The sequence below is a fragment of the Vibrio sp. QJM3NY_21 genome (assembly GCF_057785975.1).
On the sequence record NZ_CM173513.1, the window covers coordinates 1,441,784 to 1,498,772 of the forward strand.

A 56,989-nucleotide genomic window follows, 5' to 3' on the forward strand; every position below is an offset into this window, starting at 1 on the left:
TATTTTCTTCCAAGTACCTCCTAATCATACTTTCTATAAGGAAGTCGATGTTATTTAACTGAGCATAGGTCTTGTTATCGTTGTATTCGTAAAATGCTACTTTTTTGCCATCTTCTTCAAAATCGGAGTCGTCGTCCAACTGTTTCGAAACATGAAAATATCTTTTCGTTTCGGTTGTCAACGAATCGTGTGTTACTTCAGATATTTGCTTTAACGCTTTTGTATAAGACCCTCTAGTAGTTGCTTGTTTTGCTTTAACTTGGTGTATGGATAGCGCTCCTCCTTTAGAGTCAAAAACAGCAAAATCATCTAAGTGCTCAAACTTCATACTAAGATCTTTGTTACCATTATTTGATACTAAAAGTCTTATTGCATGATACAAACCGACTTTACCCTGATAGATAAAGCCACTCCAAGACGAAATAGCACTAGTTTTGCTCACGTTATCAAGGTTGTTCTCATCCGACAATGTAAGCTCCTCCCGCAATTAGTTGCATTAAAGATATCAGGATATTAGCACGATAATTTATTGAAAATGTGATTGAAATCAGCACTTTGTCATTTTGTTACTCAATTGTCGTTATTATTTATTTAGACTTTCTTTGTCCCTTGACCTGTCAAAAACTTCACACTTTATAGTGGCTATATTGATTGAGAGGGGCGCTTTCTGTGTTCCCTCCAAAGTAAGTAGAGAGACACTATGAAACGTTTAATTCTAAACATCACACTCTTGGTATTCATGGCGCTTAGTAGCATGAATGCCATGGCTCATGATTCAACGGTTAAGTACGGTATTGCGATATCTCACGATGGTGAGCAAATTGCGTATGGCAAAAATGGGAGTGGGGAGACAGCGCTGATCTTCATTCACGGTTGGAGCTTAGACAGCAGGCTGTGGCAAAACCAAGTGAGTGAGTTTTCAAAGCAGTACCAAGTGATCACCATGGACTTAGCAGGGCACGGTAACTCATCGTTCAACCGCGAAGAGTACACCATGGTTGCATTCGCTGAAGACATCAAAGCGGTAATTAAGAAAGAACAACTCGAATCCGTCATCTTAGTCGGCCATTCCATGGCAGGTGGTGTAATTGCAGAAGCGGCTAAACTGATGCCGAAAAGAGTGAAGGGTATTATTGGTGTCGACACATCGCAAAACGTCGCACTAACGGTTTCACAAAGCGACCTAGATGCAATGACCAAACCGTTTGAAGCAGACTTCCAAGCGGGTATTACTATGTTCGTGAAAGACTCGTTACCAAAAGACGTAGACGCGGATTTACTTTACTGGGTAACGCAAGACATGGCTTCAGCACCACCAGTTATCGCGATAAACCAGTTCCGCCATTATCTAGGCCAATACGTGACAGGCGAAGCCCACCGCGTGTATGAGAACGTGAACGTGCCAGTAATATTGGTCAACGCTCGCCTATGGCCAACCGATTCAGAAGCGAACAAGAAACACATCAAGGATTACAGCATTTACTACATTGAAGATTCAGGCCACTTCCCAATGCTAGAGCAACCACAGCAGTTCAACGCAACGTTGATGAAAGCGGTGCAGTCAGTGAAGTAGGGAGCTTTAGTTGCTAAATGATGGCTGCAACTGTTGATATAAAAACCAAGGCCTCGCGTTTACGAGGCCTTAGTTTTTTAAGTTAAATCGATGGAGCCTGTCAATCTGATAGAGTCCATTACTTTTTGTCTTGAGATTCTTTATATTTTTTTGTAATCCACTCATGCAAATGAAGCCCCGTTTGACGCTTTAGGAATACACTGATACCAGCCAAAATTAACAGTCCAATTATTGTGCCCATAATCATCTCCACGCTTTGTCATTTTTTAAATTCAGTTTAATCAATATGTTAGTGTTTTGATTAATCCATTGATTTCATCATTTTATCTATATTAAGCCCACCAAGATCCTCGAGGTTATTCTTAATCTCTTCATCGATTGATAGCTGGCGTTCCACTTTCTTTATTTCCTTCTCAAGAAACTTTTCAACTTCTTGAGATACGTTGAACATTAAGCCCTGTTCACGCGCTGCTTTTCTCGCTCGTTTAAGACGAACATCTAAGTCTGATGAGATTTTGATGTTCAGTGATACTTTGGATTGTTTTTTCTGTAATGACATATCGATTCTCAACTTCATCTAAAAAATACTATAAACTTTTCTACCTTTTTAGCAAGAAATCTTGAGGTTGACGGATTTAGGAGCGAACAAGAAATAGATCAAGGATTACAGCATTTATTACATTGAAGACTCAGGCCACTTCCCAATGCTAGAGCAACCTGAGCAGTTCAACACAACATTGATGAAAGCGGTTAAGTCAGTGAGGTAGGGCAGTTGTAACCGTTAGTAGAACTAAGGCCTCGCGTTTGCGGGGCCTTTTTATTTTGGGAAACCTATTGTTAGGTGATCCAATTGGTACAGACCTGATTTGTACATCATCGTCAGCGACAAATAATAATCTCCAATGAATTTATCAAAGAAGTAAAAGTTCTCTGAATACTTATCAATCCCAAAAAATAACATTCTAAAAATGATCGTGTAACAATTTGTTAACGAGCTGTATTGTCTCTGTGTTCTTTGTCTTAGTTGCATATCGTTACCAAGCTCAGAACATACCATTATTTTTGAGGATCTGAATATGAACGGAAAACTAAGAACGGCTTTATCGTTAAAACTTAAGAAGCAAGATATCTCTAACCAACCTCCAAGACTGGTGCGATCGAATGCTGCCTTTGAACCGAATCCAGCCCCGTCAGAACACCACAAAAAAGAGTCTCGATAATTAGCTTGCTCCCTCTTAATAAGGCACTCGAGAGAGTGCTTTATTGAAGATGTCTGCTGAGGAAAGGAATGGTTTATGATTAATATACAAAACAGTCTCTATGATTTATTTGATACCCAAGGTGTGAGTCTTTCAAAAGAATACAAGGATTGCATTGAGAAATATTTAGTATCTGATTTGTCTTTCACTTCTGAGATGATGAATGGTTTGGCTCGAACTATTTTTCAAAATAAAAAGATGATGGCTTACTACCTTTTACACAATGCAATCGATGAGGCTAAAGGTGCGGCAAGGTTACGAATGATCGCAGAGCGGTATGCAGATGATGAATTAAGGCCGCTGATGTTGCGTCATTATAACGATGAGATGAATCATTCTACGTTGTTTGCCAGTCTTATTCCTTTAACTGGGTACGAGACAGAAACGCATGAACATGAAGTTCAATATGAGTTAGATAAAGTCATGAACTTTGACGATGAGCTCAAGACATTCCTGTTTAGGGTTCACTCTATTGAAATACGTTCATGGCGTTTACTGTTACTGCATTTGGCGATCATCGATGAGTCTGACGATGATTACATGAAACAAATGCGTCCAACGATTCAAAAAATCTTAGAAGATGAAATGCAGCATGTGTGTTACACCGGGAAATATGTCAGTCGTTGGCTACATGCTGAGCCACACTTAAGCAAAGTTTTTGTTGAGTGCATTACCCACACGAATAAAGAAACATGGGAAGACCTCTCTTCGATGGCTTTATTCATGCGCGATCATATTCAAGATTTTCTTTTAGAATCGGCGGCTTAAATGACTCTCTGGCTTAGGGTTTTAACATCGCGAAGCTCATTCGCGATGTTGGTTTTCATCGCCATCGCGTCAGTGATAGCGAATACGGGGTGGCGAGTCGTGATGAATAACTTCGCTGTCGACACTGTTGGTATGACTGGGGCTGATGTGGGTGTATTGCAGAGTGTTAGGGAAATCCCAGGCTTGCTTTCATTTACTGTTTTGTTTCTGTTGTTCATCGCTTCAGAACAAAGAGTCGCGGTATTGTCGGTTGCAACATTAGGGCTAGGCGTTGCCATGACAGGGTATTTGCCTTCGATTTATGGCTTCTATTTCAGCACGACGATCATGTCTATTGGTTTCCATTATTTAGAAGCGGTGAACAAATCACTCTCAACACAGTTGTTAGCGACTGAGAACTTCAGTGAATCAATGGGTAAAATTCGGTCTGCTGCCTCATTCTTCTCGATGGTGACTTTTCTATGCATTATGGTCGCGAGCTATCTTTTTGACGTTTCAGATAAGGCCATTTTCTTTGCTTGTGGAGCAATATGTTTCTGGCTAGCGGTTTACTTGGTCACGTTTAAAAATACTCAAACAGAGGTTAAACAACACACTAAACTCATTGTCCGACGTGAATACACGACCTATTACATTCTTACCTTTTTGAGTGGAGCAAGAAGACAGATCTTTGTAGCATTTGCTGGCTTACTGATGGTGACCAAGTTCCATTATACGATTGCGATGATGGCCGCTTTATTTATGCTATCCAGCTTAGCAGCGACTCTTGCTCTACCTTATGTTGGGAGATTTATCGACCGAGTAGGAGAGAGGCTAGCTTTGATCATTGAGTATGCCGCGTTAGTGTTGGTATTCCTATCTTACGCATTTGTGGATGATCAATATGCGGCTGCGGGGTTGTATGTTATCGACAGTATCATTTTTAGTTTTGCCATAGCTTTAAACACCTACTTTAAAAAGACAATTAGGGAAGATGAAGTGGCTTCAACGGCGAGTTTGTCATTCACCATCAACCATATTGCAGCGGTGTTCCTACCATTTCTGTTGGGAATCATCTGGATATCTGGTTATCAATGGGTGTTTGTTTCTGGAGCCGTGATTGCTTTGATTAGTCTGTTGGTATCATTGACTATGGGCACGCAGCTTCATCAGCGGATTAATGGATTCGATAAGCTACAGAAACAATAGCGACATTCACAAAAAATACAGTATTTACTACGTTGAAGACTCAGGTAACTTCCCAATGCTAGAGCAACCAGAACAGTTCAACACAACGTTGATGAAAGCGGTTAAGTCAGTGAAGTAGGGTGGTTGCACGTGAGAATAGGCTGATAATCCCCTCCTAAACTCCCCTTGATTGACATTAATGAGAAAGGGGAAGAATTGAACAAAGTGAGTTAGTTAGTCGTTGGCGCAATCTCTCTTGTTTCACCAATTTTCATTGTCCATAGATTTTTGTCAGAAAATCCACTATCTCTTCCCGCCCTCTTAAAACGTATCGGAGGTTCAAATGCTGGCTCATCCGATAAACCGCTAATGGTTCCCCAGTGAGAAGCAATCAATGTTTTTGCGCGAACATCTATGCCGATAGAGACAGCCTCTTCAGGTGTGGCATGCGACATCCACAATAATTCCCTAGGCTCATATGCTCCAATAGGCAAAATAGCAAAATCAAAGGAGCCATATTTCTCACCGACATTATTGAATATTGTTTCTGAGTAACCTGTATCGCCAACAAAAAGAAGACGATTTTGTAAACTTTCAATAACCCAAGAGGCCCATAACGTTTCATTATGATCAGATGTACTTCTTGCTGAATCATGAACAGAAGGCTCCGCTGTTATCTCTATCCCTGAAACTGACACTGACTTTCCCCAATCTAACTCAGTAACCTTGTTATAACCTCGTTCGGTAAAAAAAGACTTAAGTCCTAAAGGAACAACGACATGAATATTGTTTTTGTTTTCTAACTTCCTAACTGTTTGATCATCCAAGTGGTCATAATGATTATGTGAAACGATCACTATATCAATAGGAGGCAATTTATTTATAGGTATGGGTAAATCAACAAACCTTTTTGGTCCGGCCCATGAGACGGGGCTGGCGAATTTTGACAAAAAAGGGTCAGTCAGGATCGTCACTCCAGAGGTCGTAATCAAAAAACTTGCATGCCCTAACCAAGTAACACTATCGCTTTCAATAGAGTTTAAAAGTTGAAGAGACTCCTTCTCTGTTAGCTGATGTCCATCGGGGATATCAGGGACAAACACCGAGTCCCATGCTCTTTGCATATAAAACAAGCCCCCTTTAGGTGCGGCAGTTTCTACAAATGGGTGGTTCTGATAACCGTTGCTTGTATGATGGTTTGGCTCATCCACCAATGAAGGTTTTTGGGAGGATTCAGGTGAGTGTGAAGAACATGCAGATAAAGTAACTAAGACTAAAATGGCACTAATGAAAATTTTCGTATCGTTCATCATTGACTCTCTAAAACTCTTTATATGGTGATTCGATAATGTGCCAGTTTAAAATAAACTTAGCTATAACCACACTAAGTTAACCAACTGTTTGTTAACAGCGAGCGTATTGTTAGCGGCTAGCGCACTGTTAACAACGAGCGTATAGCTCAAAACCGATTCTATCAACTTCAAGCCCGCAAAAACCCAAAGTGAATGCCTTTACGTAAGGTCTCTACAGCCTTTTATTAAGTATCAATATTTCAATGAATTACCATACCTCGATGGTTTTGCACGTTATCTCATTTGTCATAGCCAAATTCATAGTGCTCGTGAGTGGTCCGCACCAATAGTTGTGGACACTGACTTAACGGAGTTGAGCTGCCCAGAATCCAGTCTGGCTGGAGAAAATGATATTAGAAAAGATTGGTTAATCTGAGTCGACGTGTTTATTGACAAGGCTAGCAATTAGACTACGCTTTAATAACTGATGGAACATCGTCAGTGGAAAACGAACAAGCTTCAACGTAAACCGTAACACTGTAAAAGAAAGAAAAGATATGTACATTGTAGAAAAATAGAAAAGCCACTTTTTACATTAAGTGGCTTTTTTTTGTCAAAAAAGATTATCAACGATAGCTTCAATTTTTAGTGCAGATAACGAATCCAGTTTGAAAGTTAACAACAGAAAGAAGCAACCACTCAATCATTCTAATCTAGAGGTTAACGAAAACTTGGGATAATCGCCGGTATGCCCGGTAGAAGACCAACCAACGCCATCACACCACTTAACACAATGAACATAGTGCCAGGCAACACCCAACGGCTCATTTTACTAAGCTCACTGCTACGTTCTTTACAACCGACTAAGCCTAAGTTATCCAACAGCATGGTGAGAGCCCAGCCAAATGCAGGGTTAACCAGTGCTGAAGAAAATACAACAATCGCTGCCGATTGTGTGGTTTTCCCTTCACGAGTCATTTCCATTCCAGCTTCTAGCAATGGTACAAATACCCCAACAATCAGCGCAACACACAGTACAGGCTGCCATATAGCTAAATCCATCGGGTAGCCCCAAACAGCGGCGATGATACAGAACAGAGCTGTTAGCAAAGCGCCTGCAGGAATAGGGCGTTTAGCAATCGCCGCCGGTACGATATAAGTACCCCATGAAGACGTAAAGTTAGTACCGCCGAGCAGAGAACCGAACGTTTGACGAATTGATGCCGTGGTCATGGTGTCGTCAATGTTCATGTGTACTTTCTCGGTACGTTCTGGGTAGCTGATCTTTTGGAATACTTGATGCCCTAAGAAATCTGGCGACCACATTGCCACGGCTAAAATAGCAAACGGCAATACCACCATGAAATGCTCAATGGTAGGTAGGCCTAGCATCCAACCTGTATCTTCTCCCCACCAATACATAGGGTTCATGTTAGGCAAGCCTGGCTCAGTGTGGAAAGCAAATGGGGCACCCATGGCAAATGCAATCGTACCACCCAGTAAGCAACTAAGAGGCACAGCTAACCAACGTTTGCGGAAGTGTTCCAATAGCGCGTACAAAATGATGGTGCAAAAGATCACCACAAAAGCGATGTGGCTCATGCCGATTCCCTCAGCCCAAGCGAACAGCTTTTTCACTTGAGAAGCGGTGCCAACAAAGCCGAGGTAGAGCAATAAGCCGCCACACACGCCTTTACTGGTAAGGTTGGCCAACATGCTGCCACCTTTACTGATGGCTAAGATGAGGCCAAAAGCGCCAATCAGCAACCCAAACGCCATAGGGTGTCCGCCAGCTGCAACGACAATCGGAATTAAAGGGATGAGTGGACCGTGTGTACCTGCGAGGTTCGCGGTCGGCAATAAAAAGCCAGAGAAAATAATAATGAAAACAGAGGCGATGAGCAATTCATAACGAACGTTTTCTAGAATGAAGTCTTCATTTAATCCGAGAGCCCCGGCAAAGGTGGCTGCAATGGCGCCCACCATAACAATCTTACCAATGGTCGCCGCCATCGCTGGGATGGTATCTTCTATTTCGAATCGATAATCTTTAAACGGCAAATTGGGACGCCAGCGTTTAGGCGCCATGATTTGTAACTCATGTTCTAAATATTGTTCGCGGGAATCAAATTCCGAGCTTGGTTTGTGTTGTTGTTCATAAGTGAGTTCATCCTCATTAGCTTGAGGCTTATCTGCTTGTATATGTACGGACTCTAAAGTGCTGCTCATTTTGATTCCTTTCGTTCACACTCTAAGGTGTGTTATTCCAACAAACGTTATTGACTCACGCAAAGGCGTAAACAATGTGTCAACTTATAATTAAAAATTCATTAACATTTAGTTGCTAGTACCTTATACCAAACCCAAAAAAACAAATAGTCTCAGGTAGTTAGACATTAGTCGTAGAGTTGGGCGACTAGTATTAGACACTGTAGATAGTATGTGTCTGTTTATTTGTAGGCCCTTAATTTCAGGAACAACAAAGTCACTTTCAACAAGAAATAGTTCGACTCTAAAGACCCAGAAAAAAGTCCAACAACTTACGTTTGGTTGCGTTCTTGGTGTGATTGGATGGTGATCATCTTTTCCAGTTTTATGCTGGATATATTGGGTAATAAGCAGGGGTAGGGATTGCCTCTAGTAACTCAATTTCTCCTACGTTTGGCCCCTGATAGTGTTAGAATCTCCGCATCAGAACTATCGAGAAACTAGGTATTTATAAACAATGTTTATCCATCACGTAAACGGCATCGACTGGCTGGTGATTACAGCTTTTGAAGAACTGAAACCGATGTTTATCGAAGATGCTGGTCCTATCCCAGCTTACTTCTCTACCGCCAGTGAGTTGAGCCTGATTGATCAAGCCAAGCGTAGCTATGGATTTTTGCCTAAACTCCGCGGTGTGATCACCGATACCGGCACGTATCAAAGTGAAAATCTTGAAGAAGATTTGAACCCACAGCTTGCGTGTATAGTGGAAGGGCGTGGCCGGGTGTTTATCTATCACGGCGACTATGTGGCTTTTGTGGATGACGAGCAAACCTTCATTACCCGAATGAACTGAGAGTGATTCAGTGAGTTGAGATCTGCGAATTGGTAAATCGGCGAGTTAGCTCCCCTAGAATTAAAACTAAAGGATTAATACGATGGCAAAAACGGTCTCATTGGTACTTGGCAGTGGTGGTGCAAGAGGCTTGGTTCACGTTGGAATCATCCGTTGGCTAATCGAGCATGGCTATCAGATAAAATCCATCTCTGGCTGTTCAATTGGCGCACTTATCGGTGGTGTCTATGCGGCGGGCAAGTTGGATGAATTTGAAGAGTGGGTTACCAGTATCGACCAATCGGATATGGCTATGATGTTGGACTTTTCATGGCAATCGAGCGGTATCTTCAAAGGGGACAAGATCATCGACACACTGCGTGGACTGATCGGCGAAATTTCAATTGAAGATCTGCCTATCCCTTATACCGCAGTTGCTGCTAACGTCGCCGATGAAAAAGAGGTTTGGCTGCAATCAGGTTCTCTGTTTGATGCTATTCGCGCCTCCATCTCTTTGCCACTGTTCTTCACACCTCATGTCATCAATGGTGAAGTGCTGATTGATGGCGGAGTACTCAATCCCGTACCGATTGCGCCTACCTTTAGTGATAAGACAGACTTTACTCTGGCTGTGAACTTAGGTGGTGAACCTGAGATGCTTCAACAGGAAGTGATACCGGTTTCCCTACCTACAAAAGAGAGCAATCTGCATGAGAGGGTGGTTCACTTTATCGATAATCTAGGTAGCAGTGTAAAAAGCAAAATGAGCTTCAATTTTGCTGCCTACGACATTGCCAACCAAGCGTTTGATGCGATGCAATCGACCATTGCTCGCCAGAAACTGGCCGCTTATCCCGCCGATATTACGCTTGAGCTCCCACGCAATGCCTGTGGCACTTTAGAATTTGATCGCTCACAAGAGATGATAGACAGAGGCTACCATTTGGCACAGGCTAAACTGGGTAACCGCCTTTAACGGGTAGGTCGCTAACTTTAATGTGTCGGTCGCTGATTTTAATATGTAGGCCGCTGACTTTTATGTGTAGAGTATAGGCTTAACGAAGAGGGGATATATGCAAACGGAACTCAAAGAACTCGAACTCCACGAGCTTATGGCAAACAAAGATGTCATCGTACTCACCAGTTTAGAAGAGCCTGCTGTATCTTGGCTGATAGATTGCTATCAAGAGAATACTGATATCCAGATTATCGAGAACGCGCGCCAATTAGATAGCGAAGCGGTTTTAGCTCAATGCCGAGATTGCCTGAGTGAAAGTAAAAAGGTGATACTTGCCGCGCAGTTTCGTAGCCAATTACCTATCATCAATATCGCTTCACTGTGTAATGAGAAGCGCAAATCGTTGATCAATATTGAGTTATCCGGCTGGGACGAAGAAAAACGCCTTCCTCACTCTTTTAGCAGTTTCTAGGTCATAGTAGCTTCTGGCTTCTGGCTTCTGGCTTCTGGCTTCTGGCTTATAGCGGTTTATTGGTAACAGCAGTCGCTAGTCTTTAGCGTTTCTATGTTGACGTAAGCCCACAAGATATGGACTTCACTTCAAATGCCTACCGCCATCAAGGTGTAAGGTTCTTCCTGTCATGTAGTGACTGGCCAAAACATACTTGATGCCATCTATTATTTCCTCAAAGCCCGCTTCTGTAGGGATCAGAGCTTTCTGCAGCGCTTTGGTTTTGTATGCCTCATCGTCATGTTCATTGAACTTAATCATGGCTGGAGAGAGGGTATTTACTTTGACCTTGGGAGCCAGCATTGCTGAAAAAGACAATGTCAGGTTGTTGAGCGCAGCTTTACTGGCCGCGTAAGCGATGTGTTTTTTACTGCCTTTTTCTGCGACGTAATCACTTATGTGGATGATGTCTGACGTTTTATCACCAGACATCAGTTGGTCTTTGAGTGTTAAATTGAACAGATAAGGCACGGTAACGTGAATCGTCATCATCTGATGCATGATTTGTGAGGCATTTTCACTGGGGTTCTTCTTGTTCTCCGGCTTCCAGTCTGAAGCGTTATGTATGATGGCTCGAAGTGTCTTATATTCTTGACCCACGTAATGAAGAAAGCTCTCTAAGCTGCTTTGTTGATAAAAGTCTACCTGCTGCAAGTCGGCTCCACTATCGCGCAAAAGTTGCAATTGAGGATAGTCGCTGCGGTATGTGCCAACCACTTTGTACCCATCCGCTAAAAGTTGCTGTGCCAGTGCGAAGCCTAGTCGCTTTCCCACGCCGGTTATTAGTATCGTTTCACTCATCGTAAAAACTCGGCTCTAGTTTGAGGGTTAGTTTTGAAAATACCACCGAGCGCGGTTGTTGAGGTTTCAGAGTTTGCATCCATGACGCCTCTGGATTTAACGCAATAGTGAGTCGCTTTGATCGTCACGGCCACGTTTTCTGTTTCGACGAGAGTCTGTATCGCGACCAAGATTTGCTGAGTAAGGCGTTCTTGTACCTGAGGGCGCTGAGCAAAGAATCGAACAATACGGTTTATTTTAGACAGCCCAAGAATCTTGTTTTCAGGGATGTAGGCCACTTCTGCTAAACCATCAATGGTGATGAAGTGATGTTCACACGTCGACGTTAAATCTATGTTCGATACCTTAACCATTTCATCAACGGACATTTTATTTTCTATAACACTGATTTTTGGGAAGTTATCGTAATCGAGCCCTGAAAAAATCTCATGGACATACATTTTCGCAATGCGATGAGGGGTTTCAGCGAGGCTGTCGTCGGTTAAATCCAGTCCAAGCGTACTGACTACTTCTGTTAAAAGCCCTTTGATGCGGTTGTACTTCTGACTAGGGTTCATTTCGCTCGGAGTCATTGGGGTTTCAAGTCCTTTTGCGAGCAAAGCTTCTCTTACTTTTTCGGCTTCTGTATTCAGCATGACTCTCTCCTTATGAATTATTGTCGTTGTCTGCTTCATAACTCAGGGTGAGCGAAACAGAGTCGGCAAAACGTAGCGCATGAGGCTTGTCGATTCTCACTTGAGCGTATTTAACCCATGGATGATCGATACAAATGCCGAGTACGTCGCTGGTCAATTTTTCTAAAAGCAGAAACCTTCCGGATTCGACGTGTTGAATGACCTTCTTGCATATGTTTTTGTAGTTGAGCGCGTTCTCCACATCATCAGAGAGGCAAAGGTTATTGGCGGGGTAGTGGATTTCTGCATTGATAACGATGTCTTGTTGCTTAGACTTTTCTTCTTCGTTGAAGCCGATGAAGGTTCTTAGTCTCAGGTTTGTAATGGTGATAATGGCGTTGTGATTCATAACAGTGTCCAATCCATAGAAAGTGAAGTCAGTTACGTACTTGTTTTAAGAAAAGATCAGTAAAGCTGAGGCGATTAAGAGTCCAGTTGTTCTTGTTGCAGATGTTCCTTTCGCAGTTGTTCCTGTTGCAGTCGTTCTTTTTTCAGTCATGCAAACGTTAAGTGAAACCGAGCTCGAAAGGGATGGGTTCGGTTTTCTGGCTCAGCTGATCGAAGCTTTCCCAGAGCTGTTGATATGAGATGTCTAGAGTGGGGTGCCGTTCTTGCGCAGCAATATCGACTAACGGCCTGAGCACGAAAGCGTACTCGGTGATTTCGCCTCTAGGCAGTTCTACACCATCGATAAAGCCCACTTGATTACCATAAAGAAGGATGTCGATATCCATCGTCCGTGAAGCATACACTTTGGTCTGACGCTTGCGATCGTTCTCTAATTCGATTTGATGCAGAATCTTAACCAGTTCTGCGACAGGAAGATCACACTCGAATCCAACGACGAGGTTAAGGAAGTTATCCCCCTCGAAACCGACAGGTTCGCAATCGTAGAAGTTAGAAATGTGTAGGGGCGCAAAGCGGTCATGCAATGCTTTGAGAGATTCTGTGACGTGATGTTCGCGGTTAATGTTGCTTCCGATGCTGACATAGACGTTGGCCATAGTATTACCTTCCTTTTAAGGAGCTATACGTCCGACTTGCTATGAAGATCAGCTATGCGTCCTTTAATGGCAGGACGGCGAAAGAAAAATACGGCTCTGTTACAAGTTTTGCCCGTTTTGAGCCCGACAAAAGGGTACCTGTGAGCTAGAAAGTGCCATGAGTAAAAACTCAGCCGATGAAGGTATTGGATAAAATGTGTTTGGGAAAAATTGAATATGATCGGTCATGAATAACTAAAGGTATGGAAAGTCGCTTAACGTAGCGTCTAGTATTGATGGTGCAGATCACTGACAAGTATACGGACCTTCATGGCAATATGCTTTTTCAAATATTTAAAATCATGCTCTCTAATGCCTGTCAAAAAAAGCCCAAACAAAGGTTTGGGCTCAATTCAATAATCATGAAACCATTGTCATGGTGGTTATATTCCGATTAATTTCCCCAGATTTGGCTTACAAACTCTGGATGGTCAATAAACGGATTACGATTCCCTTGGAAATCATGTACCGCCTTATTTCGGTCGATTTCTTTTTGGCTTACTGGATCTTCAGAATGCCAACGCTTTAGCATGGTAAGTAGCCAAGGTTCAAAAACGGTTGTATTGGTTCCATCCAGAACGGCGTCAGAGCTTGTAGAGTTCCCTTCCCAATTAGCGATTTCATTTTCATAGCGTGTTGCCATGTAGAAATATGCTCTTGCGAAATCACCTTTAAACTCATCAATTGGCTCAAACACCGTACCTGCATAACCAAGAGAATTTGCTGCACTGCCTAATTTAGAACCATTGCTTGATGTGTATGTTGCACTACTTACCTCACCAAATGGCCAATTACTACGTTTCGAGTTAACGTAGCCGTCAGTGGCAAATAAATGGTGACCGTCAGAGTTCATTGGCTCGGCTTTCCCACCAAACCAGCTTTTCGGGAATGAGTGCTCGCGGTTGTAGCAATCACCTTCTTTACTGTATTGACCACATTGATCGGCCACCTTCGTAAATTGGATTGAATCTGGGCCTGAAGGTTTCTCCGAATACATATCGAGAATCGACCCATCAGTGTCATAGTATGCGTCTAGATCAGCCTCAGACACTAATGTCCAAATAGCGGTGTAACCCTGACTACTATGATTATCAATAATTTGATATAAGGCCGTTTTTAACGCAAAGCCCACTTTGCCTTCAGCGTCTTTGTAATACTCACCTAAAACGGGTGGTTCAGTTGGCGGTGTAGTCGTTGAGCCACCAATCGTAAATTCTGTACTCTGACTTGCTTGGAAATCACCACCAGATGCCACAACGGTTCCGTTTACCGACAAACTGTATGAACCATTCCCCACACTGCAGCACATTCCATCTCCATAAGAGTCTGAGACTTCTAGGGTGTAGCTACCATCCGCTAAACACATTTCCACTTCATTGTTGGTGTTACTTTGATAGTCTGAACCAGAATAAAGAGTTTGAGAAACTGAGTTTTTGAGAGACCAACTGGTTTCAGAACCATAGTTATCCGTCACTAGCGTGAGTGCGGCACTTGTGTCATTGCATCTTTGTGTTGGTGGAGCCTCCGTAGGCTGAAAGTTATCTAAATACACCACTTCCGAACCATCAAAACCTGCATCATCATAAAATCGTATGCCCACAACGATATCTTTAGTGCTGGTAGCGCTGTACGAGTGAGTCAATGCTTGCCACTGATTCGTTAAACCATTATTCGAGTAGCCTAAATAGCCATCAACAAAAAGGCGAGCTTTCACGTTACCTTCAGTGTGATAAACATCGACAGAGAAATCATAAGTTTTCCCTTGTTCAACACTTATCGTTTGAAGAAGATCGGTATTACTTTGAGTACTTGTATTCACTGTTACTTGTGCAGAGAAACTGCCGTTATTTACAGGATCGGTAGAGAGCGAAAGTGCAATGCCGGAGTCAATCACACTCCATCCAGATGGTACGTTTCCTTCCCAGTTTTCGAAACTTCCATTTTGCATTTGCGCATGCGCACTCGCTGAACAAAGTAATGCAACGCCACTTAGTGTTATTATTCTATTTATCATATAACCTTCTGTTTAATCGGATAAAAACCAACTAAGCTTAGAAAGTAATCAAAAAATGAATGGAGATACACATCACATTTATAAATGTAAGCATTGTCACTTTTATTAATATATGTGATGTAAAGCGATGTGGTATCGATCTGTCAAATGCTTTCACGCGCTAGATTATTGAAAAAAAGGTTCATCTCGGCTTTCAGGGGAAAGCCGCGATGAACCAAAAAGAAGCACTTATCCACAAGCCCTGCCTACAGTAAATGTAACCTTTATTAAAGTTCGATCCCGCCCTTACCTAACCAATTGAAAATTATGCGCACAATTCAGGGATGATGAAGAGCAGCCTCTAGCGCCCCATAAACCCGAACAACAGCGTCACAGATTTATCTCACGGGAAGCTTAGTCTTTGTTTTTACCTGACCGAATGCGAAGCTGGATTCAATAGAGGCAATATTGGGCAGGCGAGTTAATTGCTCTGTAGATAGAATTAAGGCCTCGCATGTGCGAGGCCTTTTTTGTTTGTATCGAGCGGGAGTAGCAAAAGCCTCTTGAGGTTTTACCTTTCTAAATTGTGCTTAATTATCTGTTCTACCACACCATCCATCGTCTTTGAGCTAATCTCCGGTTTCAAATATAAGGAATGATACTCAACCCCTGTGCGGTCTATATAGGCGGCTTGTAAGCCAGCAGATAACGCACCATGAGTGTCCCAATCGTGAGTAGCGACAAGACGAAGGTTTTCGACAGGCTCTTGTAAAGTGTCTGCTGCAAATTTATACACGTCTGAATTTGGTTTGAAACTGCCTGTTTCTTCAACAGAAATGACGGTGTCGAAATAATCTTCTAAGTCCGAGTTCTTTATTTGAGAAGTGATAAGGTCGAGGGATGAGTTAGAAAACGCGACTGTTTTAAAACCACTTTTACGCAACTTATGTAAAGACTCTTTGATATCAGTGTGCGGTGGTAGATTGGCAAAGGAAGTTAATAAGGCACCTTTGCTTTCGGTCGTTAAATCACACTTGTACCGCTGTGCAGTAGCGTCGAGCGCTGCATTCGCTAATTCAGAAAAAGTAGATTTTACGTTTGTTGCGATGCAAACCGTTGAGGAGTGTAAAAGCTTTGAAAACCAGAGCGATAGTGCATCCTCACTGCCAAACACCGCTTTAAATTTAGGCTGTAATGACCCCAAATTTAAAACTGTTTCGTTTATATCAAACAGTATCACTTCTTTTTTCATGCGAAGAACCCAGAATTAATTGAGTTTCATACTTACATAATCTGCTCTCATCACACCGTTTTCAACCTTGCTTTAAGTAACTTAAGCTTTGCTTCTAATTTGAAAAGGGGCAGGAATGAGTCAGCGATGAACACGTCAACTCAATCTGGCGTTGCTTAATGAGTAACAGGCAACGCCAAATCTAAGGTGAACTCTTTTAGCTTAATTTGCGGCTTCTATGGTGCCTTTGAAAGTGCTGTCTAAAAAGTCATTGATCTCTTGAGAGTGGTAAATTGAGATGATCTTTTTATACGTTTCATTATTTTTGTCTTCTTCTCGCGCCGCCACAACCATCACGGCTAAAGGTGCGTCTTTTTGTTCTAAGTAAATGCCTTGTTTCTTAGGATCGAGTCCAGCCGACATTACATAGTTCATGGTAATCACAGCAGCATCTACATCGTCAAGAGAGCGGGGGAGCTGAGCGGCATCCACTTCAACAAATCGAATGTTCTTCGGGTTGTTAACAATATCGTTTAAAGATGCGTTGAAACCAGCGTTGTCTTTTAAAGAAATCAGTCCAGCATCTTCAAGTAGTAATAGCCCACGCCCACCATTCGTTGGGTCGTTTGGAATCGCGATTCGTGCGTTATCTGGGATAGAGTCAAGCGAAGTGTACTTGTTCGAGTAAACGCCCATACGCATCAAAATTGAACGTCCGATAGAAACTAACTGGCTATCGTGATTGGCATTAAAGTTGTCGAGAAATGGCTGATGTTGGTAACTATTGAGTTGAATACTTCCATCGTCCAATGCTGCGTTAGGGGTGATGTAGTCTGAGAATTCGACGAGTTCAATGTTAATCCCTTGCTTTGCTGCTTCTTTGGCGACTGCCTGTACAACTTGTGCATGTGGGCCAACTGTCGCCCCAATCTTGATGACAGCCTCGTCTTTTTTTCCACATCCTGTTACGCCGAATACGAAAGCTAATGCCAACAGGGATGCTGTGATTTTTTTGTAGCTGTTCATGATAACTCCATTTAATTAACCAAAAGACGTTTAGGTGTCTGGATGTCTATATTATCTATTTATGCGATCGGGTCAATAGGTTTGTTAGAAGCGAAGTTAGATTGGTGTTAAGAGGTTAGATTGGTGTTAAGAGGTTAGATTGATATTAAGCAGCTAGGTGTACTTAATACCAGAATGTCGACACCCCAAACCTATCTGTAGGGCAAGCCCATATAGCGTTGAGAAAACAAAGGCCTCGCACGTATGAGGCCTTTTGGGTTTCGTTGAATAAGGTATAGGGCAGTAACTTGGAATTTAAAGAAAACGGGTTCGGTAAAGCTGCCTATTAAGAAAGCTTTTTATTAAAGAACTCAAGTGTACGTGCCCACGCTAACTCTGCTTCTTCTTCAGCATATCGACCTGTTGAATCATTATGGAAGCCATGATTCACACCGTCATAGATGTAAGCGGTGTAGTCTGCCTCAATCTCTTTGAGTTCAGCTTCATACTCTGGCCAAGTTGCATTCACACGTTTGTCGATTCCCGCAAATTGGATGAGCAATGGCCCTTTAACATTCTTTCTTAAATCTGGTGCGGCAGGAGTACCATAAAACGGAACGCCCGCATCCAGTTGTTCTGGCATTACCGCCGCCAACATATTTACGATATAGCCACCGAAGCAAAATCCGACTGCGCCTAGCTTACCGTTACTTTTTTCATGAGATTTCAAAAAGTTTGCAGCGGCGATAAAGTCTTCTTCGATTTTCTCTCTGGATAATGATTTTTGCATTGCTCGACCTTCATCATCATTACCTGGATACCCACCAAGCGAATAGAGTGCATCAGGTGCAAACGCAATAAACCCCGCGGCCGCGAGTCGTCTTGCCACGTCCTTTATATATGGGTTTAAGCCTCTATTTTCATGAACAACTAAGACAACTGGCGCTTTATCCGCTAACTCTTTTGGTACCACTAAATAACCACGGCCTTCTCCGTATCCTTTAGGTGAAGGAAATGTCTCGTAGGTTGCTGTGATGGAAGGATCATTGAAAGAGACTTGCTCTGCCTGCGCATAATTAGGGATCAGTGCAGAAGTTAGCGTCGTCATAGTTAAGCCAAGTACAGCTAGCCCGGATAGACGAGCCATAAACTCTCTGCGATCAATCAGACCGTGCGCATATTCGTCATACCAATCAAATGCTTCTTGAGGGATAGATCGAGTTGGATCTGATTGAGACTCGGTACTTTGATTCATAACTTTTCCTTGTTGTGAGTTGTTTTACCAATCAACTATAGTGGAAATCTCAATATATTTGAACGATCGCTCAATATCTTTTAGGCTATTTGTTATATCAAAGTACAAAAATTAGATGACAGTCAGATAAAACGATCACTTCGGAATCGATTCCCATCTCTTAGGTTTGTTTTACTGAATCAATCAACACAAGGTTGATGTAAGTGATTAAGTCAGTGAAGTAGGGCGGTTTTGATTATTGGCTTTGAGGAAGTTCTAGCTTTAAATTGGGCAAAGCTTGTTTGTTTTTTTCTTAATATGAATATTTAACTACCACATTTTGTTAACGTTCAACAATGCAATCGCGCCCTTGAGATTTTGCGTCGTAGAGGGCGTTATCCGCTCTTTTAATTAATGAATTCCAGTCATCGTTTATGAGAGCTTGAGTCACTCCAATGCTGACAGTATACCTGCCAGATGAGAGCTCTTGATTGGAGTTGTGTTTTGCGTGGTTCCTTATTCTTTCAGCTATTTGCATTGCTTGAATTTTATTCGCTCTAGGTAACATGACAACAAACTCCTCTCCACCATAGCGAAAGCAGAAATCGCTTGTTCGGCATGTATCTTCAAGAATTTGACCAAAGTGCTTAATTACATCATCTCCCTTGTCATGACCATAGGTATCATTAATTTTTTTGAAATGATCTAGGTCGGCCATCAGCACAGAAATGTCACTCTCTCGGCCTGGTTGAACAAGCTTGGGTATCAGCTCTGCTAGGCCTCTACGGTTATAAAGGCCTGTTTGTTCATCAGTGATAGATGAGCGATAGGTTTGCTTTAATAAACGATCAGTTAAGATCCAAAACACTGAAAATGCGAGGCTAACAATTGTGATTGTCATGATAACGAAAGACAATTTATGAATATCTGATATCAGGTAATAGTTTGAATTCGTTCCTTTGGTATGAGCAAGTACGCCCCTCATTGTCATATAGAGAATGTTGATAAACAGGGTCAGGTTCAACAGGCACTTTGCTTCTCTGTTATCGTGTTTTTCCCCGGAATAGTTTGCACATAGGGCTAAGATACATATCGTCACAACGAGAATACTTCGAGCTTCGATCCTAGAAGTAACAGAAGGTGCGATTATGGCGCTATAAAGAAAGAAGCTAATGCCAAGGGAGCTAATGATCATTGATATTACGAGAAAAGATCGACTTGCTCCTCGTAACACGGTTATGCCGACGAGTAGTAAACCAAAAGCCGTTGCGTATGCACCATTGGAAAGAAAAACGATGGATTCTGAAGATTGAGTAACGCCGAATGAAAGTGGTGTAACACTGGCTCCTAACAGCAAAGCAGCATAAGCAATATAATTCACCCCTAACGTGGTGCCTGCGAGTATATATTTATGCGTTAACAACATAGCACTCGCAACCGTGGCTGCTAACAAAGAGGTATATATAGCTAAGGTGTGTACATCCATGAAATCACCAACAACGTAAAAATGAACTCTCTCAATTAAGTATTACGCAATTTGTATTATTAATATTTAGTAGTTAATCATTATTAAACCATATGCTGATGTAGATCAATTTATGTTCAGGTGCGCGAGCTAGCACTAGGGCATTTCTGAACTAGAAAGTGTCACGTCAAAATTCAAGCCATCAAGATTCTGGACCCAATAGCGCCCCGCATTTACCTCACTGGCAGCTTGGTCTTTGTTTTTACCTGACCGAAGGCGAAGCTGGATTCAATAGAAGCAATATTGGGCAGGCGGGTTAGTTGCTTGCGGATGAACTGCTCATAGCTTTTGAGTGACTCACTCACCACATGCAATAAGTAGTCGTGATTGCCCGTCATCAGAAAGCACTCTAACACCTCGTCAATCACTTCAATGTGTTGTTCAAAGTCTCGCATATTCTCTTCAGTTGGCTTTTCAAGCTTCACCAACACAAACACATTAACGGGCAGGCCACACGCTTCTTGGTCAACGCTGGCGTGATAGCCACGTATAATCCCTTGTTTCTCTAATGACCGAACTCGACGCAAACAAGGAGATGGCGACAGTGCCACGCGATCGGCCAACTCTTGATTGGTGAGCCGAGCGTTGCTTTGCAGTTCAGCCAGTATTTTCTTGTCGATCTCGTCCATTGGCATATTCCATCAATATTGGGTTTAATTTTGGCAATATTATTGCTCAAAGTGTATGTCTTACTTCGCAAATAGCAATTTTTAACATCTGCCCAAAACTAAAATTAAAGGAGGAACAACAAGCATGGAATGACTTAGGAATTATGAATACTTCAACTCAACTTAGCCCGCTGCGTAAAACGACCAAACACGAACAAGCAGAAGCCCTTGCCATTGAGCAGGCAAAACATTTTGGTATCGACCCAAACAGTGATTACGGCATCACGCTAATTGAACTGGCGACCACGCTGTACCAAGCCAATACCAAGACACACGATCTTTGGGCATTGACGGTTGATGGACTTTCAGACCTCGATAAGAGTGACCGAATCGCTTGGTTTAACGCCAAACGTTTCTTGTCATTCCAGATCGCTAAGATCCTCGACAACTTGCAAAACCCAATGCGCGCTACTTACCAGTCCATAGCTACCAATAATGGTAATTTTGCGTCTAAAGGCGCGTATCCTATCTTCGATAATGTCGCTGCTATATTCTCTGCCAGCCCTGTGATTACACGCACTGCGACCTATTTGTTTGCCTGTACCGAGTGGATTGAAGATGCATTCAACGGTAAAGAGCCGCTGCACGATATTTACTCTCGTCTTCTCAATCCTACATCGATTTCACTGGCTAATCACATGGTTGATATTGAGGCAGGTTCTAGAGCTAACGAGTATCTCGCATGGAACTTTAACTCGGGGATGGCGGCTATTGATGGGTTGTTAAGCCACTTGCTCGGGCATGAAGACATTGTCTTGGCTTCACGCAATATCTATGGCGGTTCTTACCAGTTGTTGGAAGATTGGTTTGGCAAGCCTTCGAACTTGAATGTCGCGGTAGAGTGGGTCGATGGTTACTCAGGTGATGAGTTTGCGACTCGCTTAGATGAGGTTGCTGATAAATACGCGGATCGCCTCGCCGCAGGTAAGAAAATCTACGTTTACCTAGAGTCACCGTGTAACCCGCATGGATACGTGTTGGATGTTGCTAGTATCAGCAAAGCTGGTCACGTTCGTGGTTGGGATGTGATTGTCGACTCAACAGTAGGTACGCCATTGTTGCACCCAGTACTAAAACGCGATGATGTTATGGAAAGGCCAGATTATGTTATTCACTCTTACACCAAAGAACTGGCGGGTTCCGGCACCACAACGGCTGGGGTAGTCATCGGTCGTAACGAGACCATGTTTGTGCCAAAAGGAGAAGAGGTCACCTGTAACAAACCTAACGGCGATGAGGTCACTATTCCATGGAACGAAACGCTGTTTTGGAATGTGTATTACATTAAAGGCGCATTCTTAGATGCAGACAAAGCGTTTGAAGTGCTTAACGGCATGAAAACGTATGAGATGCGTGTGGTACAGAAAACCATTAACACACTGACTCTCGCGAAGATCTTCGATGCTCACCCAGACATCAATGTGTCGTGCCCAGCTTTGCCAGATAGTGATAACTATGAACACTGCCAGAACAACATGTACTTGGGGTTACCTGCAGCGCTGTTTACTATCGATATGGAAGGCAACGGTGATCGTACGCCAATCAATCGTGATGGGTTTAAACAGTTCTTCGACATGCTTGAGCCCGCAATCGGCATGCAAGTGAGTTTAGGGCAAACCAATACGGTGGCACTGTGCCCGGCACTGACTACGCATTCTGAACTCAGCGACGAGGCGCTCAATGAAGCAGGCATCAAACCGACCACAATGCGTATCTCTATCGGCTTGGAAGATCCTCGAATGTTCATTGCTCATATAGTCGAGGCGGCCAAATTGTCCATTGACCGTAAGCACGCCGACTTCTCATCGAGTTTCCCTAGTGGTAACAGTATCGATGAAATCTATATGCAAACCTATATGGATGTACACCAGAGGTTTGTGAAGAGCTTGCCGAAGTTCAGTCAGCTTACTCAGTAAGTTGGGTCAGTAAGCTAAGCTGGCAATAAAGGTTAGCAAGAAAAGTCAGTGAAGTAGGGTAACTGTAACCGTTAAATGAAAAACGTAAGGCCTCGCGTGTGCGAGGCCTTTAGGTATTCGGGGAATAATAATAAACCAACCTAGAACAAATCCTAGAAAAACGCGTCGATGAATCACCTAATAGCCTTTAACTCATGGAGTGTGGGCAATTTATATCAACACCTCACGGCTTTCGTGACCACGCCCTTATTTGCTCAATTTCATCTTCATCGATATTTAAAGATTGAAGGAATTTGAGATGTCCTAGTGGCTCCATCTGCTCAAAGCGTTTGTGCCAATTGATCATGTCCTGTTCATCCATTCCTGACTCTTTAAGTATTTCTGTCCAACGCTCTTTGGTGAGTAGGCCTTGATTAAGAAGTTCAGGCTCTTTGAGTAACGCCATAATGGACTGTTGCTGCTGACGCAACTTTTGAATTTCTAGATCGAGAGCAGCAAACTGTTGTCTTAGTACCGTATCTCGGTCTTCATCTTGAGATTGCTGTAGCAGGCTCTCAATCTCACTGACGGGAATACCATAAGAGCGATAGGCAAGTATTGCTCTAAACCTTTCAAGCTCTCGTTCGCCATATTGGCGATAACCGTTAGATGCTCTAGCTGCGGGAGTGATTAGCCCCTTTCGCTCGTAGTAGAGAACCGTTGTTCGAGATACCTCAAGTTGCTCACAAAATTGTTTGATGCTCAACACTTAGGGCTATCCTCTTTGGTGGTTTGATAGTGAGACCAAATCAATGGAATCAATGGAATCAATGCACTAATAAGAATAATCAGTGCCCCAATCATTGACCATAAATCAGGAATTTCAGAAAAGACAACTAAGCCAATAATAAGTGAATAGATAATCTTTACATACTCAACATTGGCAATGATGTTGGCTTGCGCCCATTTATATGCAGAGATACCAACATACTGAGCAAACGAAGAGATGATGCCAACTAACAGCAGTAAAATAAAGTCTTCGACTGTTGGCGTGCGCCATAAGTAAAGGGTTGGTATTAATGTTATCAAACCAATTGCCAGAGCTTGGTATGCCATCAATGTTATTTTTGGTTCGCTCTGTGCCACTTTCCTAACACACACTACCGCTACCGACGCGCCTAGTGCGGCAATCACGCCAGATAAAACATAAAGGCTATGGCTTGCAGCAAAGGTCGGTCGAACAACCGTCATTACCCCGATAAATCCAACCACAATCGTGAAAATTCGACGGCTGGTGATCTGCTCTGCCAACACGAAATGAGCGATTAGAGCCACAAAAAGTACCTGCAGGAAACCGAGTGCTGTTGCGTCAGCAAATGGAATATTGCTCACTGAAATAAAGCCAAAATATAGAGCGGTAAAAGCGCCTAGTATTCTTAGTAGGTGAAGCGATATTCTGTTGGGCTTAAGTAGCACACCGATATTTTTGCTGATCGCAGGCATGAGTAACAACATAAAAATGAACTGGCGAAAGAACAGGATCTGAAAGGTGTCATAGTCTGTGCTGAGCTGTCGAACAAATACCCCAACGATCGTAAACAGTGCTGTAGATATAAGGGCAAGAGTGATCCCTTTCATTGTCGATGGTAGATGGTCGAAGAGCTGAAATAGCTTTGACTGTTGTAAGTCTCGTAATTGGTACAACGAAATGTGCCTCTTTAGTCATGATAAGTATAAGGCTAATCATTCTAAAGTCGTTACCTGTAGACAGGTCAAGTGATATGAGTTGTTAACGGATAAAAGTAATCTCTTTGAAACATGAAAGGGGAGGCTGTGAGAGCAGGAGCTTACTCACTGACGCAAAAAGTATCTGCTCCATTGGTTGTCAGCATGAAATGGCTCATGTTGAGATTACTCGGCAGAGAGACTCAAAAAACTGTCGTTAGAGAACGTTGTAACTCTCTCTGCTCACTCGTTTACTATTTAGGCTGGTGGCCAGTCTTCTTCGCAAGTTCTTGCATAGCCTCGGCAAACGTTGTTGTCCCGCCTTTAGCTTTAACCTGTACCACCTTATACCCCAGATTTTCCAGCGCTTGGCGCTCTGCTAAAACAGCTTTATCATCTGGCTGACTGCCCTGTACTGGCTGATGAATGTAACACCCCTCGAGTTGACCATCTTCGACCAGTTGGTGGTGTTTTAGTGCATTGATATCAAAATTCATAGTAAGTCTTTTCGTTTAGAATGGAGAGTCTCTGTGGCAAGGCCCGCGAGTATTTATAATTTGATTGTTTGTACAATACGGCATTTTAACCATAAGAAGCTAGTGTAAATACAGTAATCCAAAGGAATGTAGCTGGGTACGGTTTACTTCTTCAACCTCTTATTGATAGTCGGAAAGGGGAGTAACTGAATGCGAACGTTACAAGTGTTGCTGTATATTCAGCGATCAAGAATGTTCTCCCCCTCAGTTGTTAATCTAAAGAGATCGTTGAACTTCATTTGAGGGGAAAATATCGAGCCTGTCCTAATGGAGTAGTACATCTTTTGTCTTGGTAAGATTCTGACAATGGACTTTAAAATCGTTATCACTAGTCGTCGTTTTAATGATAAGTCAATCAGCAAAGTTTCCTAAAACATATGTATTATTTAACTATAGCCTGAAATTCAATAACATGTTGGCCAAAGGGTACTGGTGGTTCTAATAAACATTCAATTTTTATACTCTTAAGAACCCTAAATCTTGTACCGTGAAATTGGCTAAGTTTGGAAAGATATAATCCATTGCACTATCACTTGTCACTCCCATCCATTTTGCGATTGTCGCACCAATTTGCTCCACAGAAGTCGTCGGAATCATTCGCCCTTTATTGAAATCATTCTCCCCATCCAAGATTAACGATGGCCACTGTCCGTATAGCTGCCCACTATTTAATGCTCCGCCCATCACAAGATGATTGCTTGCCCAGCCATGGTCTGTTCCGGTGCCGTTGCTCGCTAAACGTCGACCAAAGTCAGACATTGTCATTGTTGTTACTTTATCGCTCAGCCCCGCGGCTTCCATGGACTGATTGAACGCTGCAAGCGACTGACTCAAAGCACTCATCAATTCCGCATGGTCATTCAACTGGTTGGCATGTGTATCAAAGCCACCTAAGCCGACAAAATAAACTTGCTTCTGATGCCCTAGTTGATCGCTCGACTTAATCAATCGCGCGACCGTATGTAACTGATGACTTAAAGAAATGTCAGGGAAATGCCCTTCTTCAGGTATTGAATCAATCGCTGAAGCTAGTGTATCTCGTATTGAAATTGAATCACTCTTCACACGATCAAACTCTCTTCCAAACGCCGTCAGAGGAGATAGGTTCATCACCTGATCAAAGCTTTTACGGCGCTGAGCGTTGTTTATAGCATTCACTTTAGGCAACGACGAGGCATTAATAAGATTGGCACTATAGTCGCTGCCATTTAATAGCTGAGCGTATCCATTAAGGCTAAATGTTGGGCTAATTGTATCTGTATCGCTACTGAGTACGTCCATCATTCTACCTGCCCAGCCTAACGTTGTTGTACTTCCAGACCAACCGCGTTGCCATTCAGTTTGCTGCGAATTATGAGAGAATAAAAACGGTGGCATCGCATGCGTTCCGTCCTTTAAACCCGTTTTTGTTGAAGGTTCAATCAACACTCCGCTGTTTGAAATGGCGACCATTTTTCCGCTATTGAACAGACCTTGAGCATCAATCATTGATGGGTGTAAACCTAATGTCAAACCTGAGCCTGTATTCAATGATAAAGGCAATAATGATGCTTGTGAGATGGCAATATCTGGACGAGCTGCTGCGTATTCATCATAGTGTGCATTATCGTTGGGCACCAACATGTTAAAGCCATCATTTCCGCCGAACAAAAACACACAAACTAGCGCTTGATAATCATTATTTGGCAGCGCATGTGCAGAGCCAGTTCCCATCATTGAGACAACTGGTGTCGAGGCCATAGCCGCTAATAGTTGACGACGTGAAATCATTGGGCTAATTCCTCAATATGAAACTCTTGGCTAGTCACAACAATATACAGTGCATTGCGGACCTTTAAACTTTGCTGCGTATCGCGAAGGCTTTCTAAAGACTCCAATACCACGGCTCTGAGTGGCTCACTCATTCTCTGAGACAGTAAACGCCTCTCAACTTCTTCGATCAATACTATGTGGTCATTAGCGACCGCTTCTAAAGGTGCTGTATTTATGACAATGCGTTTAGGATTATCTTCACCCTCGTAATTTGTTCTGCCCGTTGCATTCCAAAACTGATTATTGGTGAGAATGAAATTATTCCAGCTCAGTATCTCGAACTCAGGTGCAACATCATTTGCGGCAGCGATCTCACCATTTGGGGCGTAGTCAGGAGAAAAGAAATTGAACACACTGGGCGAACCTAGTGGAGACTGCCCATATGACCCGAACATGTCGATAGAGTTATGGAATCGTCCCGAAGGATCGGCTGATTTTGCTTCAAATGCGCGGAAAAAATTGGTCATCGCGATTAAAGGCTCTTTCATCTTGGCGGGCGATCGAACACTGCCGCTAAGCGCTTCACGATCAGTTAGAATCCCGCGAATTACCGCTTTAAGATCACCTCTAACCCCCTCACCATTGTCGGCGAATAGTGCACTAATTCGAGCAATATAAGCTGGAGAAGGGTTCGAGGTCACCAGTCTTTGGATAAGGTGTTTACTGATTAACGGAGCCGTATTGGGGTGATTGAGCAACATATCCATCGCCTGTGCCATATCTTGCTCAGCGGTTTGTCCTTGTGCAAATACCTCGCCTATCACCACCTTTTCTTCATCATCATGGCGCTCAGGATAAGCGACCATTGGCAGGAACCAATTCCCATCTTTAGAGCCCCACGATGGTCTAGCTTTCTCAGCTATGTGCCAACCAGTAAATACCCGTGCAAGGTTTTCTATGTCATCCTGCGAGTAAGTTGGAATCAATTGCCCCTGACTATCAAGTTTCTCTGTACCATCGGAATTTAATTCATAAAGCCCGATGCTAAACAATTGCATAACTTCACGTGCATAGTTTTCATCAGGGAAGCGATTACTCTCTGGATCAGCTTTTTGATTAGCCATCATTGACAAATAATCGCCCATCGCTGCATGAAGCGTCACTGATTCAATCAGATCACGATAATTGCCAAAAGCATGCTTGATGAGCATGTCGTAGTAGTCGGTCATCTCTAGCGTGCGACCACCCAAGCTAGCGCCATACCGTGAAATCACAAAAATTTCACTCAATGCAAATGCGACTCGCTGTCGTAATTGGTCTGCTGCATTAATGCTGATATCCCACCAAACTGCCACGCGATCTGCTTGGTTGTAAGTGTCTTTATCAGCTTCCAGTGGGTAAGATTTCAGGCGTGTTGAGTGCAAACTTGGGGCCGCAGAAAACTGCTTATCTAGCCAATTGATATAGCCTAAGTTTTCTAATTCTTGATAGGAGTTTGGCTGTGGGCCAAATGTCGAACGATAGAGAAGGTCGTAACGCTGATCTTGAGTCAGGGAAGTAGGTTCAGGAGTACCACCATTTCCCGAACTGCTATCTTCTCCGCCACATGCCGAAAGCAACGAGAGGCTAACGAAGCATATACATAATTTGAAGCCAAAACGCTTTAACATAAAAAACTCAGAGATCTTATTACTGCAGGTGATTTTCCGCACACTAACGAAGATCATCATTTACAGCAATCTAACCCAATATAAACTGTGCGACGGGTTCATATTTGACAATGAGGCCGCAAAATAACTCAAACCATATCGTTGAATACGATATACGCATATCTATCTAGCCTTAAAAAAGAAAAAGGTCGTGTGATCTATCTCTTCTAAAGGCAGTCTTTCTCAGTCAATGATTAATCTATAGGTCATAAGGCAGACTACGAATTTATATTACTTTGTGATACATAAATTTGATATTTACAGGGTGCAGATAACTTATAGCAGCACAGATACATATTAACAAAATTCGATTGAGTTAAAGGTCTAACGTAAAAGCACTAACTGACAACAGCAGCGACATTGACGTTAATAAAGCACAACTTTTTTTTATCATTTAAGCCAATTTTCATATTAGTGGATTTTTACATAAATATAACAATATAACTTTGAAAATAAAGGAGTTTTAACGGAGTCTATGAATTTACTACAATGAGACCTAGGGTATATCCCAATGCTAGAGTATCAGAACATTTCAACGCCCCCCTGATGTAAGAATTTAAGACCGTGAAGTAGGGATGAAGTGTGTAGTTGTTCAGTAGCAATCAATGGAGAGATAAAAATGAGGCCTCGAGTTTGCGAGGCCTTTTATTATTACTGGTTATATATTTAGTGTTGCAATATCGATGTGCGTGTTATGCCGTTTACCGTAGCATTAGCTACGATATTTAGCTTACCGTCAGCGCCATAAAATACAAATTTAGGCACAGTGGTGTAAGTGCTATTTCCTATTGTGGTATTAGGGAGAATAATCGTTTCTGACAGGTTCAAATGGTTTGAAGTCAACACCATTACCTTGTTGCTTTGCCCTTCGAGAGAGTAAGCGATTTTGGTGGTATCGTGAGACTCATCCAGTGTTTGAATTGTAGAAGAGTAAGGCCACGAATTGAGTTCAGGTAAAGTGATTCTTCCTGCGTAAGTCATGTCAAGCCCAGCGTCACTTGACGTATTCAATCTCACTCCACACTGCGTGTAGATGAATGTGCCATTATGGTTGAACCAGAAATTATCGCAGAAACTGTAGTCGCCATGGTAAGGGGAATCGACAGGTCTTGCTGGGTTTTCCGGATCCGAAATGTCCGTCTTAGCGACATCTTCAGGGCTAATATTTGTATCTAAACTGTAGAAAGCTTGGCTGCTAGGGCTGATTTTGAGTACCGTTTTTTCGTAGTACCCCCAGTCACTTTTAGACTCTACAGAACCGCTTTCAAGATTAATGACTTGTAGGTCAACCCATTGATCCGTTTTAGGTAAAGTCCAAGCGTAGTTACCATTGGTGGTTAAATCAAAAATATCATGGGAATGGTAGATATTCGATACTTGGGTATCTATTGGAGAAGAGGCGTTGTATTCAAGTGTCGTTATCATCGCATCGTGGCCGACCACAAAGCGATTAGTACCACTAATGTTATCGACAGTGACAGCTGATGGCGATCTATAAAGGTCTATCTCATAAGCTGTAGCATCGTTCAGGCTATAAAAGTAGATCGCGTTCTTTGGGCTATCAGATACCACAGCAATTACATTTAATGAATCGGAATAAATTGCATCGACAGTGTTGTGGGTCGGTGCGCTATCAAAATCGATAACAGAAATACTTGGTGTTGTTGGAGAGCCGCCATCTGGATCTGGGCTTGGATCAGGGTTTGGTGAAGTGTTATTGATCTTGTAGCTGACGGGAACGGTTAGTGGGCTGCCTTCGATCGGATAGCTACAGTTATAGTCGTAACAGACGTCCACATTGAGAGTTGAGCTAAATGAGCCCAAACCAACGACGGATGGCGTTTCTAAGCTCATATTGAGCCCGATATTAGAGGGACTAATAAAAGGCGTAACGGATGTAACAAATGAGCTATTGGCTCGAGCTTCTACGCGAAGGTTGTGCAGATTAGAACCAGAAAGATTGATGGCATCAGATACGTTCTGGTATACGTTCACATCAGTGAGTTCTGCTACTGTTTCAATGTTCGGAACGGCTAGCTCTACTTTATGATCAAGTGTCACTTTGTTAGTTAAACTGATGGCGACTGGCGAGCCAGAATAGTGTTGGCTACAATACTCATCGTAACAAACGGCGAACTGAGCCGTTGTGGATTTTGTCCCATTGCCAACTTCATAACCAGGTTTCAAGTATACGCTGACGTGACCCGTGCCATTGTTATTAATGTTGTATTCAACACGAGATATCAAATTTCCGCTGTCATTCATGATGCCATAATAGAGATTGTCTCCTGCGTTATAGTTTACACTGAAAGGGATATTTACATAGGTTTTTTCAAACGCGCCAGACTCCATTTGATAGCTGGTTTGTGCAACATTGACGGCACTAGATGATGGACTACTATCACTACCACCACAGCCAGTTAGAGCCAATACAGATAAAGCGGATGATACCTGATAAAACTTATTCCATGTCATATAATTTAATTCAATCCATAATACCTAAATCATTGATATATTTAATCATACCAACATAATCGTATGCAATATGTTTGCTAGTGGTATTCGTCGCATTTCAAGCATAACTCTTAAGATCTGCGCCATCATTTTTGCGTTCTTAGTTCACTCTAGAATAGAGTTTGATTTTGTGCGTAGGACTTGAAGAAAAGGAACTGAATACCGATCGTGATAAGTACAAGACAAGTGCGGCTTCAGTTTAGTGACAAAGAACGTTCTCCCCCTCAGTCGTTAATCTAAAGAGATCGTTGAACTTCATTTTAGGGGGGAGCTATAGTGCGAGGTGTAGTGGTCTAATGCTCAACTTGAATCTGAGTATTGGTCATCATCGCGATCAGTTTAACCACTCGTTTACGCATGTCACGTCTATCAGCAATCATGTCTAATGCGCCATGTTCTAATAGGAACTCACTCTGCTGAAAGTCTTCAGGTAACTTTTCTCGTACCGTTTGTTCAATCACTCTGCGTCCAGCAAAGCCAATTCGCGCTTTGGGCTCGCCAATGTTGATGTCACCAAGCATGTGTCGAAAATCTTCAATCTATTGCTAAGTGCGTTTTTTATCATGTGAAAAAAACAGGAGAAAGACCATGCAAAAACGACTCAGCTACATTGACATAGCGCCAAAGGCAATAAACATTCTGTATACTCAGGAAGCTTACTTCCATGAGCAATTTCGCCAGTCAGACACGATGAATATTACCGTATGGGAGCTGGTAAAGTTGCGTGTTTCGCAAATCAACCAGTGTGCTTTTTGTATCGACATGCACAGTAAAGATGCACTTAAACTGGGTGAAAGGCCTGAACGTATCTGGGGGCTTAGTGCGTGGAAAGACATGCAGTTCTACAGTGATGCAGAACACGTTGCGCTGGGTTGGGCTGAATTACTGACGGCTGGTCTGCCGGTAGATGATGAGACCTATCAGCTCACCTTGAATACCTTTGGAGATAAAGCTATGGTCAATCTGACGATTGCGATCAATGCCATCAACAGTTGGAACCGAATAGTGAAAGCATTTAAGCCACCGGTGGGAGTGTACCAGCCCAAATAGCTCAACTCGGGCTAACTTAAGCCGTACTTCACGACTTACACTTCTACTTAGACTATGAAAAGTAAATTTATACGACTTTTTTATCTAAGTTGAGTTTAAATAGGATAATACGTTTGAATTTAGACTTTGATATTTTCAAACCACAGGGGATGTTAGGCGGCCATATTCAGGCAATCTGGTCGGTTTCCGTAGAACCTGCTGATACAGCGCAAACCGTGCGTAGGCAATTACTCAGCGACGCCGGTACAGGAGTGACGTTTATTTTGAAAAATGATGTGCACATGGATGGCGAGTGGCAGGTACCGGGGGTTATCCTACTGCCAGTCAGCACGCTGGCGCATCAGGTCAGCCTACCGCCTGGCTCAGTAATGGCCGGTGTGCGTTTTCATCCGGCAGTCGGTTATCAGTTGTTTGGTAAACGCTTAGAGCGGTCGTTGCGGATTGAGAGTGATCATCCTCTGGCCTCTTCGGCGTTGCCGATATTTGCATCTCTGCAAGCAGCACGTTCGCCGACGGCGAGAATTTCTACGTTATACCGCTGGATCCAAGCTCTGATTGCAGAATGTGAACCTCAGGATGTCGGTCACATTATTCACCAGCAGATAGGGACGCTCAGTCAACGCCAGAGAGAGCGAAAATTTCAGAAATGGCTGGGGATTACGCCTAAACATTACCAGCGTATCGCACGGGTGAAACAAACTTTAGAGCAGCTTCGAGCGCAACCAGATATATCTTTGGCGGATCTTGCGCTGGAGCAGGGCTTTGCCGATCAGGCACACATGACGCGTGAATGTAAGCAGATTGCGTGCATGACGCCGAAACAGTTTGTGCGGAAGAGAAACCTTTAGAAGGAATTAGCTTTGAATATAAAATCGCCAGCTATGAACTGACCTACAACAGTTGGACAAGCATTTACGCTAACTGACAATGGGGCATAAGTGAGCTAGTCAATTCTCGAACTTAGTCAATGAAAATTACTTTTTAATATGGATAGACACTTAGATCGTGTATTGATATTGAAGATCAGTTTCATCTGAATCAGATGAAACTGACAGTGCCTTTGAGCGTTTCTACGCAATTGTAGGATTATTGTACCTAGAGCATTAGCCTGTCGCGCATTTCTCAATATTTACGACAGGCCCACTTTACTGCTGTGAATAGTTTATCAATGTCTCTCTGTAGAGTGAGAGTAAAGTATCGCTATCTACTTGAACGCCGACTTGTTGTGCAGGAAATAAACCCCATTCATCATTCATATAGTTACGTTGATCAGCTTTCTGAATGGTCATCCCTTCCGCTGGCCCATCTGTGACAACCCTGACCGGGCCATTACGACTTGTAAAAAGAGACGGTTGGATAACATAAGCAATGGCTGATGGGTCATGAACATGACAACCATTCATTCCTACTTTGTCAGAATAAAACTTTAAGTAGTAACGGCTAATGTCCCAGATGAACTGCCCAACTTCTCCAGCGTCATCTCGCAACTCATCAAGGTATTGACTGGTAAAAAAACTCTCCTCTGTAACATCGAGCCCGATAATGACGACTGGCCATGATGCCGTAAACACCTTATCGGCAGCATGAGGGTCATCATGAATATTCGCTTCGGCAAATGGTGTTACATTTCCTCTGTGGCCGTTTTCACCGAATGCACCACCCATAACGACCACTTCTTTTACCAAGTCGACGATGTCAGGAGCAGCTTCCAGTGCAAGTGCAAGATTAGTCAGAGGACCGACAGCCACAAGAGTGATCTCTTTAGGTTCAGCTCGAACACTGTCGATAATGAACTGATAAGCTGGCTTTTTAATCGCTTCATAATCTAGCGAACTTGGTGCCGTCACATCACCCAACCCCGTTTCACCATGCACAACAACCGTTGCTCCAACCGGATCTCTTAATAAGGGCTTATCCGAACCTTTTGCAACGAGTGCCTTCATACCGAATTTTTGCTTCAGATAGAGAGCATTTTGAGTGCCATTGTCTATCGTCGCATTTCCATAAACGGTCGTGATCCCCATTAGCTCAATATCTGGATGTGCTTCTGCAAATAGGATTGCCATTGCATCATCGATGCCCGGATCTGTATCTAGGATGATTTTCTTTGTCATATCAGCTTCTAATTAAACAGTTGAGAGGAGTAGACGATACCTAGAAAAAACACTGATGAACGTGACTTGAATCTCATGATGAGAGCAATTTAACTTAAACTCTCAAGGTTTGAATTGCTCGTATGAATATTGTACTCCGGTCATTTTGTTTCCGCCTTTTCTAAGGTATTAGTACCTTTAAAATATTGGAAAAATTCACCATGCCACTACAAGTTTTTCGACAGTGATGAACCACCAGTAGAATAGAATGTTCGATACTAAAGAAAGTTATCACGATGTATGCGGTGAGTGTTATAACAGTTTGTAAATCAGTTATTTATGATGGGGTTGTTCATTTTTAAGATTCCAAGATCAACAGCGAAGTAGGTCTTAATTTGGAATGGATACCATCTACAAATAATGATGTTGTAAACGTTATAAATTCTCTAAATGAATTGGTTTTGCATGGTCACTTAAGGCAATTAGGTCGTTATGACTATATATATTCAATAACTGAAAAAGAACGTAAGTATTGGAATGAGTCAAATAACAAGTTTTAGATACTCTCTTTTTCCTAAAGGTGTGCCAAACGCTTCGCTTTAAAAATACAGATAAAAATCTGAGTGGCTATTGGGGTTTAAGAGCTTTGGTATTTAAGTCCTTTGATAGTTAAGCCCTGATTTAGCCTTCTAGATTACGCCGAACTAAATCGTGCATTTGCTTAATGGTCATCAGTGCTAACCAGATGATTTCTTCTACCGAACGTTGACCCGTTGTGGAAGTTGGGTGTTGGGCTTCAGTTTGATTGGTGATCGCGGGTAGCTCATGGACGCGGTTATCACGAATGGTATTGATCAATGCATCCATCGCATCATGAATCAAGCTTTCGACTTGTTGAGAGCCTTGATATTGCGTGCCTTTTCTGACCAGTGGGATCAGCAAGCAGAGGTAATGGCTTAATAATCGATAGTGACTCAGCATATCTTCATAATAGTGAGGATCGGCTCGAGTATGTTTTGGCTCTTGCTGCATCTCGTTGTAAATCAGCTCAAGGTCGCTTTCGGCGGTTAGCATCGCAGCACGTTGTTTGGTTAAGGCCATGTGGTCACGTTGTTCGGTGTCGACTTGCAATTGTTCATAGCAATACACAAACAAGCTTTTTGAGCTATTCAATGCTGTTAACGCTTGATTGTGGATCTCTTTACCTCGCCATTGCGGCCATAACAAACCATAACCGAGTAGCACAATGGCGCCACCGACGATGTTGTCGATCAAACGTGGTGCTGCGAAATCGAGCCCTTGGTGCGCCATGGTTTGATAAATCAAAATCAGTAGCGCGGTAATACAACCAATGGCTAGCGAGTAATTGCGCATGATATTAAGCATCGCGACGGGCAAGAGGATGACCATTAGCGTATACATCGCGGTCGTTGGTACGCCAATGTGAATTAAAGAGGTCGCGAACAGCACACCAAGCGCTGTACCTAAACAGCGTTGCCACGTTTTACTGCGTGTCGCCAAGAAGCTTGGCTGAATCACCATTAACATCGAAATCAGAACCCAATCAGGGCGAATCAATTCAAAGTATTCCGCAATTCCAGCACCAAGTGCGAACATCAAACCGACACGGGTAACATGACGCCAAATCGGATTGCCTCGGCTTGGTAGGCGAAAAGACAACTCGAACGGCTGCACTTCAAAAGAACGTTCATAAGCGGGTTCATTAAGCTCAATACGACGGGAAATGTGCTTCACTGCGTAGGCCCAATAACGAAAGCGGGGTTGGTCTTCGAGCTTGACCGCTTCAATCAAGTCACTAGCTTCTTGCTCTAATGAGCTTAAGTGCTTCACCTCTTCGTTTGTGTTGTGTAGAAGCTGTTTGGCTTTGTGTCTTAGTCTTTGCTGACAATGTTGGCTCCAAACCAATAGCAAGTCTCGTTTGTGTTTGCTGGACTGAAATTGGTTCAATAGATCGGGATTCGTTGTGTGGCTGCTGAGTATCACTTCAAACGTATCAAGAGCGAGGAACAAGGCTTGTCGAAGCGAGTTAGCATCTTCTTGTTTAGATCGAAAAGATTCAGATTGAAGAGCCTGTTGGAACAATTCGATGAGTTGGTATTTGATGCGTCTTTTCGGTGCTTCATTTTCGCCTCCTAACAAGAAGGCTTGGCGATATTGGATGTAGTCTGCCAACGTTTCGTAAATTGCAGATAAACATACACGCAGCGCATAGTGTTTCCACAGGGCAAACCAAAGCCAACTAAACAGTGCAAAAGTAAGGGGGCCAAGTACCAACATTGGGTACAAACTTAGCGCGGTGTTGGAATTGTGGAGTGAGAGTGTGACGATAGCAATTAGGAGGCAGGACATGCCAAGCCTCGCCCAGAATGGACCATTGACTGCCGCACTGGCAAGCAAAGCACCCATAGCACCATAAGTCACCCATAAAGGCAGTCCGCTTTTCAGCAGAGCGTAACTGACGACTAGAGTCATGCCCCAAGCGGTTGAGGTAATCGCAAAACGTGTCCACCGCCTTGGCCCAGCTGCATCGAGGCCACTAATCAGAGCGGCTGGCATGGTCATCAGCGCGGTCATGGCGATAGTGGTTTGATTCGACAACACCCCTAAACCGAGAAACAGCACAATGGCACTGGTGGCGCGAAGCCCAAGGTTAATAGAAGGGGAGTACCAGACTTTACGCAAAATGGCAGGAGAAAACGTCATAGACCCTCGTTATTTGTTTGATCTTAATGAGTGTAACGCCAAACCTCTTCGCGTGCTGTCTTCAATCACAGATTGATAAATTGAATCGCTGCAAGCCTCTTCTATTGGCATAGAACGCTATATAGCTTGGTTTATTCGAAAGCGAATCCACAAAGTTTAAGACAGCAAGATTCAAGATAGAGGGTTCAAAAATAGACAGCTTGGTAGTCGATGGAATCAGGAGAGAACGAAATTCGACTTAATCCTATCTTGTCGCTGCGATTGTATTCATTGATCGAGTGGTCAAAACCATAGGCTGTCGACGGGGCCATATATTGAGTTATGCCTTGTTGTGTCGCCGTTATTCCATCATGGCCATGACCGCAGATCACGTCACGAACGCGATATTTTCGAAGCACGCTCATCACATCAGCATCGTTCTCTAGACGGATCGCTTTCATCCAATCTGAACCGACTGGAATGACAGGGTGGTGAACAACCACGATAGGGTCATTGGCTTTTCTTAACTGTTGTTTTAGCTGAGCCATGCCGCGGTTATCAATACGACCTGAACCAAGTGGGTGACGCGTATCCAACGGCTTGAAGCTAGAGTCCAGAAATACAAACTCTCGTTTACAGACAGTGGCTTTATTGGTGACGAAAATCGTCGATCCTTTTAGCTCTTTGCGCATTAAGCAAGAGTCGTCATGGTTGCCAGCAATCGCGTAAATAGATTGTTCGTTAATGTGTTCTCTAATGAACGCTTCTAATCGAACGTAGTCTCCCGGTTTTGGATTACAACAAATATCACCGGTCATAAAAATGGTCTTGCATGCTGTGTCTTTGCTGACGTATTCCAATGCTCTACGCAGGTTCTCATAGCTGGATTCATCTGAAAGATGACAATCACTGATTTGGTAAATGGTGTTCATTGTTGTTGTCCGGTTGTGCCATACGCATTATCAAAGGTGATAGAAAAATGCCTGCCAAATTGGCAGGCATTTATTGATGCTAATTTGCTTTAGGTGCTTTGGAAGCTTCGTGTTGCTCAACCATAAACGCAATGGCTTCATCACTTAAACAAGATTTACTCACATATTGGCGCTGTTTTCCAATATGAAGGATAAAGCCTAAATCGGTCTGTTGCAGTTGGGAGATGTCAGTCCAAGCGATAGTATTGGTGTTTTTAGCGTTTTTATAACTCACACCGTTAATGTCACCTTGAAAGACCACTTTGCTGCCAGCACCTGAGCTAATTTTTTGTCGCCATATCCACCAGGTTCTCTTGCAGTACACACTGAACGCTTCAATCACACTCAAAACGATAAAGAACCAGCCAACGTAACCGTTAGGTAGTAGTTCAAACTCTAATAAAATCACACCAAAAATAAGAAACAGTATTCCTTTTAAATAGGCTTTTGGAAATTGAGTCGGAAGGCTAGTTTGATCATAACACTCTGTGAAAAACGTCTTGTCGAGGATGTATTCTGTGGTGAAACCGGGATCTTTAGACATGTCTGGCTACTTTAATGTTTTCTGTGAATGAGATTTCTATAAAGGGGCTGCTGCGCTGCAATTTCGCAATTTCGCAATTCCAGCATTGTATCGCTTGTCGGTACTTTTCTTTAACGGTTTTGATGCTCTTTTGTAAATCAATAATACCGACGGGGTTTGCTCTCGGCATAGCTCACTTGTTTACCTGAATTTATGTTAAAAATTGATATTAAATGATGACTAAAACTAAGGCCTCGTGTTTGCGAGGCCTTGATGTGTGAGATGCGGGTGAAAAGAACCTCCGATTTATGGCTACGTATTAAAGCTCTACATGGTGAAAACAGGTGACATACCACTCTCTTGTCCGTTCATTAGTAGTAGGCCAATCAATACAAGTAGAATGCCACCAAAGAGTTGTAAGTAATGACCTGCGACTTTCAATGAAGCGTTATTGTTCTTGTTACCTGCAGCCAAATAGCGTTTCACTAGATGTTTGCCCGTTAGCGTCATCATAGCGATTAATGAGGTCGTTAATGCGGTACCTATTGCCATAGCAAAGGCACTCATAACCCCCATCCAATATAGACCAACCATATTGGCGAAAAGCAGAACCATAATGGTTCCAGTACACGGTCTTACTCCAATAGTCACTATGATTCCGGCGTATTCACGAAGCGTGGAAGCTTTGTTGATCGCGTCTGCATCGGCAACATGCTGGTGGCCACATCCGCAGTCGGCATGAGAATGATCTGCATGAGAGTGTTCCGCAGTTTGTAATGCGTTAGTCGGGTTCAACATGGCTGAACCAACAGATAGAGATGAGCGAAGCGCTATTGGCGATTGGACTGTGCCTGGTGGACGAGCGGCCATTGCTGAAGGCGCATCGGCTGCTAATGTGGTGATGGCTTTCACTTTCAACTTTGGCTTACGCATTGTGGTGTAGATATTTTTCAAAGCCTTCCAGCAGATCAAAGTACCTACCACGGCCACCAACGCAAAGCTTAATGAAACAAACATATTCGCTTTGTCATTCACTACGCGCATTGAAGCACTAAAGCCCCACAGCAATACACTCACCAATAATATCGCGACCAGTGCTTGTAAAAACGCAGACACAACCGTAAGCACTAAACTGGCTTTCGCCTTAGTCGGGTGAGTCGCTAAGTAAGTAGACACGATAACCTTGCCGTGTCCTGGGCCTAAAGAGTGAAGCATACCGTAGACGAAGCTGAACCCGATAAGGTAACTGCCTGCGCCCCAAGGATTGGATTTAGCTTCATAGAGTAGGTCGGCAAGCTCTGCGTTAACTTCCCTTTGCCATTGAATACTAGAGATCACTAACGATGGCCATATAGACCACAATTGGTACGCACCGACAATAACAAGTAACAGGGCGCCGACGCCAATGAGGTAATAGTTTGTTTTGAGGCTATTTTTCTGCATTTAACAAGAACCTGTATCAGAGAGCTTTCTCATAGTGAGTGAGAGGTTTAATGAGTTTGAGTTAAGACGTTTACTGACTGAAACGAGCCGCTGCGATTAAGACACTGGAACCGCAGCACAATGAAGCTCAACCGATTGAGTAAACAGTTGGCCTAATGTGTTGTCTGGATCGGTATCGACAGGTAAAGACATTGCATAGCTCATTTGTTCAGGCGTCGGGTTGGGCTCGATTAATTCCAACTGACATTGTCTCGCTAGTTCAGGTGACAAGGTCACGTCGCTATTCGATAACCACGACATGTCGACGAAGTAACTAGGGTCAAAAATGAGTACGCGGAGCGAGTCTCGTGTCACGGATTTTGGCTTAGACAGCGGTAGGTCAAATGTTAGAACCATTTTGGCTTTGTCACGCTCAAATTTGGCATGCTCAGCAACTTGATACTTAATTGGCTCTTCACCATCGTAGAAATACGTGAAGTAGTGCTCGTACATCATGTTCTCGATAACAGATGCAGCGAGATTTTTGTATGTCTCGACTTCGTTCTCGGGCGAGACATTTTCTCCATCCAACATATACATGGATGTCATGGCATCAAAAGACCATTCCATTGAAAGGCCAGTGATCATGCCGTTTTCGCCCTCGATGTGGGTTTTCATTTCAACCCAAGAGTGAGGATGGGCTTGTAGGGTCGGAGCAAAAGACAATAATGCCAACCAAAGAGGCAAACGCTTAATAGAACGCAAGCCTGTCGAGAAGCGGCTTGCATAGCGCGAAGAGAGCTGATTGAGTGCGTTGGTTAGAACAAATAGCTGTTTCATGAGAACGAATGGTTATTTAGTGTAATGTTATATTATAACAATTCGTGCATTTGTTCACTTCGAAAGAGAATAAGAAACACATTAAAAACAACATTGGTGACCACAATTCATTATTTGCTATTAGAAGAGAGGAAAAGAGAAGAGAAGAGAAAGGAGATTAGTTGGGGATGACAGGTGCAAAGCGTTCATAGCTATCCCAGTATTCTTATACTCACTATTTTTCTTTTATTTTCGTGTTGCCGTAGTCTTTACTCAACGCAACAAAACTCCCCACATGTTCTTAAAGATTGTGGGGCATGAAAGGAATGAATAATGAAACGACTTTCCCCTTTGACACTAATCGCGAGCCTAATTATGAGTTCAACTACGCTGGCTAGCGAAAGAGCCGACATGATGTTAACCAACGCGACGATTTATGGTCACGACAATGCCGATACGATCGTCATTAGTGATGGAAATATTATGTTTGTTGGTAAAGACGATGATGCTCGTAAATATCGAGCTAAAAATACCGAAATTATCGATCTAGAACAGGCCTATGTAATGCCCGGTTTTATTGATAACCATAACCATGTGTTTGAGGCAGCTTCTGAAGCGGGTGGCAACTGCGAATTGAGTATGGACGCTTCGCTTGAAGGTCAAATCCCCTATTTAGAGGCTTGCAGTAGAAATGACAAATCTAAAGGTTGGTTAATGGGCTATGGTTTTTCATTAGATGCCATTCTTAATGAAGACAATCGCCAGACACCGCTTGAAGTAATAGACCGAATTTTCCCTGTTCGTCCTGTTGTGATCATGGAGCAGACCTCGCACTCTATGTGGGTCAATTCTGCAGCGCTTAAACTTGCGGGCATCACGAAAGATACACCTGAACCTCAAGGTGGCAAGATTCTCAAAGATCCAGAGAGCGGTGAGCTTAACGGTATTTTATTTGATAATGCTGGCGATCTTGTGATGGAGATGGCTTGGAACAGTCTAGAAGGTCAGTTTAATCAAAGCTATGACGGATTAATGGCTGGCCTTGAAGAATCAGCGGCCAATGGCATTACAACGATTGGTGATGGTCGATTGTATTGGAAACGTGGCTGGTATGAAGTGTGGAAGCAAGCAGAAAAAGACGGCAATTTAACCGCTCGAGTCTCGCTTCGCCCATGGATTTATCCAACTGATTCAATGGAACCACAGTTGGCTTTTCTAAAGACAATTCAATCAAGTGATGCTTCGAACTTGCTATTGGTTGATCAGGTGAAAATGTACAGCGATGGAATTACGATCAACGGTACAGCGAAAACGCTAGCACCCTATCTAAACACTTACATTCCAGATGAGCCGTTCGGCATTAATTATATCCCACCTAACCAAATGAAAACGTGGTTGGATGCATTGGACAAAATTGGTTACAGCGCACACATACATGCAATTGGTGATGGGGCAGTTCGTGAGTCACTTAATGCAATTGAACATGCTCGCCAAAATGGCTCGGTAAAACCTTACACACTGACTCATGTTGAGCTTGTCGACCCAGATGATGTCACTCGTTTTGCTCAACTGGATGTCACAGCAGATTTTCAAGTCGGCTCTGAGTATGTGGTTGAGCACGACCATTCATGGGCTAAACTCTTTCTAGGGGCGAAGAGAACTCACGCATTGATGAATCTCAAAGCTATCTTTGATACAGGTGCGAACTTGACATTGAGCAGTGACTGGAACGTTCATGAGTTAAATCCGCTTGTTGGTATCGCTAACAGTATAAGAATGGGGAATACGGGACTGCCGAATATTGAGGCAGCAATCGATGCGTACACCATTAATGCCGCGACAAGCCTTGGAATAGAAAACGTTACAGGCTCTATTGATGTGGGTAAATCAGCTGATTTTGCTATTTTAGAGCAAGATATCACCCGCTTGTCAGTTGACGATATAGCAAATACAGAAATCCTAATGACAATATTACAAGGTGATATCGTTTTCGACGCAGAAGAATAACAAAACTAGGTGCAGGGCTTGCTCTGCACCATTTTTAATGGAGATCCATGTGCAAATAAAGCGTTTTTATATTGAGGTGGCAGTAAGGCAGTTGGTTTTAATTATATTGATTGTACCAATATTGTTTCGCTGTACTTTTGATAGCATGCGCCAGATGGACCAGAGTAACCAAGCAGCCATACTCACGGTAATCGGTCTGTTGATGGCGGCGGGTATTATTGGCATTTTTGAGGCGACCTATCAGAAAACACAACTGACTAGCCGGCTTCAACGCACGCTTGCCCATCTAACAAAACTACTACTGTTTATTGGTATTTCTGAACTCATCATTTTGGCCATCGCGGCTGTTGGAATTACGTCGACTGTGTGGGACGACCCTTTACTTTGGGCAATCTTCCCAATTTACGCATCTTTGTACGTATACGACTGGTGGGATGCTCTCATCGCCGCTTTAGTTTCCTCTTCTACTTTTACTTCTAAATCAGTAATTGCAGCAACTTCTCTTTCTGCTCAAGAGCTCAAGTCAGAAGATGGATCTCAAGTCGATTCAGAAAACATATCTAAACCTAAACCTAAACCTGAACTTGAAATCCAACCCCAAGGTGATCTTGAGGTTAAAAATAACTCTAAGTCTGCTAATTAAAGCTAAGCCCGAAAACTAGAATCAAGCCAAAAAATGAACTCAAGATATAGGTTTGTCTGAGAGTTGATGATGGGTTTTGAACGCTTCTACAATTTGGCTGCCATATGGAGACAGGGTTAATCCATTGCGCCAACACAACTCAATTCTTCGGTCGATACCGGCAGGTTCAAAGTCGCAGTGTAGGGCGACCAATTGGCCACTTTCAATGTGTGTGTTTACAAACTCTGCGGGCAAAAACGCAAAGCCTTTGTTGTGTTTTAACATAGCGATGAGTAGTTGAATATCAGAGAAAATACCATAGCTAGGGCTAAATCCATCACTGTTATTATCTCTATATTGTTCATTGTTGTTCGTCGTCTCTCCCCAAATTAACTCTCGGTATTGGCTTAAGTCATTACTGGTCACAATGGGTAATTTAGTGAGGGGATGATCAGGGCTGCACGCCAACACTTCTTTGTAATGACCTAACCGGCAGTACTCAAAATGCTGGTGATGAAGAGTATCGGATTCATGAGTAATGATGATGTCTACGTTGCCTTCGCTTAGATCTCGCATGAGTTGGTGCTGTTCTTCGCGATACACTTCGATACATAAATGGGACAGCTCTAACGTTAGCGCTAAAGGCTGAGTGAAGGCGAGGTCGGGAATATAGTTTTCAATCCCAATTCTAAGCACGGTAGATTCACCTTGCGAAATTATCTCAGCACTTTGAACTAACTTGGTAAGTTGGCTCATGGTATGTGTGAGATAAGGCAGCAAACGTTCTCCATCTTTGCTTAATGACATTTTATTGCCAGTTCGGTCAAAAAAGTTAACGCCAAGGTCAATTTCTAGATCAGAGATCCATTGGCTAACTTGGGGTTGTTTTTTTCCTAACTTACGGGCAGCAGCAGATATTGAACCTGTTTCAGCGGCCAACAACAGTGCTTTCAAGTGTAGTGAGTTCATAGGCTTACATTATTCCAACACGTACAAAATTAGGGTCCAATTTTGATTCCAGTAGTTACGCCACTATACGTACTTATCTCGAATTTATCACGTAAGGTCGACATTTCTAAGCCTACTTAGCGACCAAATTTATCGTTCCTATGATCAAAAAATTCACGTGATTGTGAAGTGCCTACGTATTGGGAAACATCATTTTGGTGAAGGGGAGATTGGCTTTTAGTTTTGGCTTCCTGCTACCACTCTAATCTGTAAATCTAATTTTTCACATGATAGTTATTGGCATATGCCAACAATGAGGCGTATGCTGAACTTCTGATCATCAATAACAGGAAGTTACCATGTTATACGCAGTACCTTGTCTTAATCTTCATGTCGGCAACCATTTTGCTCGTTCACCACAGATAGCGATTGTGGATGACCAACGACAAATAAAGCAGATGGTTCCTTTGGTTGAGTCCGATTCGTCTTGCAATAAAAAGAAGCAATGGATTTCAGTCCTCCGTTCTTACGACGTGCAGGCTGTCGTTGTCCGTCACATAGGAAAGAGGATGCTGGCGCACTTGTTCAATAACGATATTAGAGTGTTGGCAACAACAAGGAAGGTGGAAATCGGTGCTTTGGATTTTGATAATCTGCAAGAAGTGACCGATTTAGATTATGGTCGAGAGCCTCGCAACGTTTGTCACAGTAAAAAAGGGCAAAGTAAGAAAGGGTGTGGCAACAAAGAACACCAGAAAGATAGCGCGCTTTTTACGTCACAACCGAATCAACTAGGCGTTATACGAGGGTGTCGTAAATGACATTCCTACTAACACTATTAGGCTTCATTGGAATCGTTACGTTGATGGCGATCGGTGTGATTTTCTCACGCCAACCAATTAAAGGCAGTTGTGGAGGGTTGGCGCAGATAGATATTGAGCGTGAATGTAATTGCAAAGACGTATGTGAAGGGCAGAGTCGAAAGCTATATCAGATCTCTGAACCATCAAGTTAAGGCTCTTTCGGAGTCTCTCGACAAGTAACGTTAAAGCTTCGAATTATGAGCCTTGAATCACTAACGCGTGGCCGTTGACGATGCACTTGGCGACTTTGGCTCGTGCACGCTTGATGATGTTGCCGAACGTTTGGCGAGACACCTGCATTTGTTCAGCGGCTTCAAGTTGGCTCAGCCCTTCTTGATCAGCCAATCGCAGTGCTTCCAATTCTTCTAATAGCAATTCTTCTTTATGAAGCTCGTCCATAGGAACGCCATTAGGCTTAAAACAAGAGTAAGCCGCACGGGTACATAACTGGCGATGTTTTTTTGGTCGAGCCATATCAACCTCTAGGAATCTAAGGGTAAAGGAACAAGGGTAAGTATGAAGGTTTTCATTCCACACAATCATCGGCGCTGCCAAGTATGCAGTCAAGGCTTCTTTTCAGACAGCCCGATTTGCTTTGAAGCCGTTAGCGAGCACGAGGCTTTAGCTAAATATAAAACCAGGGCCAAGATTGTACCAACAGATAAAGCTGAGGGCTACGATGGCATCATGCAGGGGGGCATTGTTACTGCATTACATGACAGCGCGATGCTGCATTGCTTGTTTCAAAATAAGGTCACTGCTATGACGGTCAGCTTAACGTCTCGTTTCCATCATCCAATTTCGATTGGTCAAGAACTGGAAGTTCGCGCACGATGGGTCAAAAGCAGACGAAATATCTTTTTCTTAGAAAGCCAAATTACGCAGTGCGGAAAGTTGTGTTCATCGGCACAAAGCCAGTTTATGGCATCCCAGTAGTTATCGATCCGAGGTTTCCTATGCCGTTAGTTTGTTACGCCCATTCTTTTGCACAATAAATAGAGGTTTTCTATAGTTAAGGTAATAACTATTAAAGCTAGGGCAGCATTGAATTTATCATAAACTTTCTTCACTTCTGATCGCGCTGATGTGTGTCATTAGTCGAGCCTTCGTATTCAATTCATTGCTGTCTTCTTCCGGAGGGCTGCTGATGCACAAATTCTTCAAATTGACACTCCGATACAGTGTCACTTCAATCGTTTCTCTTTTTCTATTCTTCAGTGCTTTTGCTTCTTCTTCTCCCCTTAAAGTCGGTGTATACCCTTGTCCGCCTTTTGTAATTAGTTCTATGGAAGGTGAATGGAATGGCCTGAGTATCGAGCTTTGGGAGCAGATAGCGAAGGAAATGGAGGTTGAGTTTACGATAGAGACTCATCGCTTGGATGACTTACTCAATTCCATTGAAACAGAGCAAATCGACATCGGAGTATCCTGCATTTCAATCACTCCAGAACGTGAGTTGTTCGCTGACTTTTCCCACTCCTTTTACGAAACTCATCTCGCGATCGCCGTTAAGAAGCAAGGTTATCTTCACTCCCTACATTCCATATTCTTAAACCCCGCCTTATGGATAATCATTGGTGTCATCATCTTTATCTCCGGCTTAATAGGTGCGTTTTTTTACCTATTGGAACACGGAGAAAATGAAAAACTCTACTCGATGAAAAGCAGAACGGGTCGTTGGTTAGAAAGCTTCATATTGGGATTGCTGTTCATCACTCGAGGTCCATTCAATTACTTTGAGTTTAAGAGCTTAACTGGGCGAATTGCCACGGTGTTCATTGGCGTGTTGAGTATGTTGTTCATAGCCAGCATTACCGCCGTTTTAGCTAGCAAGCTCACGCTTAGCCAAGGGTCTTCGCAGATTAAAGGCATCAATGATCTTGCGAACGTGGAAGTTGGGGCAAAAGTCGCCACGACGTCTTCTTTGATGCTCACCAGTTTTGGTATTCGACACAAGAGTTATATCGATATGTCAAGACTGTTGGCGGCTTTAGAAGAAGGCGAAGTGGAAGCGATTGTCGCTGATGATGTGGTTCTCAAATATATGATCGGTAATGGCAGAACAAGCGGGCAATTTGAAGATCTGGAAGTGTTGCCTTACCAACTAGAAAAGCAAAATTATGGCTTTATCATTACGGAAAACAACGCGTACGAAGAAGAGATAAATCGTGCATTATTGAAGATTCGTGAGTCGCGAAAGTGGCGTAAAATCTTGGTCGACTATTTTGCGGATCAATAACCAACAACTGCACACTACAAAGCTTTATGGGTTCTTACTGCTACATTTCTGAACTAGAGGCTTTGTTCTTTTTGAAATATTTGAACGCTGTCCAAACGACATAAGCCGCAACGCCCACAATCAATGCAGAACGAAGGAGAATAGGCGCATCGTGCTCCAGTTGACTAGCATGCGGAACAATACTGGCAAACAATCGACTGGTGAAAAACAGCCCCATTACTAACATAATAATCTTATTCATGTGACCTGCCATTCAATTAGATGCGTTACCAGAACAAGGGATCGGTTAATCACACTCTCGTGAGGTTAAAGTTTGTTCTGTTCGAAATTAAAGAATGCGCTTCTCAAACGCGCCCGTCAACGCGATATCCGCCTAAAACCAGTAAGCTAAAGTTTCGTTTTTGGAAGTGGTTCTTTTCATTAATGGAGATATACGCAAAGGATTGAATGTGTGAGGAACAGTTGAACTTATTACGATGAATTTCAATTTCGCCAATTATTATTCTGATTTATGATCGCATGCAATCTAGGGGGGACAAATGTCCTCCTATTTATTTCTGAAGGCGCAATAAGATAAGTGCTACTAAAAAACAAATAATAAAGGACACTTTTATGGACCTATTCGCCCTACTTGATATCAATAATACCTTAGTCAACATCCCAATAGGGGATGGCTATGCCATGAGCTGGATTGAAGCTTTTGGCACTGTATTTGGCCTGTTGTGTATTTGGTTTGCAAGCCAAGAAAAAACCATTAACTACCTGTTCGGATTACTGAATGTCACCTTATTTGCGGTTATCTTTTTCCAAATTCAGTTATACGGATTGTTACTTCTTCAACTCTTTTTCTTCTGCGCCAATATTTACGGTTGGTACGCATGGACACGCCCTAATGAGCAAGGTGAAATGTTAGAAGTTCGCTGGTTGAGTCAAAATAAGCTGGTGGCAACAGCTGCAGCGTGTGCGGTTTCGATTGCATTGCTCACAATGTATATCGACCCATTCTTCTTTGCGTTGGCGAGCATCGCGGTTGATAGCCTGAATCTATTTGGTGCTGATTTTACGGAACCAGTACTTGAACCTGATGCCTTCCCATTCTGGGATGCAACGATGACCATTCTATCTATTGTTGCTCAAGTTCTTATGACACGTAAGTATGTTGAAAACTGGATACTTTGGATTGTGATTAACATTATCGGTGTTGGTATTTATGCGACGCAGGGCGTGTACGCAATGTCTGTTCAATATGCAATCTTAATGTTCATTGCGGCAAACGGTACTCGCGAGTGGGCACGCACAGCTAAACGAAACAGTGATAAATCGTTAACTCAAGCAACGGCTTCTTAGGAGTGAAGATGGCAAAGCAACCTCATATTGGCGTTGATGAAACGCAAATTGCTCCGTTAGTCATTGTTTGTGGTGAGCCTGATAGAGCGAATCGAATCGCGAGCTTGCTAGAAAATGCAGAGATGGTTTCTGAGAACCGCGAGTATCGAGTCTTCACTGGTACCTATCAAGGGAAGGCGATATCTGTTTGCAGCACCGGCATTGGCGCGCCTTCAATGATCATTGCCGTAGAAGAGCTTAAGTTTTGTGGTGTGACTCATATCGTCAGAGTAGGGTCTGCAGGTGCGATGCAGTCACAGATTGGGCTTGGTGAGCTAATTATTGCAGAGGGTGCGGTTCGCGATGAGGGTGGTTCTACCGCTTACGTTAAGCCGTCGTATCCCGCTTATGCAAGCTTCTCTCTGCTTAAAGAGCTAGACAAGTTTTTGCAGCAGCAAACAACACCTTACTATTTGGGCACGGTACGCTCACACGACAGTTTTTATACCGATGACGAACAGGCGCTTTGTCAGTACTGGAATGGTAAGGGCATTTTAGGTGCCGACATGGAAACATCCGCGCTGTTTACCGTGGGGCGCTTGAGAGGGCTTAACGTAGCTTCTATCTTGAACAATGTTGTCTTGTACGAACAAGATGTAAAGGAGGGCGTTGGGCAATATGTCGATGAGGCAGAGGCAATGATGCAAGGAGAGCGGCTCGCATCATTAGCGGCACTGGAAGCACTAATTACTCAATAAGAGCCTGAAGAAATACAAGACGAAAGCGATGGGAGGCCGTCGCTTTTTTATTGGGTTCTCTCCTGTGGTTTAAGTGGTTACAATCGTTTGAATATAAACAGCAGTAATGCAATGAGAGAGTAAGTATGAAGATTGCACCATACTCAAGCGGACGCTTTAAAAACTACTTAGAACAAAAAAGCTCTGAATTTAGAGATCTCATCTACCAACACCAAGTTAACTCTCGTTACTTCAATCAAAATGATGAAATTCTGCGTCAAGGTGAGCAACTTCAGTATCTTTATGTAGTGCCCGCTGGGAGAGTCTCTATGAGTATTTCTGCGGCTAATGGGCGACGCTTTCAATTGGGTGAGGTGAATTGCGATTACCATATATTTGGCGAGATGGAGTTCTTCACTCAAACGCCCTGCCAATGGAATGTCGTGGCAGATGAACACATGCAAGTTGATGTCATTTGCATTCAGAAACTAGCAGAAGCACTACATGAAAATCCGGAGATGATGTTCTTCTTTTCCTCTGCATTAGCGGAAGATTATCAAGACTCTATGGGCATTTACACTAACCGTCTTTTACACTCAATTACCTACAACATTGCCTACGACTTATTGGTTCAAAGCCAGACAAATACTGTGTTAGGCGGTTTCGATAAAGTGAATCAAGAAGCGGAACGTTTTGGCACATCGAGCAGAGTGTATCGAAGAGCGGTTAAAGACCTATTAGACAAAGGTTTCATTAGAAAAGGAGACCAAGGGTTGGAAATTGTCGACCAGCAAGCGCTCCGAGCCTTTATTGATTCGTATGAGTAAGAAAAAGAATGACTCAAGTTGAAAGGGAAATTTGAGTGAAATCAGAAAGGTAAGTGCAGAGCTGCTTCTCGATTCTAAGGCCCCGTATTATGAGGCCTTGTGTTTGTAACAAAATAAAGAGCGAGCGCCAGAAAGTAGTACCTATTTAGAAGGCAGTTGTTAGCTAAACTGAACTTGAATGTTGTGGCTCATTTTGTTCTTTAGCTCTTCTTCATACTGATCTAGCCACGCATACCGCTCACGATATAACTTACGTTTTTGGCGTTTCAGAGCCTCAAGGTCTTTCCTGTTTGGGTTGATCGGTAGACGATAAAAATAGTCATCGTGTACCTGTCCATCGTGCTCTTCCCATAAACTATCGTACTTAAGGCTGATGTCTTTGTTTTTCTTGCCGTAGCGTAATGAGTTCGACACATGGCCAGATTCTTTTACCGCATAGATATTTTCGATACCTAAGCTAATGGCTAACAGTCGTAGTGTTTCTACCATGAAGGATTTAGGTCTTAAACCGTAGAAAGCTTTTGTGAATGTACGGCTAAATCCATTGTCATTGGCTCCACCCTGAATACCACCGATGTAGATGCTGTTGTCGAAAACAGTGAACGAGATGCTATACATTTTTTCGAGTAGAGAATTGGTCAATGAAATTGTCAGTTCACCTTCTTTTCTCGCGTTTCGTTCAAAGCTGAGATTAACCAGATAAACGTTGTCATCTATCTCTAGTTTTAAAAGATTGAGTCTTTCATTATAGATTTGGTGTCTAGCTTCTGTTGCGAAGGTTTCTTCAAACCAGTCGTAGTGCTTGGATAAGATTTCTATCTTTTCTTTATTGCTAAAGCCAGTACATAAGTAGGGAGTTACAAATTTGGATAAGAAGTTAGGCTGTTTGATAAATAACAGCTTTCTCTCTTCAGAGTTGAAATTTTCACTCATTTTTCTAGTGGCTGAATAGTAAAACAGGGCTCGAATAGTAAACTTAATTATCGCCTTGTACTTACCCTTATTTTTATGGGTATTGGCTTCTATTCCCATGCGAACGACATTCATAATCACCTCAAAAAAGAAACGCCGCACCAACACATTAGTGTTGCGAACATTTCCCTGACTCTCATAACTAACAATGAAAATGATGATAGTGAAAAATGCGATTTGGGTATGTATGTATGGGTATGTATGACAATGTAATTAAGTCAGTTACTTAACGTTCAAATTTTGGGCGGCTTTTACGCTTAATGCGGATTGATAAATACAAAAAGTAACATTTACAAAACGATCGTGTAACAATTGACTGGCGAGTAGTATGCTTCCTAATTCCGAAGCTGAGTTTTATATGACTGATTTTTCGGAGTAAAGATACTTTTGAGGAATTAAACATGGCAGGAAGCATATCACCGCGCAGTTATGGTCGTTTTTTGCGATAGCGTTGACTACTTATTTTAAGAAAACCGTCCGGTCAAACGAAGTGGCGTCCACGGCGAGTCTTTCGTTTACTATCAATCATATCGCGGCAGTATTTCTGCCATTCTTATTGGGAGTGGTGTGGATGTCTGGCTATCAATGGGTGTTTGTTACAGGAGCTATTATTGCATTGCTGAGCTTTTTAATCTCGTTGACTATCGATACCAGATTGCATCAACGTATTAATGGAGTGACTGAATTGCAGAAAGAGGTCGCTTGAAAGGGTTAATCGGTATAAGCACTTGTATTAGTGAAGCGCTGTTTCTTAAATCAAAAATGCCACTACAAGGCTGCAGTGGCATTAGAAGAATAACAAACTATAACTCTAACAGTTTTGCCAATTCACGCTCTTCCATAAGCTCTTCAATGCGTTGACGAGTTTTGGGCGTTTCGGCTTGTGCTTTGGTTGACTTGCCTGCTTTTTTACTGCGGCTAGCTTTAACTTTTTCTTTGGTTATAGACATAGTAATCTTCCTTGGATTCTGCTTTGAGATCGTATTTACTCTAAGCGTTACATGACTCTTTTAGTGCTTTACCTGCTTTAAACGCAGGCGTTTTTGATGCTGAGATTTGAATCTCTTCTCCGGTTCGTGGGTTACGACCAGTGCGAGCAGCACGAGAATTAACTTTGAAACTACCGAAACCAAGGATGGCAACATCATCACCCTTAGCCAATGTATTAGAGATACCTTCAACAAGTGCGTTTAACGCTGAACCTGCTTGATCTTTTGAGATGTCTGCTGAAGTTGCGATGTGTTCAACCAACTGAGATTTGTTCATATTCTATATTCCTTATTGAGTACGACTGGCGCTTAACTTTAAGGCCAAGCTTGTTCTATCTTAGCAATAAGGGCTGAAATAGTGTTAACACCTAGGCAGGGTTTTGTAAAGTAATCAACAAGATTGAGCGTTAAATCATCTTTCAGTATAACCGAATGCAGTTCTTTAGCTATTGGTAATTTAAATGCTAGCTATCAAGCTAGTATGAGAAAGGTGAAAGTAATCTCTCATTTTTTGAGAAAGCTGATCATAATTCAGCATATCACTTGTCGGATAAATGAGAGAACAGAAACAAAAAAGCCCAGCGAATGTGCTGAGCTTTTGGTGTGTGTTTCTATTTTAGGACGAGACACTAAGTTAGTTAGGTAAGATCTACTTAGTAATAAAGATTTTCTCTGTTTCTAGTGACGTCATAGCGCGAACTTGGCGCCAAATGTAATAGAAAATACCTAACATCATCAGCATGCTAGGGATAGCTATGGCTGGGTAGCTGTATAGCGTGAGCTTACCCAACTCTTCATTAAAGGCTGCAGTGCCGGCAGGGCTTGTCACAATCCAAGTCGCTAGGAAATAGTTCATCGCAGAAGAGAAAGCAAAGGTACTTGCGAATAGGTAGTTCGATGTCATTAGACAACGATCAAACTTTGCTTGGTTACCGAACTGTCTTAAACGCTCTTCAATAAGAGAGATGTTTAACAGAGCTGGCGTAAAGATAACTTTTTGGATAAACGGGTAGCGAGTGAAGGTGGATCCAAGAACCGCTAAACCAATTAAGCCAGGAATTAATGCTTCTTTTAGCGCTAACCAACGAGTGTCTAGTTCGAAGAAGCCAATACCGCCCGTTAATAGTACGCTGACGAAGCCAAGCGCCGCGATGAAGTTGAACTTCTTGTTGCGGATTAACTCCATGCCACCGTAAGCAATAGGGAAGGCAAGGGCGACAAGTAATGCTAAGCCTGTTCCGAGATGCTCCTCTCCACTGAACTTCATTAAGATGAATGAAGGAAGAAGGACGTTAAATACGACTTCGAAAAGAGGACTCGATTTTTTGTTTTCTGTACTACTCATAATTTCTAAATACATTATGTTATGGATTTATTCTCAGGGATTGTTGTTTACCTCGCCCAAGATGTAAAGCCTTAACACGTCATGCTGTGTAACGACATGTGACATCAACGACATCTCTGAGCCTATCTCACGTTGAATTCAAGACTTTACGCATTCTAGTTCTGGATGCTTTTAGGTATTCCGACCGAACGAATCAAGCAACGTTTCATAATCAGGCTTGTTTGCCAAACTCTCAATGCTTATAAATGTCAGTATGTCTGCAAAGGGGGAAAGGTGTAAAAAATCGATGATGTTACGGTTGTTCACTTCATCAAACAATTCAGTATGTCGAAACTGGACGTAATCTAAAGCGACATGGAGATACAACGTGGCCAAGTTGTCGCTCAAAAGGGATTCTAGCCCTTGTTTTTTTATCTCTTGGTCAAGTTGCTCTAGGGCGGCAACCATACCTTCTTGCCCTCTATGGATAAGCGCATTGTCACTGTCTGCATAGCGAATCAATGCCGCGGTTCTAAACGCGATCTCCATTAACGTCTTTGCTGTTCCTAACGTTTGCATTTCATTGGCACGACTTAACGTTACCTGACGTAGCGTTTGAGGTTGGTACGTTTCAATTAGGTATTGGCAAATGCACAAGCTTTCCGTCAGTGCTGTTTCGTCTTCAAGTTTGAGTGCTGGAATTAAACAAAACGGATTGACGCTTTTTAGGTTGGCCGGGGAGCTCCATGGATCAACCCAAACAAAAGACAAAGGAGAGCAGCGTGATAGAAGCGCAGTTGCTGCGACTACACGTGAAAACGGGGAGGTTTCATTTAAGTAGAGTTGCATGATAATCCTTTATTGTATTCGTCAGATGAACTGAGGAAGTTAGCTTAGCTCTAGGTCAATGTTCAGGCTTAGAGTGAGTGACAGTCATTAAGGTACACATCGCAGACAGCATCAAAGCAGCAGTACTAACGGTGAATAACACGTCGTATGAAGCCATATGATTTAAGCAGTACGCCATCAAAAGCCCAACCATACCTTGTGATACAGCAAAAGAGAGAGTCATTCCTGCCCACGCTTTGGTATGCAGTTCATAGCCTACAATCTCCAACGTGTAAGTCGACACTAGAGTTACCGTTCCCGGCGTGAAAATACCAACCAGTAATGAAGAAATTAACAGCGCGATAGGGTGTGTACTAACAAGCGGTAATGCGACGCCTAAAGCCTTGAGGCTAAATGCAATGCAGAGGGATTTTTTAAGCCCTAACTTGTCTCCCAAGATACCTGTAATCAATGGTCCAATAGCGGCGCCAATACCAAAGGTAGCCCAGAATAAACCACCGCTGCTGAACGACATACCCAGTTCGCGCACGATGTAATCTACCCAAAACAAGGTATGGGGTAAGTAGCCGATAGCATCGAAGGTATAAGCCACTAGAATAAGCGCAACGCTGATTAGTTTTGGCTTTGAGAGCTGAGAGAAGGAGGATTTTATATAAGGCGCTTTAGACGTGTTAGGTTGGGTTTGCCATGCATTCCAAGTCAGTATCGTTGTGACTAATGCGATGGCTCCCATGCCAACCCAAGCCGACACCACACTAAAATAGATCAGTACTGGGATTAATGTGCCTGATAGCATAGCACCAAGTCCAATGCCTGAAAATATGACTCCGCTGACACGTGCCTTCACATCAGGATTAAATTTTCGGACAATCACTGGTGGGGCTACAACCATTAATAAGGCACCCGTAATTCCAGCCAAAGTTCGCCAAACATAGAACCATGTTAAGGGCGCTTCTTGTAGCGCACAGCCTAAGTAACTAAAACTGCTTATCAACATAGCGAATCGAATTAACTGCCCAGCATTAAAGTAACGCAGCAGTATGTTGGCAGCAGGTGCACCCAATATGTACCCAAGAAGGGTCGCGACACCAAGGTAAGATGCATCACTTTCGCTAAACCAACCACTTTGAATGAGAGCCGGCATTAATGCTATATAGGCAAACCTACCGATCCCGTTGCCTATTAGAGTCGCCCCCATTCCAGCCAAGCTGTCTCGATTAACGATGTGTTTATTCAGCATGAAAAGGGCTCTTTTTAGGTTCAGCTAGATGTTCTAGCACTAGGACAAGATCTTTGTTTAGTTTTGCATACTGACATCATTCGCCATCAATATCACTAGGCGGTTAGTCATATAATTTGCTCATCTAAAACCGGTTTGAGATAGGTAAATAGCGAGTGTGTTTAAACACTTAGGTGGATGTGTTGTTCTGCCGAGGATAAGGCAATAAGCGATTGTTTTAATCACCGCAGATTTGAGTGATCAATTGTTAGACTAAAGTTGGACGACCGACCGACTTAATTGAACATGAGTGATTTGTTTATCTAGATCTGTGTACTGACTTGCCGGCTCTAACTCACATTCACCCACCTTAAACGATAGATGAATGTGAATTAAGAAAGATCTAACTGGGTAGGTGTGAACCCATTATTTATCGAAGAGCAGATTGAAGCTTAAAGGGATTTTGTCGGAAATCGCTAACCCACCAACGGTAGCTGATAGCTTGTTCAAGTTGTCTGTCGATATTCCAAAATCAGCGCCATTGACGATGATTGTCGAGGCTGAACTGACCATCACTAACTCTTCTGAAGGAACGACTAAAACGGGAAAATCAATCGTTTTTGTTACGCCGTGCAAGGTAACCTCCGCTGCAATGGTTGTTCTTTTTGGGTCACCAGACAACATTGACGGTTCAACTTTTCCAGAGATTTTTACTTCAGGGAAAGTCATCGATTCAAAGTAGAGCTCATTGAGCCTCTGATCGCGAATAGCGACGCCAGTACTCACACTTTTCACGTCCAACAATATGGCAAATTGCCCCTCTTCGGTAAGACCACCAGATAAAGGCTTGATGGATGCGGGCTCAACAACAAACTGCTTCTTGATAGTTGCGAACGTAATATTCGATAAATTGGGGTCTAACGTGTAGCCCGTTTCCGCTAAAGATTGAGCTGAGATAACGATGCATAGGAGGCCGAGTGTAGAGATTAGTTTTTTCATAAGTTGTCACCACATTGATGAATTCACAAGTTTAACGTTCTCGAGTCGTGCATTTTTGGAGTCTTTATTTGAACTAAAGATAAATTAGAAAAAGATAGATAGAAGCTTAGTTCAGCATTGATCAAATTACCTGACGAAGGTAGAGCATCGCCATATTATTGGAACCATGATCGGCAAAGTTACTTGTGTAAGTTTAGTTATGTTATAACATAACTAAAATCCGACATTACTGTGAACGACGTTTGCAGTATTAAAAGAGAAACGATAAGCAAGCATCAAGGAGATGACGTAATGAATGCCGTGTCAACCAAGCCTTTGATAACGAATAGTAATCAGCCACTTAACATTAGTTCCGTTGTGAGTATCAAGGATCAGGCGAATCATAATCCAGGACTTAGCGCTTCTGAGCAGCCAACGGTATTAGCGGATATCTACCAAAGCGATATTAATATAGCGGTATGGCAGCGACAGTTTGATGAAGATTTAACTATGGCAATTAGTGAATTCATCGCCTCGAATCCTAGCTTCAGTAAGTCTATTAGCCTGTCACCAGATAACGCTTACGATAAATTGGAATTTGCTACCGACGGAACCGCTTCTAAAGCGTTATT

General features: G+C 42.8%; 56 protein-coding genes and 4 pseudogenes (2 of these 60 cut by a window edge). 22 read left to right on the forward strand and 38 right to left on the reverse strand.

The features are described 5' to 3' along the window. Nucleotides 1-469: the start of an ABC-three component system protein gene (locus AC3CID_RS06510; RefSeq protein ID WP_372015469.1), read on the reverse strand. 833 nt of this gene lie to the left of the window's left edge; only the first 469 of its 1,302 coding nucleotides appear in the window; the start codon lies at nucleotides 467-469; its stop codon lies beyond the left edge, outside the window. A 231-nt stretch (nucleotides 470-700) separates the two neighbouring features. Between AC3CID_RS06510 and AC3CID_RS06515 the strand changes: the two genes are divergently transcribed. Continuing rightward, nucleotides 701-1,573 carry an alpha/beta fold hydrolase gene (locus tag AC3CID_RS06515; protein ID WP_488527121.1) on the forward strand — a complete coding sequence of 291 codons (873 nt, stop codon included), beginning with the start codon at nucleotides 701-703 and terminating at the stop codon, nucleotides 1,571-1,573. 301 nt (nucleotides 1,574-1,874) lie between these two features. Here AC3CID_RS06515 and AC3CID_RS06520 read toward each other — a convergent pair whose 3' ends face one another. Next, nucleotides 1,875-2,132, reverse strand: a complete 258-nt coding sequence (locus AC3CID_RS06520; RefSeq protein WP_017085640.1) for a hypothetical protein — start codon at nucleotides 2,130-2,132, stop codon at nucleotides 1,875-1,877. Between the two features lie 70 nt (nucleotides 2,133-2,202). Between AC3CID_RS06520 and AC3CID_RS06525 the strand changes: the two are divergent. The 5 genes and pseudogenes from AC3CID_RS06525 to AC3CID_RS06545 all read left to right on the forward strand — a co-directional run. Continuing rightward, a pseudogene (locus AC3CID_RS06525) lies at nucleotides 2,203-2,340 on the forward strand (alpha/beta fold hydrolase); the annotation flags it as partial. Between the two features lie 309 nt (nucleotides 2,341-2,649). Next, a complete protein-coding gene (locus AC3CID_RS06530; protein ID WP_157938716.1) occupies nucleotides 2,650-2,793 on the forward strand; it encodes a hypothetical protein in 144 nt (47 codons plus the stop codon). Between the two features lie 75 nt (nucleotides 2,794-2,868). Next, complete coding sequence (locus AC3CID_RS06535) at nucleotides 2,869-3,600, forward strand: GTPase (protein WP_171327422.1); 732 nt, start codon at nucleotides 2,869-2,871, stop codon at nucleotides 3,598-3,600. A gap of 45 nt (nucleotides 3,601-3,645) precedes the next feature. Continuing rightward, the gene (locus tag AC3CID_RS06540) at nucleotides 3,646-4,788 is read left to right on the forward strand and encodes an MFS transporter (protein ID WP_488527277.1); all 1,143 of its coding nucleotides are present in this window, start codon (nucleotides 3,646-3,648) and stop codon (nucleotides 4,786-4,788) included. Nucleotides 4,789-4,798: 10 nt separating this feature from the next. Beyond that, nucleotides 4,799-4,906 (forward strand): annotated as a pseudogene (locus tag AC3CID_RS06545) (alpha/beta fold hydrolase); the annotation flags it as partial. Between the two features lie 91 nt (nucleotides 4,907-4,997). On the opposite strand, the gene AC3CID_RS06550 reads toward AC3CID_RS06545, so the two are convergent. Together AC3CID_RS06550 and AC3CID_RS06555 are read right to left on the reverse strand one after the other, a co-directional pair. Then, a complete protein-coding gene (locus AC3CID_RS06550; protein ID WP_488527122.1) occupies nucleotides 4,998-6,080 on the reverse strand; it encodes an MBL fold metallo-hydrolase in 1,083 nt (360 codons plus the stop codon). Nucleotides 6,081-6,779: 699 nt separating this feature from the next. After that, nucleotides 6,780-8,288: a DUF3360 domain-containing protein gene (locus tag AC3CID_RS06555; protein WP_488527123.1), complete on the reverse strand. Its 1,509-nt coding sequence runs from the start codon at nucleotides 8,286-8,288 to the stop codon at nucleotides 6,780-6,782. A gap of 496 nt (nucleotides 8,289-8,784) precedes the next feature. Between AC3CID_RS06555 and AC3CID_RS06560 the strand changes: the two genes are divergently transcribed. From AC3CID_RS06560 to AC3CID_RS06570, 3 genes are all read left to right on the forward strand, one after another. After that, entirely contained in the window at nucleotides 8,785-9,123 is a 339-nt protein-coding gene (locus tag AC3CID_RS06560) for a cytosolic protein (protein WP_114633326.1), read from the forward strand. Nucleotides 9,124-9,205: 82 nt separating this feature from the next. Continuing rightward, nucleotides 9,206-10,078, forward strand: coding sequence for a patatin-like phospholipase family protein (locus tag AC3CID_RS06565; protein ID WP_145563886.1), 873 nt, complete (start codon nucleotides 9,206-9,208; stop codon nucleotides 10,076-10,078). A 97-nt stretch (nucleotides 10,079-10,175) separates the two neighbouring features. After that, nucleotides 10,176-10,532 (forward strand): hypothetical protein, encoded by a 357-nt coding sequence (locus AC3CID_RS06570; protein ID WP_488527124.1) that lies wholly within the window; start codon nucleotides 10,176-10,178, stop codon nucleotides 10,530-10,532. 123 nt (nucleotides 10,533-10,655) lie between these two features. Here the strand turns inward: AC3CID_RS06570 and folM are convergent, their stop codons facing one another. The 11 genes and pseudogenes from folM to AC3CID_RS06625 all read right to left on the reverse strand — a co-directional run bounded on the left by folM (nucleotide 10,656) and on the right by AC3CID_RS06625 (nucleotide 20,706). Next, nucleotides 10,656-11,372, reverse strand: coding sequence for a dihydromonapterin reductase (gene folM, locus AC3CID_RS06575; protein ID WP_488527125.1), 717 nt, complete (start codon nucleotides 11,370-11,372; stop codon nucleotides 10,656-10,658). Then, nucleotides 11,369-12,007 carry a GTP cyclohydrolase I FolE gene (folE, locus tag AC3CID_RS06580; RefSeq protein ID WP_017080608.1) on the reverse strand — a complete coding sequence of 213 codons (639 nt, stop codon included), beginning with the start codon at nucleotides 12,005-12,007 and terminating at the stop codon, nucleotides 11,369-11,371. The genes folM and folE overlap by 4 nt, the downstream gene beginning before the upstream one ends. Nucleotides 12,008-12,017: 10 nt before the next feature. Beyond that, a complete protein-coding gene (gene folX, locus AC3CID_RS06585; protein ID WP_054546529.1) occupies nucleotides 12,018-12,395 on the reverse strand; it encodes a dihydroneopterin triphosphate 2'-epimerase in 378 nt (125 codons plus the stop codon). A gap of 157 nt (nucleotides 12,396-12,552) precedes the next feature. Then, a complete protein-coding gene (gene folK, locus AC3CID_RS06590; protein WP_488527126.1) occupies nucleotides 12,553-13,050 on the reverse strand; it encodes a 2-amino-4-hydroxy-6-hydroxymethyldihydropteridine diphosphokinase in 498 nt (165 codons plus the stop codon). Between the two features lie 433 nt (nucleotides 13,051-13,483). Further along, a complete protein-coding gene (locus AC3CID_RS06595) occupies nucleotides 13,484-15,103 on the reverse strand; it encodes an endonuclease (RefSeq protein ID WP_488527127.1) in 1,620 nt (539 codons plus the stop codon). A 377-nt stretch (nucleotides 15,104-15,480) separates the two neighbouring features. After that, a pseudogene (locus tag AC3CID_RS06600) lies at nucleotides 15,481-15,573 on the reverse strand (Lrp/AsnC family transcriptional regulator); the annotation flags it as partial. 80 nt (nucleotides 15,574-15,653) lie between these two features. Beyond that, nucleotides 15,654-16,334 carry a haloacid dehalogenase type II gene (locus AC3CID_RS06605; protein WP_488527128.1) on the reverse strand — a complete coding sequence of 227 codons (681 nt, stop codon included), beginning with the start codon at nucleotides 16,332-16,334 and terminating at the stop codon, nucleotides 15,654-15,656. Between the two features lie 201 nt (nucleotides 16,335-16,535). Beyond that, nucleotides 16,536-17,339 carry a MetQ/NlpA family ABC transporter substrate-binding protein gene (locus AC3CID_RS06610; RefSeq protein WP_145564721.1) on the reverse strand — a complete coding sequence of 268 codons (804 nt, stop codon included), beginning with the start codon at nucleotides 17,337-17,339 and terminating at the stop codon, nucleotides 16,536-16,538. Nucleotides 17,340-17,664: 325 nt separating this feature from the next. Next, on the reverse strand, nucleotides 17,665-18,573 hold the full coding sequence (locus AC3CID_RS06615) for a dienelactone hydrolase family protein (RefSeq protein WP_488527129.1): 909 nt from the start codon (nucleotides 18,571-18,573) through the stop codon (nucleotides 17,665-17,667). A gap of 322 nt (nucleotides 18,574-18,895) precedes the next feature. Further along, nucleotides 18,896-20,038, reverse strand: a complete 1,143-nt coding sequence (locus AC3CID_RS06620) for a GGDEF domain-containing protein (protein WP_488527130.1) — start codon at nucleotides 20,036-20,038, stop codon at nucleotides 18,896-18,898. Between the two features lie 212 nt (nucleotides 20,039-20,250). Continuing rightward, nucleotides 20,251-20,706, reverse strand: coding sequence for an Lrp/AsnC family transcriptional regulator (locus tag AC3CID_RS06625; protein WP_017094327.1), 456 nt, complete (start codon nucleotides 20,704-20,706; stop codon nucleotides 20,251-20,253). Nucleotides 20,707-20,849: 143 nt separating this feature from the next. Here AC3CID_RS06625 and AC3CID_RS06630 point away from each other — a divergent pair, with 143 nt between their 5' ends. Beyond that, nucleotides 20,850-22,661, forward strand: a complete 1,812-nt coding sequence (locus AC3CID_RS06630) for a PLP-dependent transferase (RefSeq protein ID WP_488527131.1) — start codon at nucleotides 20,850-20,852, stop codon at nucleotides 22,659-22,661. A 223-nt stretch (nucleotides 22,662-22,884) separates the two neighbouring features. On the opposite strand, the gene AC3CID_RS06635 is transcribed toward AC3CID_RS06630, so the two are convergent. From AC3CID_RS06635 to AC3CID_RS06665, 7 genes and pseudogenes are all read right to left on the reverse strand, one after another. Then, nucleotides 22,885-23,409: a MerR family transcriptional regulator gene (locus AC3CID_RS06635; RefSeq protein ID WP_108161475.1), complete on the reverse strand. Its 525-nt coding sequence runs from the start codon at nucleotides 23,407-23,409 to the stop codon at nucleotides 22,885-22,887. Continuing rightward, nucleotides 23,403-24,278: a DMT family transporter gene (locus AC3CID_RS06640; protein ID WP_488527278.1), complete on the reverse strand. Its 876-nt coding sequence runs from the start codon at nucleotides 24,276-24,278 to the stop codon at nucleotides 23,403-23,405. Before AC3CID_RS06640 ends, AC3CID_RS06635 begins: the two co-directional genes overlap by 7 nt. 341 nt (nucleotides 24,279-24,619) lie before the next feature. Beyond that, on the reverse strand, nucleotides 24,620-24,862 hold the full coding sequence (locus AC3CID_RS06645) for a hypothetical protein (protein ID WP_065205428.1): 243 nt from the start codon (nucleotides 24,860-24,862) through the stop codon (nucleotides 24,620-24,622). A 495-nt stretch (nucleotides 24,863-25,357) separates the two neighbouring features. Continuing rightward, the gene (locus AC3CID_RS06650) at nucleotides 25,358-26,671 is read right to left on the reverse strand and encodes a DUF1501 domain-containing protein (protein WP_171327398.1); all 1,314 of its coding nucleotides are present in this window, start codon (nucleotides 26,669-26,671) and stop codon (nucleotides 25,358-25,360) included. Continuing rightward, the gene (locus AC3CID_RS06655) at nucleotides 26,668-28,323 is read right to left on the reverse strand and encodes a DUF1800 domain-containing protein (RefSeq protein ID WP_488527132.1); all 1,656 of its coding nucleotides are present in this window, start codon (nucleotides 28,321-28,323) and stop codon (nucleotides 26,668-26,670) included. The genes AC3CID_RS06650 and AC3CID_RS06655 overlap by 4 nt, the downstream gene beginning before the upstream one ends. A gap of 705 nt (nucleotides 28,324-29,028) precedes the next feature. Then, complete coding sequence (locus tag AC3CID_RS06660; RefSeq protein WP_488527133.1) at nucleotides 29,029-30,837, reverse strand: hypothetical protein; 1,809 nt, start codon at nucleotides 30,835-30,837, stop codon at nucleotides 29,029-29,031. A gap of 332 nt (nucleotides 30,838-31,169) precedes the next feature. Then, a pseudogene (locus AC3CID_RS06665) lies at nucleotides 31,170-31,397 on the reverse strand (acetyl-CoA carboxylase, carboxyltransferase subunit beta); the annotation flags it as partial. Nucleotides 31,398-31,464: 67 nt separating this feature from the next. Between AC3CID_RS06665 and AC3CID_RS06670 the strand changes: the two are divergent. Continuing rightward, complete coding sequence (locus tag AC3CID_RS06670) at nucleotides 31,465-31,926, forward strand: carboxymuconolactone decarboxylase family protein (protein WP_488527134.1); 462 nt, start codon at nucleotides 31,465-31,467, stop codon at nucleotides 31,924-31,926. A 113-nt stretch (nucleotides 31,927-32,039) separates the two neighbouring features. Then, entirely contained in the window at nucleotides 32,040-32,774 is a 735-nt protein-coding gene (locus tag AC3CID_RS06675; protein WP_488527135.1) for an AraC family transcriptional regulator, read from the forward strand. A 297-nt stretch (nucleotides 32,775-33,071) separates the two neighbouring features. Here the strand turns inward: AC3CID_RS06675 and AC3CID_RS06680 are convergent, their stop codons facing one another. The 6 genes from AC3CID_RS06680 to AC3CID_RS06705 all read right to left on the reverse strand — a co-directional run bounded on the left by AC3CID_RS06680 (nucleotide 33,072) and on the right by AC3CID_RS06705 (nucleotide 40,478). After that, nucleotides 33,072-34,040: a nucleoside hydrolase gene (locus tag AC3CID_RS06680; RefSeq protein WP_237299329.1), complete on the reverse strand. Its 969-nt coding sequence runs from the start codon at nucleotides 34,038-34,040 to the stop codon at nucleotides 33,072-33,074. A 660-nt stretch (nucleotides 34,041-34,700) separates the two neighbouring features. Further along, nucleotides 34,701-36,743 (reverse strand): FUSC family protein, encoded by a 2,043-nt coding sequence (locus AC3CID_RS06685; RefSeq protein WP_237299328.1) that lies wholly within the window; start codon nucleotides 36,741-36,743, stop codon nucleotides 34,701-34,703. Between the two features lie 185 nt (nucleotides 36,744-36,928). After that, a complete protein-coding gene (locus tag AC3CID_RS06690) occupies nucleotides 36,929-37,654 on the reverse strand; it encodes a metallophosphoesterase family protein (RefSeq protein ID WP_488527136.1) in 726 nt (241 codons plus the stop codon). A 79-nt stretch (nucleotides 37,655-37,733) separates the two neighbouring features. Further along, the gene (locus AC3CID_RS06695; RefSeq protein ID WP_488527137.1) at nucleotides 37,734-38,237 is read right to left on the reverse strand and encodes a YcxB family protein; all 504 of its coding nucleotides are present in this window, start codon (nucleotides 38,235-38,237) and stop codon (nucleotides 37,734-37,736) included. A 306-nt stretch (nucleotides 38,238-38,543) separates the two neighbouring features. Next, nucleotides 38,544-39,659: a nickel/cobalt transporter gene (locus AC3CID_RS06700; RefSeq protein WP_488527138.1), complete on the reverse strand. Its 1,116-nt coding sequence runs from the start codon at nucleotides 39,657-39,659 to the stop codon at nucleotides 38,544-38,546. A gap of 96 nt (nucleotides 39,660-39,755) precedes the next feature. Beyond that, the gene (locus AC3CID_RS06705; RefSeq protein WP_488527139.1) at nucleotides 39,756-40,478 is read right to left on the reverse strand and encodes a DUF1007 family protein; all 723 of its coding nucleotides are present in this window, start codon (nucleotides 40,476-40,478) and stop codon (nucleotides 39,756-39,758) included. Nucleotides 40,479-40,790: 312 nt separating this feature from the next. Between AC3CID_RS06705 and AC3CID_RS06710 the strand changes: the two genes are divergently transcribed. Both AC3CID_RS06710 and AC3CID_RS06715 read left to right on the forward strand, forming a co-directional pair. Beyond that, on the forward strand, nucleotides 40,791-42,464 hold the full coding sequence (locus tag AC3CID_RS06710) for an amidohydrolase (RefSeq protein WP_488527140.1): 1,674 nt from the start codon (nucleotides 40,791-40,793) through the stop codon (nucleotides 42,462-42,464). A 154-nt stretch (nucleotides 42,465-42,618) separates the two neighbouring features. After that, entirely contained in the window at nucleotides 42,619-43,107 is a 489-nt protein-coding gene (locus AC3CID_RS06715; RefSeq protein WP_488527141.1) for a hypothetical protein, read from the forward strand. A 39-nt stretch (nucleotides 43,108-43,146) separates the two neighbouring features. Here the strand turns inward: AC3CID_RS06715 and AC3CID_RS06720 are convergent, their stop codons facing one another. Next, nucleotides 43,147-44,055: a LysR family transcriptional regulator gene (locus tag AC3CID_RS06720; RefSeq protein ID WP_488527142.1), complete on the reverse strand. Its 909-nt coding sequence runs from the start codon at nucleotides 44,053-44,055 to the stop codon at nucleotides 43,147-43,149. A gap of 338 nt (nucleotides 44,056-44,393) precedes the next feature. Between AC3CID_RS06720 and AC3CID_RS06725 the strand changes: the two genes are divergently transcribed. Beyond that, the gene (locus AC3CID_RS06725; RefSeq protein WP_065205415.1) at nucleotides 44,394-44,855 is read left to right on the forward strand and encodes a NifB/NifX family molybdenum-iron cluster-binding protein; all 462 of its coding nucleotides are present in this window, start codon (nucleotides 44,394-44,396) and stop codon (nucleotides 44,853-44,855) included. Further along, nucleotides 44,852-45,049, forward strand: coding sequence for a (Na+)-NQR maturation NqrM (gene nqrM / locus AC3CID_RS06730; protein WP_171312602.1), 198 nt, complete (start codon nucleotides 44,852-44,854; stop codon nucleotides 45,047-45,049). Before AC3CID_RS06725 ends, nqrM begins: the two co-directional genes overlap by 4 nt. A 43-nt stretch (nucleotides 45,050-45,092) precedes the next feature. On the opposite strand, the gene AC3CID_RS06735 is transcribed toward nqrM, so the two are convergent. Beyond that, nucleotides 45,093-45,371, reverse strand: a complete 279-nt coding sequence (locus tag AC3CID_RS06735; RefSeq protein ID WP_009846970.1) for a DUF134 domain-containing protein — start codon at nucleotides 45,369-45,371, stop codon at nucleotides 45,093-45,095. 42 nt (nucleotides 45,372-45,413) lie between these two features. On the opposite strand from AC3CID_RS06735, the gene AC3CID_RS06740 reads away from it, so the two are divergent. Together AC3CID_RS06740 and AC3CID_RS06745 are read left to right on the forward strand one after the other, a co-directional pair. Further along, entirely contained in the window at nucleotides 45,414-45,833 is a 420-nt protein-coding gene (locus tag AC3CID_RS06740; protein ID WP_488527143.1) for a PaaI family thioesterase, read from the forward strand. A 211-nt stretch (nucleotides 45,834-46,044) separates the two neighbouring features. Then, nucleotides 46,045-47,136 carry a transporter substrate-binding domain-containing protein gene (locus AC3CID_RS06745; RefSeq protein WP_488527144.1) on the forward strand — a complete coding sequence of 364 codons (1,092 nt, stop codon included), beginning with the start codon at nucleotides 46,045-46,047 and terminating at the stop codon, nucleotides 47,134-47,136. Between the two features lie 40 nt (nucleotides 47,137-47,176). On the opposite strand, the gene AC3CID_RS06750 is transcribed toward AC3CID_RS06745, so the two are convergent. Continuing rightward, the gene (locus AC3CID_RS06750) at nucleotides 47,177-47,377 is read right to left on the reverse strand and encodes a hypothetical protein (protein ID WP_488527145.1); all 201 of its coding nucleotides are present in this window, start codon (nucleotides 47,375-47,377) and stop codon (nucleotides 47,177-47,179) included. Between the two features lie 371 nt (nucleotides 47,378-47,748). On the opposite strand from AC3CID_RS06750, the gene pnuC reads away from it, so the two are divergent. The 3 genes from pnuC to AC3CID_RS06765 all read left to right on the forward strand — a co-directional run bounded on the left by pnuC (nucleotide 47,749) and on the right by AC3CID_RS06765 (nucleotide 50,026). After that, nucleotides 47,749-48,483 (forward strand): nicotinamide riboside transporter PnuC, encoded by a 735-nt coding sequence (pnuC, locus tag AC3CID_RS06755; protein WP_488527146.1) that lies wholly within the window; start codon nucleotides 47,749-47,751, stop codon nucleotides 48,481-48,483. Between the two features lie 8 nt (nucleotides 48,484-48,491). Further along, nucleotides 48,492-49,220, forward strand: coding sequence for a nucleoside phosphorylase (locus AC3CID_RS06760; RefSeq protein ID WP_428783483.1), 729 nt, complete (start codon nucleotides 48,492-48,494; stop codon nucleotides 49,218-49,220). Between the two features lie 125 nt (nucleotides 49,221-49,345). Beyond that, the gene (locus AC3CID_RS06765; RefSeq protein ID WP_102537077.1) at nucleotides 49,346-50,026 is read left to right on the forward strand and encodes a Crp/Fnr family transcriptional regulator; all 681 of its coding nucleotides are present in this window, start codon (nucleotides 49,346-49,348) and stop codon (nucleotides 50,024-50,026) included. Nucleotides 50,027-50,185: 159 nt separating this feature from the next. Here AC3CID_RS06765 and AC3CID_RS06770 read toward each other — a convergent pair whose 3' ends face one another. From AC3CID_RS06770 to AC3CID_RS06800, 7 genes are all read right to left on the reverse strand, one after another. Then, entirely contained in the window at nucleotides 50,186-51,073 is an 888-nt protein-coding gene (locus tag AC3CID_RS06770) for a VirK/YbjX family protein (protein WP_081008967.1), read from the reverse strand. 728 nt (nucleotides 51,074-51,801) lie between these two features. After that, a complete protein-coding gene (locus AC3CID_RS06775; RefSeq protein ID WP_004734823.1) occupies nucleotides 51,802-51,948 on the reverse strand; it encodes a hypothetical protein in 147 nt (48 codons plus the stop codon). Nucleotides 51,949-51,988: 40 nt separating this feature from the next. Continuing rightward, a complete protein-coding gene (locus AC3CID_RS06780) occupies nucleotides 51,989-52,264 on the reverse strand; it encodes an HU family DNA-binding protein (RefSeq protein ID WP_004734824.1) in 276 nt (91 codons plus the stop codon). A gap of 372 nt (nucleotides 52,265-52,636) precedes the next feature. Continuing rightward, entirely contained in the window at nucleotides 52,637-53,332 is a 696-nt protein-coding gene (locus AC3CID_RS06785; RefSeq protein WP_004734825.1) for a VC0807 family protein, read from the reverse strand. A 171-nt stretch (nucleotides 53,333-53,503) separates the two neighbouring features. Next, on the reverse strand, nucleotides 53,504-54,160 hold the full coding sequence (locus tag AC3CID_RS06790) for a glutathione S-transferase family protein (RefSeq protein ID WP_488527147.1): 657 nt from the start codon (nucleotides 54,158-54,160) through the stop codon (nucleotides 53,504-53,506). A gap of 55 nt (nucleotides 54,161-54,215) precedes the next feature. Then, nucleotides 54,216-55,400: a YbfB/YjiJ family MFS transporter gene (locus AC3CID_RS06795; RefSeq protein WP_488527148.1), complete on the reverse strand. Its 1,185-nt coding sequence runs from the start codon at nucleotides 55,398-55,400 to the stop codon at nucleotides 54,216-54,218. A gap of 405 nt (nucleotides 55,401-55,805) precedes the next feature. Further along, nucleotides 55,806-56,378, reverse strand: a complete 573-nt coding sequence (locus AC3CID_RS06800; protein ID WP_114633358.1) for a YceI family protein — start codon at nucleotides 56,376-56,378, stop codon at nucleotides 55,806-55,808. A 291-nt stretch (nucleotides 56,379-56,669) separates the two neighbouring features. Here AC3CID_RS06800 and AC3CID_RS06805 point away from each other — a divergent pair, with 291 nt between their 5' ends. After that, on the forward strand, nucleotides 56,670-56,989 hold the start of the coding sequence (locus tag AC3CID_RS06805) for a DUF1826 domain-containing protein (protein WP_488527149.1). The gene runs 397 nt beyond the window's last position; 320 of the gene's 717 nt are visible here — the first part of the coding sequence; its start codon is at nucleotides 56,670-56,672; its stop codon lies beyond the right edge, outside the window.

Excerpts from the sequence above, each read along its gene's own strand:
- AC3CID_RS06515 (WP_488527121.1), top strand. The coding sequence starts at position 701 with ATGAAACGTTTAATTCTAAACATCACACTCTTGGTATTCATGGCGCTT.
- AC3CID_RS06520 (WP_017085640.1), bottom strand. The coding sequence starts at position 2,132 with ATGTCATTACAGAAAAAACAATCCAAAGTATCACTGAACATCAAAATC.
- AC3CID_RS06530 (WP_157938716.1), top strand. The coding sequence starts at position 2,650 with ATGAACGGAAAACTAAGAACGGCTTTATCGTTAAAACTTAAGAAGCAA.
- AC3CID_RS06535 (WP_171327422.1), top strand. The coding sequence starts at position 2,869 with ATGATTAATATACAAAACAGTCTCTATGATTTATTTGATACCCAAGGT.
- AC3CID_RS06540 (WP_488527277.1), top strand. The coding sequence starts at position 3,646 with ATGTTGGTTTTCATCGCCATCGCGTCAGTGATAGCGAATACGGGGTGG.
- AC3CID_RS06550 (WP_488527122.1), bottom strand. The coding sequence starts at position 6,080 with ATGATGAACGATACGAAAATTTTCATTAGTGCCATTTTAGTCTTAGTT.
- AC3CID_RS06555 (WP_488527123.1), bottom strand. The coding sequence starts at position 8,288 with ATGAGCAGCACTTTAGAGTCCGTACATATACAAGCAGATAAGCCTCAA.
- AC3CID_RS06560 (WP_114633326.1), top strand. The coding sequence starts at position 8,785 with ATGTTTATCCATCACGTAAACGGCATCGACTGGCTGGTGATTACAGCT.
- AC3CID_RS06565 (WP_145563886.1), top strand. The coding sequence starts at position 9,206 with ATGGCAAAAACGGTCTCATTGGTACTTGGCAGTGGTGGTGCAAGAGGC.
- AC3CID_RS06570 (WP_488527124.1), top strand. The coding sequence starts at position 10,176 with ATGCAAACGGAACTCAAAGAACTCGAACTCCACGAGCTTATGGCAAAC.
- folM (WP_488527125.1), bottom strand. The coding sequence starts at position 11,372 with ATGAGTGAAACGATACTAATAACCGGCGTGGGAAAGCGACTAGGCTTC.
- folE (WP_017080608.1), bottom strand. The coding sequence starts at position 12,007 with ATGCTGAATACAGAAGCCGAAAAAGTAAGAGAAGCTTTGCTCGCAAAA.
- folX (WP_054546529.1), bottom strand. The coding sequence starts at position 12,395 with ATGAATCACAACGCCATTATCACCATTACAAACCTGAGACTAAGAACC.
- folK (WP_488527126.1), bottom strand. The coding sequence starts at position 13,050 with ATGGCCAACGTCTATGTCAGCATCGGAAGCAACATTAACCGCGAACAT.
- AC3CID_RS06595 (WP_488527127.1), bottom strand. The coding sequence starts at position 15,103 with ATGATAAATAGAATAATAACACTAAGTGGCGTTGCATTACTTTGTTCA.
- AC3CID_RS06605 (WP_488527128.1), bottom strand. The coding sequence starts at position 16,334 with ATGAAAAAAGAAGTGATACTGTTTGATATAAACGAAACAGTTTTAAAT.
- AC3CID_RS06610 (WP_145564721.1), bottom strand. The coding sequence starts at position 17,339 with ATGAACAGCTACAAAAAAATCACAGCATCCCTGTTGGCATTAGCTTTC.
- AC3CID_RS06615 (WP_488527129.1), bottom strand. The coding sequence starts at position 18,573 with ATGAATCAAAGTACCGAGTCTCAATCAGATCCAACTCGATCTATCCCT.
- AC3CID_RS06620 (WP_488527130.1), bottom strand. The coding sequence starts at position 20,038 with ATGGATGTACACACCTTAGCTATATATACCTCTTTGTTAGCAGCCACG.
- AC3CID_RS06625 (WP_017094327.1), bottom strand. The coding sequence starts at position 20,706 with ATGGACGAGATCGACAAGAAAATACTGGCTGAACTGCAAAGCAACGCT.
- AC3CID_RS06630 (WP_488527131.1), top strand. The coding sequence starts at position 20,850 with ATGAATACTTCAACTCAACTTAGCCCGCTGCGTAAAACGACCAAACAC.
- AC3CID_RS06640 (WP_488527278.1), bottom strand. The coding sequence starts at position 24,278 with ATGAAAGGGATCACTCTTGCCCTTATATCTACAGCACTGTTTACGATC.
- AC3CID_RS06645 (WP_065205428.1), bottom strand. The coding sequence starts at position 24,862 with ATGAATTTTGATATCAATGCACTAAAACACCACCAACTGGTCGAAGAT.
- AC3CID_RS06650 (WP_171327398.1), bottom strand. The coding sequence starts at position 26,671 with ATGATTTCACGTCGTCAACTATTAGCGGCTATGGCCTCGACACCAGTT.
- AC3CID_RS06655 (WP_488527132.1), bottom strand. The coding sequence starts at position 28,323 with ATGTTAAAGCGTTTTGGCTTCAAATTATGTATATGCTTCGTTAGCCTC.
- AC3CID_RS06660 (WP_488527133.1), bottom strand. The coding sequence starts at position 30,837 with ATGACATGGAATAAGTTTTATCAGGTATCATCCGCTTTATCTGTATTG.
- AC3CID_RS06670 (WP_488527134.1), top strand. The coding sequence starts at position 31,465 with ATGCAAAAACGACTCAGCTACATTGACATAGCGCCAAAGGCAATAAAC.
- AC3CID_RS06680 (WP_237299329.1), bottom strand. The coding sequence starts at position 34,040 with ATGACAAAGAAAATCATCCTAGATACAGATCCGGGCATCGATGATGCA.
- AC3CID_RS06685 (WP_237299328.1), bottom strand. The coding sequence starts at position 36,743 with ATGACGTTTTCTCCTGCCATTTTGCGTAAAGTCTGGTACTCCCCTTCT.
- AC3CID_RS06690 (WP_488527136.1), bottom strand. The coding sequence starts at position 37,654 with ATGAACACCATTTACCAAATCAGTGATTGTCATCTTTCAGATGAATCC.
- AC3CID_RS06695 (WP_488527137.1), bottom strand. The coding sequence starts at position 38,237 with ATGTCTAAAGATCCCGGTTTCACCACAGAATACATCCTCGACAAGACG.
- AC3CID_RS06700 (WP_488527138.1), bottom strand. The coding sequence starts at position 39,659 with ATGCAGAAAAATAGCCTCAAAACAAACTATTACCTCATTGGCGTCGGC.
- AC3CID_RS06705 (WP_488527139.1), bottom strand. The coding sequence starts at position 40,478 with ATGAAACAGCTATTTGTTCTAACCAACGCACTCAATCAGCTCTCTTCG.
- AC3CID_RS06710 (WP_488527140.1), top strand. The coding sequence starts at position 40,791 with ATGAAACGACTTTCCCCTTTGACACTAATCGCGAGCCTAATTATGAGT.
- AC3CID_RS06715 (WP_488527141.1), top strand. The coding sequence starts at position 42,619 with ATGGACCAGAGTAACCAAGCAGCCATACTCACGGTAATCGGTCTGTTG.
- AC3CID_RS06720 (WP_488527142.1), bottom strand. The coding sequence starts at position 44,055 with ATGAACTCACTACACTTGAAAGCACTGTTGTTGGCCGCTGAAACAGGT.
- AC3CID_RS06725 (WP_065205415.1), top strand. The coding sequence starts at position 44,394 with ATGTTATACGCAGTACCTTGTCTTAATCTTCATGTCGGCAACCATTTT.
- nqrM (WP_171312602.1), top strand. The coding sequence starts at position 44,852 with ATGACATTCCTACTAACACTATTAGGCTTCATTGGAATCGTTACGTTG.
- AC3CID_RS06735 (WP_009846970.1), bottom strand. The coding sequence starts at position 45,371 with ATGGCTCGACCAAAAAAACATCGCCAGTTATGTACCCGTGCGGCTTAC.
- AC3CID_RS06740 (WP_488527143.1), top strand. The coding sequence starts at position 45,414 with ATGAAGGTTTTCATTCCACACAATCATCGGCGCTGCCAAGTATGCAGT.
- AC3CID_RS06745 (WP_488527144.1), top strand. The coding sequence starts at position 46,045 with ATGCACAAATTCTTCAAATTGACACTCCGATACAGTGTCACTTCAATC.
- AC3CID_RS06750 (WP_488527145.1), bottom strand. The coding sequence starts at position 47,377 with ATGAATAAGATTATTATGTTAGTAATGGGGCTGTTTTTCACCAGTCGA.
- pnuC (WP_488527146.1), top strand. The coding sequence starts at position 47,749 with ATGGACCTATTCGCCCTACTTGATATCAATAATACCTTAGTCAACATC.
- AC3CID_RS06760 (WP_428783483.1), top strand. The coding sequence starts at position 48,492 with ATGGCAAAGCAACCTCATATTGGCGTTGATGAAACGCAAATTGCTCCG.
- AC3CID_RS06765 (WP_102537077.1), top strand. The coding sequence starts at position 49,346 with ATGAAGATTGCACCATACTCAAGCGGACGCTTTAAAAACTACTTAGAA.
- AC3CID_RS06770 (WP_081008967.1), bottom strand. The coding sequence starts at position 51,073 with ATGAATGTCGTTCGCATGGGAATAGAAGCCAATACCCATAAAAATAAG.
- AC3CID_RS06775 (WP_004734823.1), bottom strand. The coding sequence starts at position 51,948 with ATGTCTATAACCAAAGAAAAAGTTAAAGCTAGCCGCAGTAAAAAAGCA.
- AC3CID_RS06780 (WP_004734824.1), bottom strand. The coding sequence starts at position 52,264 with ATGAACAAATCTCAGTTGGTTGAACACATCGCAACTTCAGCAGACATC.
- AC3CID_RS06785 (WP_004734825.1), bottom strand. The coding sequence starts at position 53,332 with ATGAGTAGTACAGAAAACAAAAAATCGAGTCCTCTTTTCGAAGTCGTA.
- AC3CID_RS06790 (WP_488527147.1), bottom strand. The coding sequence starts at position 54,160 with ATGCAACTCTACTTAAATGAAACCTCCCCGTTTTCACGTGTAGTCGCA.
- AC3CID_RS06795 (WP_488527148.1), bottom strand. The coding sequence starts at position 55,400 with ATGCTGAATAAACACATCGTTAATCGAGACAGCTTGGCTGGAATGGGG.
- AC3CID_RS06800 (WP_114633358.1), bottom strand. The coding sequence starts at position 56,378 with ATGAAAAAACTAATCTCTACACTCGGCCTCCTATGCATCGTTATCTCA.